At 38.8% G+C, this 56,787-nt stretch carries 47 protein-coding genes and 1 other RNA gene; 17 read left to right on the forward strand and 31 right to left on the reverse strand.

Annotated elements, in window-relative coordinates:
• Positions 1 to 171: 171 nt before the first annotated feature.
• The 10 genes from B554_RS0102125 to B554_RS0102165 all read right to left on the reverse strand — a co-directional run bounded on the left by B554_RS0102125 (position 172) and on the right by B554_RS0102165 (position 17,386).
• Positions 172 to 1,461: an McrC family protein gene (locus B554_RS0102125; protein WP_019456807.1), complete on the reverse strand. Its 1,290-nt coding sequence runs from the start codon at positions 1,459 to 1,461 to the stop codon at positions 172 to 174.
• Positions 1,461 to 4,127: an AAA family ATPase gene (locus tag B554_RS18320; RefSeq protein ID WP_019456808.1), complete on the reverse strand. Its 2,667-nt coding sequence runs from the start codon at positions 4,125 to 4,127 to the stop codon at positions 1,461 to 1,463. The genes B554_RS0102125 and B554_RS18320 overlap by 1 nt, the downstream gene beginning before the upstream one ends.
• A 50-nt stretch (positions 4,128 to 4,177) precedes the next feature.
• Complete coding sequence (locus B554_RS0102135) at positions 4,178 to 7,435, reverse strand: type I restriction endonuclease subunit R (RefSeq protein WP_019456809.1); 3,258 nt, start codon at positions 7,433 to 7,435, stop codon at positions 4,178 to 4,180.
• Positions 7,432 to 8,763 carry a restriction endonuclease subunit S gene (locus tag B554_RS0102140; protein WP_019456810.1) on the reverse strand — a complete coding sequence of 444 codons (1,332 nt, stop codon included), beginning with the start codon at positions 8,761 to 8,763 and terminating at the stop codon, positions 7,432 to 7,434. The genes B554_RS0102135 and B554_RS0102140 overlap by 4 nt, the downstream gene beginning before the upstream one ends.
• Positions 8,763 to 11,039 (reverse strand): type I restriction-modification system subunit M, encoded by a 2,277-nt coding sequence (locus tag B554_RS0102145; protein WP_019456811.1) that lies wholly within the window; start codon positions 11,037 to 11,039, stop codon positions 8,763 to 8,765. The genes B554_RS0102140 and B554_RS0102145 overlap by 1 nt, the downstream gene beginning before the upstream one ends.
• An 87-nt stretch (positions 11,040 to 11,126) precedes the next feature.
• Positions 11,127 to 11,485, reverse strand: a transfer-messenger RNA (tmRNA) gene (ssrA, locus tag B554_RS18410).
• A gap of 167 nt (positions 11,486 to 11,652) precedes the next feature.
• Entirely contained in the window at positions 11,653 to 13,635 is a 1,983-nt protein-coding gene (ggt, locus tag B554_RS0102150) for a gamma-glutamyltransferase (protein WP_019456812.1), read from the reverse strand.
• A gap of 304 nt (positions 13,636 to 13,939) precedes the next feature.
• Positions 13,940 to 15,463: a DHA2 family efflux MFS transporter permease subunit gene (locus tag B554_RS0102155; RefSeq protein ID WP_004703256.1), complete on the reverse strand. Its 1,524-nt coding sequence runs from the start codon at positions 15,461 to 15,463 to the stop codon at positions 13,940 to 13,942.
• Between the two features lie 6 nt (positions 15,464 to 15,469).
• Entirely contained in the window at positions 15,470 to 16,621 is a 1,152-nt protein-coding gene (locus B554_RS0102160) for an EmrA/EmrK family multidrug efflux transporter periplasmic adaptor subunit (protein ID WP_019456813.1), read from the reverse strand.
• A gap of 267 nt (positions 16,622 to 16,888) precedes the next feature.
• Positions 16,889 to 17,386 (reverse strand): thioesterase family protein, encoded by a 498-nt coding sequence (locus B554_RS0102165; RefSeq protein ID WP_004703260.1) that lies wholly within the window; start codon positions 17,384 to 17,386, stop codon positions 16,889 to 16,891.
• A 142-nt stretch (positions 17,387 to 17,528) separates the two neighbouring features.
• Between B554_RS0102165 and hemB the strand changes: the two genes are divergently transcribed.
• Entirely contained in the window at positions 17,529 to 18,542 is a 1,014-nt protein-coding gene (gene hemB / locus B554_RS0102170; RefSeq protein ID WP_004748084.1) for a porphobilinogen synthase, read from the forward strand.
• A gap of 25 nt (positions 18,543 to 18,567) precedes the next feature.
• Positions 18,568 to 19,683 (forward strand): NAD(P)/FAD-dependent oxidoreductase, encoded by a 1,116-nt coding sequence (locus B554_RS0102175; protein WP_019456814.1) that lies wholly within the window; start codon positions 18,568 to 18,570, stop codon positions 19,681 to 19,683.
• Here the strand turns inward: B554_RS0102175 and B554_RS0102180 are convergent.
• Both B554_RS0102180 and B554_RS0102185 read right to left on the reverse strand, forming a co-directional pair.
• Positions 19,675 to 20,580: a TIGR01777 family oxidoreductase gene (locus tag B554_RS0102180; protein WP_019456815.1), complete on the reverse strand. Its 906-nt coding sequence runs from the start codon at positions 20,578 to 20,580 to the stop codon at positions 19,675 to 19,677. The two genes, B554_RS0102175 and B554_RS0102180, sit on opposite strands and share 9 nt — an antisense overlap.
• Before the next feature lie 83 nt (positions 20,581 to 20,663).
• A complete protein-coding gene (locus tag B554_RS0102185) occupies positions 20,664 to 21,116 on the reverse strand; it encodes an ABZJ_00895 family protein (RefSeq protein ID WP_019456816.1) in 453 nt (150 codons plus the stop codon).
• 375 nt (positions 21,117 to 21,491) lie between these two features.
• Here B554_RS0102185 and B554_RS0102190 point away from each other — a divergent pair, with 375 nt between their 5' ends.
• A complete protein-coding gene (locus B554_RS0102190) occupies positions 21,492 to 21,869 on the forward strand; it encodes a VOC family protein (protein ID WP_019456817.1) in 378 nt (125 codons plus the stop codon).
• Between the two features lie 74 nt (positions 21,870 to 21,943).
• On the opposite strand, the gene B554_RS0102195 is transcribed toward B554_RS0102190, so the two are convergent.
• On the reverse strand, positions 21,944 to 22,417 hold the full coding sequence (locus tag B554_RS0102195; protein ID WP_019456818.1) for an OsmC family protein: 474 nt from the start codon (positions 22,415 to 22,417) through the stop codon (positions 21,944 to 21,946).
• A 163-nt stretch (positions 22,418 to 22,580) separates the two neighbouring features.
• Between B554_RS0102195 and B554_RS0102200 the strand changes: the two genes are divergently transcribed.
• Entirely contained in the window at positions 22,581 to 23,849 is a 1,269-nt protein-coding gene (locus B554_RS0102200) for an exonuclease SbcCD subunit D (RefSeq protein ID WP_031944918.1), read from the forward strand.
• A gap of 9 nt (positions 23,850 to 23,858) precedes the next feature.
• Complete coding sequence (locus tag B554_RS0102205) at positions 23,859 to 27,455, forward strand: SbcC/MukB-like Walker B domain-containing protein (protein WP_019456820.1); 3,597 nt, start codon at positions 23,859 to 23,861, stop codon at positions 27,453 to 27,455.
• A 120-nt stretch (positions 27,456 to 27,575) separates the two neighbouring features.
• Here the strand turns inward: B554_RS0102205 and B554_RS0102210 are convergent, their stop codons facing one another.
• Entirely contained in the window at positions 27,576 to 28,418 is an 843-nt protein-coding gene (locus B554_RS0102210; protein ID WP_019456821.1) for an undecaprenyl-diphosphate phosphatase, read from the reverse strand.
• A gap of 106 nt (positions 28,419 to 28,524) precedes the next feature.
• The gene (locus tag B554_RS0102215) at positions 28,525 to 29,217 is read right to left on the reverse strand and encodes a YggS family pyridoxal phosphate-dependent enzyme (RefSeq protein ID WP_019456822.1); all 693 of its coding nucleotides are present in this window, start codon (positions 29,215 to 29,217) and stop codon (positions 28,525 to 28,527) included.
• 126 nt (positions 29,218 to 29,343) lie between these two features.
• On the opposite strand from B554_RS0102215, the gene B554_RS0102220 reads away from it, so the two are divergent.
• Entirely contained in the window at positions 29,344 to 30,381 is a 1,038-nt protein-coding gene (locus tag B554_RS0102220) for a type IV pilus twitching motility protein PilT (RefSeq protein WP_019456823.1), read from the forward strand.
• Between the two features lie 27 nt (positions 30,382 to 30,408).
• The gene (locus B554_RS0102225; protein ID WP_019456824.1) at positions 30,409 to 31,527 is read left to right on the forward strand and encodes a PilT/PilU family type 4a pilus ATPase; all 1,119 of its coding nucleotides are present in this window, start codon (positions 30,409 to 30,411) and stop codon (positions 31,525 to 31,527) included.
• A gap of 69 nt (positions 31,528 to 31,596) precedes the next feature.
• On the opposite strand, the gene fur is transcribed toward B554_RS0102225, so the two are convergent.
• The gene (gene fur / locus B554_RS0102230; RefSeq protein ID WP_004703287.1) at positions 31,597 to 32,034 is read right to left on the reverse strand and encodes a ferric iron uptake transcriptional regulator; all 438 of its coding nucleotides are present in this window, start codon (positions 32,032 to 32,034) and stop codon (positions 31,597 to 31,599) included.
• Between the two features lie 111 nt (positions 32,035 to 32,145).
• On the opposite strand from fur, the gene B554_RS0102235 reads away from it, so the two are divergent.
• A complete protein-coding gene (locus tag B554_RS0102235) occupies positions 32,146 to 32,544 on the forward strand; it encodes an outer membrane protein assembly factor BamE (protein WP_004703289.1) in 399 nt (132 codons plus the stop codon).
• A 55-nt stretch (positions 32,545 to 32,599) separates the two neighbouring features.
• On the opposite strand, the gene B554_RS0102240 is transcribed toward B554_RS0102235, so the two are convergent.
• From B554_RS0102240 to B554_RS0102285, 10 genes are all read right to left on the reverse strand, one after another.
• Positions 32,600 to 32,923, reverse strand: coding sequence for an RnfH family protein (locus B554_RS0102240; protein WP_019456825.1), 324 nt, complete (start codon positions 32,921 to 32,923; stop codon positions 32,600 to 32,602).
• Positions 32,923 to 33,990 (reverse strand): membrane protein, encoded by a 1,068-nt coding sequence (locus B554_RS0102245; RefSeq protein ID WP_019456826.1) that lies wholly within the window; start codon positions 33,988 to 33,990, stop codon positions 32,923 to 32,925. Before B554_RS0102245 ends, B554_RS0102240 begins: the two co-directional genes overlap by 1 nt.
• 152 nt (positions 33,991 to 34,142) lie before the next feature.
• Positions 34,143 to 34,598, reverse strand: coding sequence for a bacteriohemerythrin (locus B554_RS0102250; protein ID WP_004703295.1), 456 nt, complete (start codon positions 34,596 to 34,598; stop codon positions 34,143 to 34,145).
• 250 nt (positions 34,599 to 34,848) lie between these two features.
• Positions 34,849 to 35,697 (reverse strand): class II glutamine amidotransferase, encoded by an 849-nt coding sequence (locus tag B554_RS0102255; protein ID WP_019456827.1) that lies wholly within the window; start codon positions 35,695 to 35,697, stop codon positions 34,849 to 34,851.
• A 108-nt stretch (positions 35,698 to 35,805) separates the two neighbouring features.
• A complete protein-coding gene (locus tag B554_RS0102260) occupies positions 35,806 to 36,588 on the reverse strand; it encodes a GNAT family N-acetyltransferase (RefSeq protein ID WP_004703299.1) in 783 nt (260 codons plus the stop codon).
• A gap of 118 nt (positions 36,589 to 36,706) precedes the next feature.
• Complete coding sequence (gene argB, locus B554_RS0102265) at positions 36,707 to 37,615, reverse strand: acetylglutamate kinase (protein WP_004703301.1); 909 nt, start codon at positions 37,613 to 37,615, stop codon at positions 36,707 to 36,709.
• A 15-nt stretch (positions 37,616 to 37,630) separates the two neighbouring features.
• Positions 37,631 to 39,049, reverse strand: coding sequence for a phosphomannomutase/phosphoglucomutase (locus B554_RS0102270; RefSeq protein WP_019456828.1), 1,419 nt, complete (start codon positions 39,047 to 39,049; stop codon positions 37,631 to 37,633).
• A 194-nt stretch (positions 39,050 to 39,243) separates the two neighbouring features.
• The gene (dut, locus tag B554_RS0102275; RefSeq protein WP_019456829.1) at positions 39,244 to 39,696 is read right to left on the reverse strand and encodes a dUTP diphosphatase; all 453 of its coding nucleotides are present in this window, start codon (positions 39,694 to 39,696) and stop codon (positions 39,244 to 39,246) included.
• Positions 39,697 to 39,720: 24 nt separating this feature from the next.
• Positions 39,721 to 41,760: a UvrD-helicase domain-containing protein gene (locus B554_RS0102280; protein WP_019456830.1), complete on the reverse strand. Its 2,040-nt coding sequence runs from the start codon at positions 41,758 to 41,760 to the stop codon at positions 39,721 to 39,723.
• A 193-nt stretch (positions 41,761 to 41,953) separates the two neighbouring features.
• Positions 41,954 to 42,607, reverse strand: a complete 654-nt coding sequence (locus B554_RS0102285; protein WP_004703310.1) for an OmpA family protein — start codon at positions 42,605 to 42,607, stop codon at positions 41,954 to 41,956.
• Between the two features lie 245 nt (positions 42,608 to 42,852).
• Here B554_RS0102285 and B554_RS0102290 point away from each other — a divergent pair, with 245 nt between their 5' ends.
• From B554_RS0102290 to B554_RS0102315, 6 genes are all read left to right on the forward strand, one after another.
• Entirely contained in the window at positions 42,853 to 43,779 is a 927-nt protein-coding gene (locus B554_RS0102290; protein ID WP_019456831.1) for an acyltransferase, read from the forward strand.
• 14 nt (positions 43,780 to 43,793) lie between these two features.
• Positions 43,794 to 44,840, forward strand: coding sequence for a hypothetical protein (locus B554_RS0102295; RefSeq protein WP_019456832.1), 1,047 nt, complete (start codon positions 43,794 to 43,796; stop codon positions 44,838 to 44,840).
• 121 nt (positions 44,841 to 44,961) lie between these two features.
• Entirely contained in the window at positions 44,962 to 45,684 is a 723-nt protein-coding gene (minC, locus tag B554_RS0102300; protein WP_019456833.1) for a septum site-determining protein MinC, read from the forward strand.
• A gap of 70 nt (positions 45,685 to 45,754) precedes the next feature.
• Positions 45,755 to 46,567, forward strand: coding sequence for a septum site-determining protein MinD (gene minD / locus B554_RS0102305; protein WP_019456834.1), 813 nt, complete (start codon positions 45,755 to 45,757; stop codon positions 46,565 to 46,567).
• Positions 46,568 to 46,569: 2 nt separating this feature from the next.
• Complete coding sequence (minE, locus tag B554_RS0102310) at positions 46,570 to 46,842, forward strand: cell division topological specificity factor MinE (RefSeq protein WP_003653273.1); 273 nt, start codon at positions 46,570 to 46,572, stop codon at positions 46,840 to 46,842.
• 83 nt (positions 46,843 to 46,925) lie between these two features.
• Positions 46,926 to 47,213: a PA4642 family protein gene (locus B554_RS0102315; protein WP_004703320.1), complete on the forward strand. Its 288-nt coding sequence runs from the start codon at positions 46,926 to 46,928 to the stop codon at positions 47,211 to 47,213.
• Between the two features lie 48 nt (positions 47,214 to 47,261).
• Here B554_RS0102315 and rhtC read toward each other — a convergent pair whose 3' ends face one another.
• Positions 47,262 to 47,882 (reverse strand): threonine export protein RhtC, encoded by a 621-nt coding sequence (gene rhtC, locus B554_RS0102320; protein ID WP_004703321.1) that lies wholly within the window; start codon positions 47,880 to 47,882, stop codon positions 47,262 to 47,264.
• Positions 47,883 to 48,032: 150 nt separating this feature from the next.
• Positions 48,033 to 51,065 carry a DNA translocase FtsK gene (locus tag B554_RS0102325; protein ID WP_019456835.1) on the reverse strand — a complete coding sequence of 1,011 codons (3,033 nt, stop codon included), beginning with the start codon at positions 51,063 to 51,065 and terminating at the stop codon, positions 48,033 to 48,035.
• 269 nt (positions 51,066 to 51,334) lie between these two features.
• On the opposite strand from B554_RS0102325, the gene trxB reads away from it, so the two are divergent.
• From trxB to B554_RS0102340, 3 genes are all read left to right on the forward strand, one after another.
• Positions 51,335 to 52,282, forward strand: coding sequence for a thioredoxin-disulfide reductase (gene trxB, locus B554_RS0102330; RefSeq protein ID WP_004703323.1), 948 nt, complete (start codon positions 51,335 to 51,337; stop codon positions 52,280 to 52,282).
• A 119-nt stretch (positions 52,283 to 52,401) separates the two neighbouring features.
• On the forward strand, positions 52,402 to 53,133 hold the full coding sequence (gene aat, locus B554_RS0102335) for a leucyl/phenylalanyl-tRNA--protein transferase (protein WP_019456836.1): 732 nt from the start codon (positions 52,402 to 52,404) through the stop codon (positions 53,131 to 53,133).
• An 18-nt stretch (positions 53,134 to 53,151) separates the two neighbouring features.
• Complete coding sequence (locus tag B554_RS0102340) at positions 53,152 to 53,967, forward strand: arginyltransferase (protein ID WP_004703325.1); 816 nt, start codon at positions 53,152 to 53,154, stop codon at positions 53,965 to 53,967.
• Between the two features lie 38 nt (positions 53,968 to 54,005).
• Here the strand turns inward: B554_RS0102340 and rimI are convergent, their stop codons facing one another.
• From rimI to B554_RS0102355, 3 genes are all read right to left on the reverse strand, one after another.
• Positions 54,006 to 54,461, reverse strand: coding sequence for a ribosomal protein S18-alanine N-acetyltransferase (gene rimI, locus B554_RS0102345; protein WP_004703327.1), 456 nt, complete (start codon positions 54,459 to 54,461; stop codon positions 54,006 to 54,008).
• Positions 54,462 to 54,570: 109 nt separating this feature from the next.
• Positions 54,571 to 55,446: a metal-dependent hydrolase gene (locus tag B554_RS0102350; protein ID WP_019456837.1), complete on the reverse strand. Its 876-nt coding sequence runs from the start codon at positions 55,444 to 55,446 to the stop codon at positions 54,571 to 54,573.
• 238 nt (positions 55,447 to 55,684) lie between these two features.
• Complete coding sequence (locus B554_RS0102355; protein ID WP_004703331.1) at positions 55,685 to 56,566, reverse strand: metal-dependent hydrolase; 882 nt, start codon at positions 56,564 to 56,566, stop codon at positions 55,685 to 55,687.
• Positions 56,567 to 56,787 lie beyond the last annotated feature (221 nt).

Below are 56,787 nucleotides of genomic sequence, written 5' to 3' on the forward strand. Positions count from 1 at the left end.
ATAATTTAAATCTTAAAAAGACCCCCCCCCCGCAACTTACGTTTCAGGGCTTTTTCAAATTTTGGCGATGGAGTCAATTGAAAAAAACTCTAAACATATGTTTTAAATTAACTATTTTTATAAATTAAAATTCTAGTGTACTGATTACTGTCCTCCTTCATGCAATATTTTCTATGAATCAATAAGCTCTTGTCCAACCAGATAACCTTCTCTTAGATCAAACGGCAATACAAATAATGACAATTCATCCGAAAACTTAAAAACAGGTAAAATTTCATTAAATTTTTGATGCATAGGATAAATTAAAACTAATTTCCCACGTCCATCCAAATACTTATGACCATATGCAAACATCTGATATAGATCAGCTTGATTAATTCCATATTTATCACGAGAAGATGTCTGTAATTGATTAATTAATTTCCACTTTGTATCAAGGATAACTTTAAATTCGCACCCATCCTTGATTGCCAAATCTGGCTCTAATCGGAACCAGTGTTGGTCCCTCTCTTTTATAGGTTGATGTTGAATTAATGTTCTTTGACTAGTTTGTATATGTAATCTTAACCCAGGTTTAATTTTCAACAACTTAGCTACATACTTTTCATAGAGATGTGGCATAGAAAATAATAAAGAAATTCCTTTATGACTACCTTCTTGAAAAGATGGGCTAATACTGGACAAGATAATCTCACACCAAGGCTTTATTTTTATATAGTGACTTAACAGCCTATCTTCTCTCCATTTATTAAGATCATCAATTGGATTCATTGATTCACTAATAGATTCTAGTAAAACAGAAAAATCAAAAGCCATAAGTAATGACTGTTCATTTCTTGTAATTTCAAGCACATAATTTAATGCCGTTTTTATTAACTGATTTTCAATACCATTAAATAAAAACTCATCATATTCAAGATCAAAAACAGCTTCTTGACCAGGCCCTCTACGCATCTGTTTACAAGCTAATAATCGCCCTTTAATAAAGCATTGCTCATCCTGAACCAACTCATAATCACGTTTAAGTCCTATGTGAAGCAAGTCTTCTAATTCTTTTAAAAATCTAGAAATAATCCATTCATGAAGAGGCAACTCTTGATGATCTAATTCAGCTTCTGATAGCTCTTTAGCATTCAAATCGTACACGACTGAGAGCATTTTTTTTAAGATCAACCTAGACTCAGTTATCGAACCATCACCTATGTCAATTTTAGGATAAATCTGAATCTGTTCGTCGTTATAAGGACTCTGAATATAACCAACATAAGCCCCCAACCGGAAACTATTCTTTCTAAAATCAGTTAATATAGGTTCAGCATCTGAATCCTCTGATATCCAATTTTGATAATTCTCAATGAGCCAATCTAATGTACCTTGACTAACATATCTTTTTTTAATTCCTGAAATTGCAGTCAAATCATATGACTGCAATTCTGCATATTCAGTAACTGTTATCATCATTACATGTATATCTGCTTAATACGCTCAACAGACTTAAAACAATTTTTATTTAATCTTATTGAATATAGTGGGTTAAATTTAGGTAGCTTTTCAGCGAATGGAAAAAGCTCTCCCTCTAGATTTCCTTGCACTACGATTCGCTTACTCGGCTCATCTAGGCTATTATCATTTAATACCAAACCAATATGATCTAAAGCACTAAAGAAGTATTCTTGCAATAATGGCAAAATTTTGTTCGTCAATATTCTTTGCAATGTTTCAATATAAGTTTTCTCGTCATAGATTTTTTTGCACAAAGGTATAAAGTAGGCATGCCCAATTTGAAAATCTTTACCTTTTAAACATTGAATTCGTTGATTAATTTTATCAAGCATCCGGACTATATCGAAATCATATTGATTTGCTGATTCCAGTACATCAATGTCCGGTACAATTTCCTTAAACTCAAAACGACGGCGTAATGCCAAATCTAGTTGTGTTAAAGACTTATCAGCCGTATTCATCGTACCAATTAAGTAAAGATTTGAAGGCACAGTAAATGGCTCTTTAGAATATGGTAATGTCAATTCACGTGCATCTGATTTACCACTCCGTTTATCATCTTCAATTAACGTAATAAGTTCACCAAAAATTCTAGAAATATTACCTCGGTTAATTTCATCTATAATTAAAACATAATTATGATTTGACTTTATTTTCTCACCTACTGTTGTTACATTTTCAATCACAATACCTTGATTTTTCAATTCTTCTGTAATTTTAGACCAATTCATCCTATATAATTCATAAACAGTCTTTAAGGTCAAATTAGTCTGATCATTTAAGCCAAAAATATTGAAATTTATATTTTTCGCAATCCAATTTATATCTCTTACATGTGAATAATCATCGTCTTCCTGGGGATCAAAATAATAATCAGATTTTACAATCCCAATAGCCTGGATGGTTTTTTGGTCTTTTAAACACAAAACAACATCACCTATTTTTATTCTAGAACTGAAATCATATAAGGTAGAGTGGGTATTAGATTTAAGAGAATCATAATAGGTTTGCTCTTTTTCTGTACGATCTTCCCTTAAATCTCCAACTTTACTCCAGCCAATTCGCGCTTGATCGTTCTCAAAGTACTTCTGTCTACGTTCTGTTTCCCAACGCTCACCTAATGATATCTTCCAGATTGTAGGCTCTTGGTTTAATCCAATATCTAATTCATCACTTATACCTTGTGATTTCGTGGCAGCAATTGCCATACGCTTAAACACACCGTCTTCAACTTGATAAGCAATCTTATCTTGATCTTCCGGAATATAAGCTTTTAAGCCTTCAATAAAGTCTTCATAGGCAAAGCTTTGATGAAATGTAGTAAATGCTATTTGATTCTTTTGAATTAGTTCATCATATTTTTCTTTAATTTTTGAATGACGGTCAGACTCATTGTTATCTTCTACTAATGCATACCATTCTGGAACTGCAATTTTAACGGCCAATTCAGTTGTTGCATAAGTTTTTCCTGTACCTGGTGGACCAGAAAGAATTTGATTTAGAGGTTCATCTAACACAATCATATTTTTAGCTTCTTCACTGTTATTTATTAAATTTCCGTGTGATACAGAGTTGATACTTGAGCCCTCATACCAATCAAGAACTAATAAAAAATCATACCAACTAAATTTTTCATGCGTTCTAATAACGCATACTTCCCTGTTTGCTAACTTTGGAGCATGTCTTTCTAAATTTGCATTACCAACCTTTTTAAACTCGAACTTTAAATTAAAGTCATTCGGAATCTTTTCTTCAATAATAATATTAAAATAATTAGATTTATTAGTTACCTCTAAAGCAATTTGTTTTCCTTCATCCGTTACAAAACCTTTAATATATTCAACACCTTCTGTAATTCTATTTAATCTTACTGAAAGTAATTCCTCTGCTTTTATCTTATTAAAATCTCCCTGATTAATAAACCAACATGTATATGATAAACATGCAAAATTCACACGATAATTATTCTTGAGTGTATTTATTAAATCTGAGTATTCTTTCCATCTAGTTTTTTTCTTATATAGTAAGTTTCGAGAAACAAGCCAATCCTGTGTTTGACCATCTACAGGGAAAAATTTGGTTGGAAAGAATACAAATAACATTTGAGATAAGGACGCCAAAGCTGTGTACTTAATATCTAAAGCATTATCAAATTTTTGGCTGATATTTTCTTCTTTATGAATTGCTTTAAATAAACTCCATAAAATGGCAATATCATGTGGTTTTCTATCAAATTTATATGCAAAAAACCATGAGCCTTGTGGATTTGGTGTTGGAACCCCTTTAAAATCTAATGGTATGTATAATTCAGGAATCAACTCTTTCAAGTTCGATAACAACTTAATTAATTTTTCAAATTTTGAGTTTTTAAGTATCAATGAGATAAAAGTAAAAGGATCTATTTCCTTCAATTTAACTGTATTTTGGACTGAAAGTACTTTTTTCTTTTCTTTATCCTTTTCATTTTTAACTTCTAAGTATTTTTCTTCCAATTCATAATCTAAAAGGCCACCCTCAATTCCAATTTTTTCTAATATTTCAATCAAATAACTCTGTCTATTTTCAAAATTCAACAACCACTCTGATATTTGTTCAAAAGTTTTAATCCAAGTAAATTTTTCCATAATCTCCCCTAATATTTAAATAACTCAACTTATGCCTTACTCTAAAATAACTAAATATGATTTTTTTTTACCAAAACATCATAAATAATATTTGCAAACTGGCGCATCTTAGCTGGATCGCTCATTAACTGCATAGTTTGTTCATTATGTGCAGTATTACTATCTAAAACAGCATCATCTAAAGCACTATCAAACTCACCCAACATTGCTTGTTCACGAGTATTATTTTCAATTTGCTTCATCATTTTAGTGTTTTCAGACATCTTGTCTGCTACCGTATATACATAATTAATCATGTCCTGATCTGTCAGCTTATCGGTAATAAATACTTCATTTACACGCTGCAAGATGACTGATAAAAATTCTTCATTTTTATTTTTTGGCTTTGCCGTACCCAAATCATTCGCTGGTTCTAATTTATGTTCAGTACTATTGGCTTTAAGTTGGATATCCTGTTGCCGAATCTTAGAGAGTCGATAATGGCTCATAGCAACATTACTTAAGTCAATCACATCTTCATCAGCCGCTTGCTCACGCAATAAAGGACGTAAGTTACGAGCAAATAAACTGATTTTTTCGAGTTCTTTATCGTCATATTCTACAATCTGCGACATAAACTCATAAAAGCGCGTAAAACTACCTAAATCCTTTTTAAAAATTTCGAGTGCATCACGCGCTTTTTTCGCTTCGGCAAATTCATTTTCAGCATTGGCAATTAAAACGGGTTCGCCTGTTCGCTTAGTAATTTCCAACCGATTTTTTGTCACATCATAATCATTAATTGCTTTCGTATAGCTTTGCTGCCAACGTTGCATCGCAGGTTTACAGATATTGGCGAGTGCAGCATTAGATTTATTTTTGCTATAGAAAGCATCAACAAATTGTTCAACTTCAGTCATGAGGAAAATACGTGCTGCTTTAAGTTTCTCAGCTAAGTCATAGACAATATCAGGATTAGAAACGTCTGCCAGTTCGGCTGTTTGATAGTAAGGTTGGAATGCATCCAAGATTTCTTGTGGTTCGTTAAAAAAATCCAGAACAAATGTGCCTGATTCAGCCTTACCAGGATAGGTACGATTTAAACGCGATAAGGTCTGTACGCACTCGACTCCACCCAATTTTTTATCCACGTACATCGCACAAAGCTTTGGTTGATCAAAACCAGTTTGGAACTTATTTGCCACAATCATCACCTGAAAGTCATCACTGTCAAATGCCTTACGCATTTCACGTCCTTTCAAGTTCAAATTCATATTGCTTTCAGTAAATTTTTGCCCAAGTAAATGACGACTGTCCGCATCATTTTCAGCAAATTCTACTTCACCTGAAAATGCCACCATAGCTTGAATATTGGCATAATTTTGTTCAGCCACATATTTATCAAAGGCTTGCTTATAGCGTACAGCTTCTTTACGTGAACTCGTTACCACCATCGCTTTTGCTTGGCCACCCAATAGGCCCATTACATTCTTTTTAAAATGCTCAATGATCACACGTACTTTTTGAGAAATATTATGGTCATGCAGACGTACCCATTGATTGAGTTTGATCTTAGCTTTCTTGGCATCAACCTGATCGTCTTTTTCTTCAATCTTTTGCTTGAGCTTATAAATGACTTTATAATTGGTATAATTTTTTAAGACATCCAAAATAAAGCCTTCTTCAATCGCTTGGCGCATTGAATAGACATGATAGGCTTCAGGCTTATTAGTCTTGGATGGAGGTAGTTCAGGATTCGGCAAACGTCCAAACAGTTGCAAAGTCTTATCTTTTGGTGTGGCTGTAAAGGCGTAGAAACTTAAATTTTCACTCCCTTTACGTGAAGCCATGACCGCATCGAGCACATCTTCTGAAGAGAGTTGATCATCCTCATCACGCTCCTCAAGCATCAAAGTTTCTTTTAGCTGGCGTGCAGTTGAACCACTTTGCGAAGAATGTGCTTCATCGGCAATTACGGCATATTTACGTTCTTTTAAACTGGTACTATTTTCAATAGCACGCAGTACAAATGGAAAAGTTTGAATGGTCACAATAATAATTGGCTGCGCCATCTCTAAAGCTTTTGCCAATTTTTCAGATTTGGAACCATCACCTTCTTTATTATTAATTCGTCCGACCACACCGTCAGCATGTTCAAACTGATAAATCGTCTCTTGTAGCTGTGCATCGAGAATTGTTCGGTCAGTCACTACAATCACTGAATCGAACATTTTATTATTGTTGGCATCGTATAAGCTAGACAGTTGATGTGCTGTCCATGCAATTGAGTTGGACTTGCCTGAACCAGCACTGTGCTGGATCAGATATTTTTGTCCTGTGCCTTCTGCCAAAGAATCTTCAACCAGTTTGGTTACGACTTTCCATTGGTGATAACGTGGAAAAATCAGGCTTTCTTTTTTATATTTACGCCCTTCCCAATCTTCTTTTTCCTCAATCTGTAAATGAATAAAGTTACCAATAATATTGAGTAAGCTATCAGGTGTTAGAACTTCATTCCATAGATAACCTGTTGCATACTCATTTTTATCATCAGGGACATCATTGCCTGCACCTTGTTCTTGGGTGCCTTTGTTAAATGGCAAGAAATAGGTATGGTCGCCATTAAGGTGGGTTGCCATATAGACTTCATACTGACTCACCGCAAAATGTACCAATGCGCCCCGTTTAAAGGTCAGTAACGGTTCTGGTTTATTGGTTTCAGGATCTTTTGGCAGGCGTGTTTTTTTATACTGTGCCATAGCATTTTGCACGGCTTGTTTAAACTCTGACTTGAGTTCCAGTGTTGCCACAGGAAAGCCATTAATAAACAGGACTAAATCGATGCGCCATTTTTTTGCTTGTTTACCTGTCGCTTCGAGTTCGGCTTTGTTAGCGTATGGGCTATACACCAACTCAGGTACAACACGACAAATATTCTGTTTATAAATTTCATTTAAGTGGGGGTTTAAACCATGTTCAGGTTTAAACTGGCAAAATGAAAAGCGTGTACCACGGGTTTTCAGTCCATGACGCAATACGCCCAAAGTCCCGTAACTGCGAGATTCGATATCGGTGGCGTTAATATCAGCTTTCTTAAGCTGTGCTACCACAGTATCTAAAAAATGACGTTCTGTATCATTGGGAAAAATACTTTTAAATTTTTGCCACTCTAAGTCTTGGGTCTTTTGTACAAAGTCTAAAACATCTTGGTCGTATAAGGCTTTTTCACGGTTGTAGCCCTGCGCTGAACCCACCAGCCAACCGTGGTTTTGCATTTGTTCAAGAATATCTTTCTGAAAAATCGTTTCTAAAGTTGCATCCGATCTCATGCACTTAACTTCCTATTATTTTTATTAGAATTTTGCCAATGACGAACGTCGATTTTGCCAGTTACAGCTGATGAGATAAGTGCTGTACGGCGTTCTTTTAATAATTCAATTTGTTGATAACATCTATTTTCCAGTTTTGAAAACCGATCAAACTGTTTATTTAGATAGCTAAGTATTTGCTCACGTTCATTCTTTGGTGGCACTAATATCGGTGTTTCCTTAATATTAGTTGCCGATATGGAGGCTAGGTTTGTACTCTGCTTAGATTGTCTAAAAAAATGGAATTTTGCGTAACTTGCTCTAGTTAAAATATCCAACCATTCAGGCTCAATTAGGGTTGTTCGAATAGCAAAAACATGATTTTGATGAATACAGTTTTTTATCTCATTACGCCAAACAGCACCTCGACCTAATTTGTCATTATCTCCACCTTCATTCATGAGAACATCGCCATTTTGCAAAAGATATCTTTCTAACTGCTCTGGTTCGATATCAATCTGATGAACTTCATCTAAATTAAGGTAACCGTCTTGAACATTAGCTACACGCAACATTGGAACGGAGATTGATATTTTATCCTTGAGGTCTTTACCCTTTGCAATACCAGATTGAATGTAGCCAACATGCTTAAGACGACATACACGCCAATGCTCAGGTACTTCCCCTAACCATTCCACACCTGAATCTTTCATTGCTACATTCGGATCTAAACCTTTGGTCACCGCATAACTAATCACCGCTTGGCGTTTTTCTTTAAGCAATTCAATCAGCTTTTCTTGTTTGGCAATTAAGCTATCAATTTTTGCGGTTTCATGGTCGAGGAAATGAGCAATCTGCTTCTGCTCTATATTGGTAGGCAAATAAAAATAACTATTAGCAATATCTGAAAAGTTAACAGTTTGCCTTACACCAGCCCCCAATGTTTTCATATGAGATACATCAAATTCATGAAGTAACCAACGAACATATTTTTTATCTAAAGACTTATTGCAATGTAAAACAATATAGCCAGTACTAACCACGACATTTATTTTTGACAAAGCTGTTCTTAAACTTTTTAAGTCATAATTTAAATTAAGTGGATTAATTAAAAACTCATCTTTTAAAACTTCTTGATAGCTTGCTTTGGTATCAGGTGAAAGATTGTCTTCATTTTTATATACAACCTCACCAAAACTAATTGAACCTGCAGGCAAATCACAGTTTGAAGTTTTTAATTTTTCAGTAAGTAGCCATTTAAAACGTTCGGATGTCCAATGTGATGGTACATTCCCCATCCATACAATTTCTGAATCTTTATATTCAGCATATTTTTGATACTTCGACATTAAGAATGCACCTCTTGAAGAAGTGCCATAATTTCACGGCTTACTGCATCTAAGTCCACATCAATCTCCGCCAAATCACGTGGTGGCTCATACACATAAAAATGACGGTTAAATGGAATCTCATAACCGACTATGCCAATCTCGCCATCCTGTGCATCACGTTTATCAGCATTGATCCATGCATCAGCTACATGTGGTTGTACTTCATGCTTAAAATAAGACTCAATTAAATCGGTGGTGCTTTGGCTTGGATCAAGCGCAATATTTTCTGCATCACGCAAATCGCCATCCTGAACAAACTCAACCACTTTACCCTTGTAATTAAACTGACCGTATAGCGGGTTTTCTTGTGCTTTAATGACTTTATTAATTACAGGTTCAGCTTCAACATTCTTCCAAGTTACCGCATCCAAGAACTGCTTTTTCTCTTTCGCTTCGAGTTTAATATTGCCATCTTTTAAAGCCTGTTTAAGTAGCTCATCAAAGATATTAAAATCATCAAACTGTGCTGTACCGATCTTGGTTTGTAAGCTTTGTGCTTTATGCATTAAAGCCCGTTGTTCAAGCCAGAGTTTTGGTTCAAGTACAGTTTTAATATCTTTTTCTTTGAGTTCACTAAATTCAGCTTTGATCAGAGCACGAATTTCAACTTGAGCATCATCACTCAACTGCCCATAGCTTGTTTCAGTCCACTCTTTGCCATAACTTTCATAGACTTTTTGCATCACGGCATTAAATGGCTTAGGTGCAAAACGTAAAGTTGCAATGCGATCATCCGACAGTTGAGCAGATAAACGTAACGGACGTTCAATGGTCACACGGCGATAGCCAAACTCATAGCTGTTAAAAATTTTGCTTGAGAATGGTTTTTGCTGTTCACTTTCACCATCTAAAGTCAGTGTATCTACAGCTTCAAACGCTCCATAGTTTTGGGTAATTGTCTTAATTTCTGATTCTGTTAGATAGTTACGCTTTGAACCAAGTGACTTACGCATTTTTGAACTGAGGTTGGCGGCATTGATGAGATGCACTTTACCTTTACGCTCAGCCTCTTTCTTATTGCTCAGTACCCAAACATAAGTTGCAATGCCTGTGTTATAGAACATATCGGTTGGTAAAGCGATAATCGCTTCGAGCAAATCTGCTTCTAAAATATAACGACGGATTTCACTTTCACCACTGCCTGCACTACCTGTAAACAAAGGTGAACCATTTAAGATGATACCAATTCGACTGCCTTGACCAGTGCTATCCACATCGCGCATCTTGCTAATCAAATGCATCAAGAATAACAGTGAACCATCAGACACACGCGGCAAGCCTGCACCAAAACGCCCTTCAAAGCCTTTTTGCTCATGTTCTTCTTTAATTTCTTGTTCGATTTTTTTCCAGTCCACTCCAAATGGCGGATTTGACAACATATAGTCAAATTTTTCATAAGTGAGCTGATCGTTAGATAATGTGTTTCCGAGCTTAATATTACGGACATCTTGACCTTTAATCAGCATATCTGCTTTACAAATAGCATAAGATTCTGGGTTAAGTTCCTGACCAAAAACACGCATCACTGCTTCAGGATTATGCTCATACACATATTCCGTACCCGAAGATAAGAACCCCCCTGTTCCAGCAGTTGGGTCATAAATGGTTCGAATCACACCCTCTTTATTTAAGGCATCATCATCTTGACTAAAAATGAGGCCCGTGGTGAGGCGTACAATATCACGTGGAGTAAAGTGCTCCCCTGCGGTTTCATTCGAACTTTCAGCAAAACGTCGAATAAGCTCTTCAAATACTAAGCCCATATCATGGTTAGAAATATTTTCTGGACTTAAATCGGTTAAAGCAAATTTCTGAACAACTTTATAAAGTAAGTTTGCATCATCCAGTAAACCCGTAAATTCATCAAACTTAAAATGTTCAAAAATTTCACGTGCATCTCTTGAAAAGTGTTGGATGTAATTACCAAGATTTGCTCGAATATTCTTTTGCCCTAGGCTACTCAAGTCGAGCTCTGAGGTATTAAAAAAAGATAGGCCCTCTGTTGCCTTTAATAGCATTTTTTCTTTTGCTTCTTCTGGTAAAGGCATCGCCCTCACTTTCTCATTTGCCTCTAAGACACTGGTTTTACTAGACTCAAACACACATTCTAAACGGCGTAGTAATGTAAAAGGTAAAATTACTCTCCCATATTGTGACTGCTTAAAATCCCCTCGTAATAAGTCAGCAACAGACCAAATAAAAGCAGCAACCTGAGAAAAGTTTGTATTTGTCATGTTTACTAAAACCTTGTGTACAATCGTTAATTTTAATTGGTCAATAAAAAGGCCCCAAATAATTAAATTTGGGGCCTTTTCGAATTTTGGTGGAGATGGCGGGAGTTGAACCCGCGTCCGCCAGCATTACGCTCGAGAATACTACATGCTTAGATATCGTCTATTGTTTTAACACCAAGTGACCCGACGAACAGGGTACAAGTTGCGATCCTCTAAGTTTGGTATAAAGCCCCGAGGCTTGACTCTATACGGACTTGTGTGCGTGCGCTACGGTCGGGTTCCTAAACCACAAGTATTCTAGGAAGCGGACAAACTGCCCTTAGGCAGCTAGAGCGTAAGTTTCGTCGTTTGCGACTAAAATATGCAAATTTGATTTACGAGAGAAAATGCGCTCTCGGCATGCATCTATGAGTTTCATCACCAGCGTCGAAGCCAATAACATCCCCATGAATGTCTGAACATCATAGCATAACTAAAATAAAATGCTGTGCATTTTATCAACAGTCTGCTACTGATGAACATATTTACATAATTGAGTCCCTTTTGTTTTTTTCAAGGGCCACATAAAAAAGCTGCCAAAAATGACAGCTTTTTTAAAGTTTGGTCTATAGGCTTATAAAGCACCATTGCCTAAAACAATACCCTCACGGCGCGGATCTACCCCACCTGCGTATTTATTCTGATTATTTATATTTACTTTCATAATCGTTGAAATACCACTGGTTTGCGCAGTGTTGGCAACGCCATGCCCTTTTGCCTTTAAGCCTTCAATCAAATCAAGCAGAGAAAGCTGTACATTGGAGCTATCGATATTGGTCGTTGGGCTATTGGTCGCACCAAAGTTTACAAGTGAAGTGGCCTGCTGTGCATTTAAATTCCAGTCCAGCGCACCCACCAAAGTTTTTACCACATATTGAATGATGGTGCCGCCACCTGGTGAACCTGTTGCCATATAAAACTCATCTGGCGTAGTGCCTTTAAACACTAAAGTTGGCGCCATGGTACTACGTGGGCGTTTGCCACCTTCTACACGGTTGGCAACTGGTGCCCCAGTGCTGTCATAAGGGTTCGCGCTAAAGTCAGTTAACTGGTTTGACAACAAGAAGCCATCCACCATGTGGAATGAGCCCATGCTCGACTCAACAGTCGATGTCATTGAAACCACATTGCCATAGGCATCTACAATGGTGAACTGAGTTGTACCGTGTTCAACAGTCGTGTCGACACCCGAAGCTGGATTGAAATTACCCGCTGGTGCAACGCCCATACTTTGGTTCGGGTTAATTAGTGCTGCACGTTGTTTCAGGTAATTTTTATCAATAAAACTTGCAATACCCTGTGCTGGTAAAGCCATAAAGTCAGTATCTGCCACATATTTGTCACGGTCAGCGTAGGCCAAACGCTCAGCTTCAGACACTAAATGCACACCCATGACATCAGGTATACCACCTTCATTTTCAGAGTTTTTAGGTGGGTAAAGCGACATATCAAAATTTTCTAAAATACCCAGCGTCTGTGCAACTGCAATCCCTCCCGAAGATGGAGGCGGCATGGTACAAACATAGTAACGGTCACGATACGTCGTACAAATCGGGTCGCGTTTTTTCACCTGATAGTTCGATAAATCCTGCAAGGTCATCAAGCTTGGCGTAATTGGAGTTTTTGCTGGGTCATCCCCAAATGGTTGTGCAGCTTTGGTTACAATCGCTTGGGCAATTGGACCAGTGTGCAACGCATTTGCGCCTTGCGCGGCAAGGGCTTCTAGGGTTTTTGCATAGGCTTTATTGGTCATAGTCTCACCGACTTTACGAGGTGAACCATCAGTGTAGAAATAGGTTGCCATTGCATTTGCATCAAGCGCTAAGCTGTTTGCATTACTTGCAATTGCATCTGCCAAACGGCCCGGAATGCGGAAACCGTTATCCGCCAAACCAATCGCCTCACCAAAAAGCTGTTTCCATTCAAGCTTGCCATGTTCTTGTTGTGCTTGTTCAAGCAAACGCATCACACCCGGCACACCAATCGAGCGACCACTACGGCGGGCACTTGGTACAGGTGCTGGTGAATTTGGGTCATATATATCTTGGCGAATTAAATAATATTCGTTGGCTGCGGCTGGTGCAGTTTCACGACCATCGTAAGCAGTGACTTTTTTGGTTTTGGCATCGTAATACATCATAAAACCACTACCAGCAATGGTGCTCGATTGTGGCTCGACTAAACCCAGTACAGCTTGTACCGCTACGGCTGCATCGACTGCACTACCGCCTGCTCTTAAAACATCACAGCCCGCTTTTACCGCAAGTGGTGTGTTTGCCACCACCATATATTTATCTGCGTATTTAACCGTGTTACCGAGTCTATAACCCGATGCACCCTCAGGTGCTGCTGGGTCACCATTTTGGTTTGAACCGACCACCACGCTTGAACCGTCTTGTGCCAGTTTGCTACAACTGGTGGGGTCATTATCTACAATTAAATTGGGCGGGGTTGTATTTGAATCATCCTTGGGCTGATCTGAAGAATCATCTCCACATCCTTGTAATAAACCGACTGCTAATAAACTACTGAACAAAAATGAATATCTTTTATTCACGTGATAACTCCAATATATACGCCTGCCTATCCATGCAATTGCCATGCAAGCTTCTTTGTTTTCAGGTATTAAGTTTTTTTAATCTTTGATAAAAATAAGGTTTTATAATATTGAATGTTTAAGGGCGTTTTTTCCTGTGCCCTGTATTAAGCCTCCTTGCTTGATATTACACTCTTTTATAACTGATTTGCCCAATTCTGGCATGTTTTATTTCTTTTAATGTAGGCAAAATCTGCTATTTATAAATTCACTCATTTTTTAGTAAGCCTAAAAAAAGCACCTCCGAAGAGATGCTTTTTTATGTTTAGTGAGAAGGCATGCCGCTGACCTGTTTGGGTTTTGGACACAGCCAAATCACTAATCCCGCAAAGACAAACACGATCGCAAACAGCAAAAATACATGGTTTGCCGACATGGTAATGGCTTCTTTATCGACAAGGTTAGAAATGATTCCTAAGGTCGAATCAGTCGTAAAACCATTTTGCAGAAGGTTGTTTTGTACTTCAGTTGGGTTCAGGTTTGATACCATTTCACTACGGGCAACTTTAGCGTGGTCATCCCATACTGTGACTGCAATTGAAGCACCGATCGCCCCTGCCATGGTTCTTAAGAAGTTCATAAGACCCGCAGCAGATGCAATTTCTTGCTGGAGTACCGAACCAAGTGCAATGTTGGACAGTGGAATAAAGAAGAACGGTACAGCAAAACCTTGCAAAATTTGCGGCCAAGCCAGTGACATAAAGTCGGCATCTGTGGTCCAGAATGCCCGCATTAAGGTCACTATACCCAGCAAAATTAAACCAAAACTTGCAAGTGCACGTGGGTCATGTTTGGTCGAAAGTTTTGCCACAATCGGTGACATGGTCAAACTACCAAAGCCCATGGTTGCGGTTAAATAACCGGCCCACGTCGCGGTATAGGAAAGGTTCATTTGCAGCCACTGCGGTATCAATACAATACTGCCAAAGAATGCGCCAAAGCCAAGTGACAAGGCTAGTACCGATATGGCAAAGCCCCTATGCCTAAAGACTTTGACATCTACCACGGGGTGCTTGTCGGTGAGTTCCCATATCAGGAACACCACAAAGCCAATGGCTGCAGTTAAGCCTAACACCACAATGCTGGTACTATTAAACCAGTCGCGTTCGTGCCCTAAGTCGAGCATGAGTTGTAGCGCACCAATCCAAAGTACCAACAGTCCTAAACCAACCGTATCAATTTTTAAAGAAATGGTTTCTGTTTCGGCTACTCTTAACAAGCGCATTGCTGCTAATACACAGACAATACCGACAGGTAAGTTAATAAAGAAGATCCAATGCCAAGACAAGTTGTCACTAATCAGACCACCTAAAATTGGTCCTAAAATTGGCCCCACGACGGTAGTCATTGCCCATAGACCCATAGCCTGTGCATGTTTTTCCTGAGGGAAAATACGCATAAGCAAGGTTTGACTGAGTGGCATAAGTGGACCACCACAAAGGCCCTGTCCAATACGGAAAAATACCAACATCTCTAACGATGTTGCTAGACCGCACAGGAAAGAAAAGACCGTAAAGCCAATTAAACCAAAGATAAAGACCCGTACCGTTCCAAAGCGGCCCGCAAGCCAGCCTGTTAAAGGTACACAAATCGCTTCTGCAACTGCATAGGACGTAACAACCCATGTCCCTTGTGTACTTGAAACAGCAAGGTTACCGGTAATATGTGGTACAGAGACGTTGGCAATGGTCGTATCAAGTACGACCATAAAGTTCGACAAGGCAATAACAAACGCTGCCAGTAGTAAACGGCCACCGCTTAACTCGGCAAAAGGTGTTTGCGTTTTCATAAGCGTTTACTTCGCAGATAAGTCGACTTTTGCTTCCATCGACAAGCCAACACGCAATGGGTGTTCAGCAAGTTCTTTCGGGTCAAGTGCAATACGAACCGGTAAGCGTTGAACAACTTTAATCCAGTTACCTGTTGCGTTTTGAGCCGGAATTAAGGCAAAGGCAGAGCCTGTACCACCAGAGAAGCCTACCACTTTGCCGTGGTATTCAACATCATCACCGTATAAATCTGAAGTCAGTGTCACTGGTTGACCCGGACGGACTTTTTTCAACTGACTTTCTTTAAAGTTCGCATCTACATATAACTCATTCAGCGGCACAATCATCATCATGCTCGTACCCGGTGCAACGCGTTGACCAACTTGAATATTGCGGCGCGTAATAACACCATCAACTGGCGCACGAATCACGGTACGTTCCAAATCAAGCTGTGCTTGTTCAACATGAGCCTGCGCAACTTGTACATCCGGAGTCGACGTTTCGCTTACACCCTGAATTAAAGCTTCGTTAGCAGCTAAAGTACTTTCAGCAGCTTTACGGCTTGAAGACGCTTGCGCTAAACCAGCTTTAGCAAGCTCTAGCCCTGCTTTAGCTGTTTCTACTGCACTTTGTGCCTTGGTGAGTTCTTCTTTAGATACCGCACCAGAGGCAGCAAGCTGCGTACGGCGGTTGAGTTCTAAAGCAGCTTTGTCGTAGTCGGCCTGTGCTTGTGCAACTTGTGCTTTGGCACTGTTAATTTCGTCGGCACGAACCACAACTTGGGAGTTTAAAGAGCTACTGTTTGCCGCAGTCTGTTTGTATTGGCGTTTTGCTTTAGCAAGTTCTGCCTCAGCTTGAGCCAATGCAATTTTGGCATCACGTTCATCAATACGAACCAGCACATCACCCCGATGTACTGTTTGAGTATCATTTACCAAAACCTGAGCGACCTGACCGCTCACCATTGAGGTAATTTGCGCGGTTTCTGCACCGACATAGGCATTATCTGTACTTACAGAGTGATTTAAAAATAATGCCCAAATTGCATACAAAATAGCGGCGATCAATAAAATCAGCGCAAAAAAACCAAGAAATTTTTTGCGCTTGTTTTGGTTGTTGTCATCCGAGGCAGATGTTGTTGGCACTGTTTCTTGTACATTGCTTTGTGCATCAGTCATGGTATGTTCCTAAAGATGAGTTGGCTTTGCCATCAATCTCGCACTACACCTTGTTATAGAGTTTTTATTTTTCTATAAACAAGACATATCGCATTGTCAAAGCAGTCAATTTTAACGCTAAAACCTCACAATATGAGAATAAAAAAATATAACTCATGCGTTCGTTCTAATTAAATTAATGTTTATCTCAAAGTTTTTATGAAAATTCCAGCTTTTTAAGCACTAAAAAAAGCGCACATGGCGCTTTAAAAAGGTTCAATTCATCGCCTAATAGGCATATGAAGCAATCCCTGCTGCGATGGCTTTATCTTCATCATTGACCATCGTCATGCGCATAGTGCAGCCCTTACGACCTAAACGTAACACTTCCGCACGTGCAATAAAATACTTACCGCGTCCCGGAGCCAAATAATCTACCCGCATATCGACAGTTGCCAAGCGTGATACTTGCTTAATGGTTTCGGTTAAAGTTTCAGGAGTCGAACGGCGATAGAGGTGTTCCATTGCCACAATTCCACCAATACTATCGAGCAAAGTTGCAGCAACGCCGCCATGCAAAATCTGAAATGCCAGATTACCAATCAGGTTGGGTTGCATCTCGATATAGCCTTCAATGTGGCCATCTACCACACGCATAATCATTCCACTATGCTTAAAAAAAGGAGAGCTATTAAACGCCTTACATAATTGGTTGAGCACCACAGTTAGGTCAGTTTTGGCACCTAAATGGATGTTCCCAGTCCAATTTTTCTTTTCATCACTCATACATTGCCTAAATTTAAAAGCATGATAAACACCCATAATTTTGTACAAATCCAGCATTATGGGGCTACAATACAGCAGTCGGTTGACAGTAATGGAATATCCGCCAACCTATCCTAGTGTAATACCGAACATCGAGATTGTTATGACTTATACGTTCAATCGTCCTGCATTTCCAGCCACTCGCATGCGCCGTATCCGTAAAAATGACCAGTTGCGTGCGATGGTCAGCGAAACACAGCTCACTACCAATCACTTGATTTATCCAGTATTTGTATTACCGGGACAAAATCAGACCCAAGATATTCCAAGTATGCCAAACATTCAGCGTTTGTCGGCAGATTTGTTACTGAAAAAAGCTGAAAGACTTCTGGAATTGGGCGTATCAAAACTGGCTCTTTTTCCAGTTACCCCACAAGAAGATAAAAGCCTTACCGCAGAAGCTGCATGGCGTGAAGATGGTTTAGTTCAAACCACCTGCCGTTTGCTTAAAAAAGAATTACCAGAAATGGTACTAATCACTGATGGTGCCCTCGACCCATATACGACGCATGGTCAAGACGGCATTATTGATGAAACTGGCTATGTGCTAAATGACGAGACTGTAGAATGCTTGATTAAACAAGCCTTAAGTCACGCAGAAGCAGGTGCCGAAGTGATTGCTCCAAGTGACATGATGGATGGCCGTATTGGCGCAATTCGTCAAGCTTTAGAAGCCAATGGTCACATCTATACCAACATCATGGCCTACTCTGCAAAATATGCATCTAGCTTCTATGGCCCGTTCCGTGATGCTGTTGGCTCTGCATCCAACCTAAAAGGTGGTAATAAATATAACTACCAGATGGACTTTGCCAACCGTGCCGAAGCGTTACATGAAATCGCGCTTGATATTCAAGAAGGCGCCGACATGGTGATTGTAAAACCGGGCATGCCATATCTGGATGTGGTACGTGAAGTGAAAGATACCTTTGGTGTTCCAACCTTCATTTATCAAGTAAGTGGTGAATACGCCATGTTAGCGGGCGCAATTCAAAATGGCTGGTTATCAGATTCAGTGATTTTAGAATCACTCATGTGCTGCCGCCGCGCTGGTGCAGACGGGATCTGGACTTACTTTGCAGAAACCGCTGCTGAAAAACTCAAGGAAATGAACTAAGTTCGCAGAGAAAGGATAACACTGCATGCATATTGCAATTATTGGCGCGGGCATAAGTGGATTAATGTCTGCGCTGGAGTTGGTTGAACAAGGCTGTAAAGTCAGCATTTTTGATCAACAACAAGCGGGACAAGCAGCCTCTTGGGCTGGCGGAGGTATTCTTTCTCCGATGTACCCGTGGCGTTATGTGCATGCAGTGAACCAACTTGCTCAATTTGGCAAAGCCTCTTATCAAGCATGGAACCAAAAGCTCTACCCTGTTACAGGAATTGATTTTGAAATACATGACACAGGCATGCTAATTTTTGATGAAGAAGATTTTGACGTTGGGCTTTCCTACGCAGAGCAGCATCAAGAACCGATGCAACGCTGTGAATATTTACAGCGCGATGCCCTAGAAGAAGTTAATCCACATATTTCCGATCAGTTTCAAGAAGCGATTTATTTCCCTGAACTATCTAATATTCGTAACCCTCGCGTATTACAATCTCTCATTAGTTATTTAAAACAACATCCAAATGTTGAGTTTTTTGAACACGCTACTGTTAAAAAACTGATTCAACAAGGTGATGTGATACAGGTGCTCCAAACCGAAGATGGTCGCAAACATACAGCAGATCATTTTGTAATAACTTCGGGTGCTTGGAGTCATTACTGGAACTCACAATTACAACTCGAAATTCCAGTCGAACCTGTTCAAGGTCAAATGCTGTTATTTAAAACCCCTGCTCACTGGCTACCGACCATGTGCATGAATCGAGTCATGTATTTGATTCCACGTATGGACGGGCATATTGTCTGTGGGTCTAGCATGGCACATCGGGGTTTTGACACTTCTACCGACGAAAAGACTCAGCACAATATTTTAGAAGCGTGTTTAGAAATGGTGCCTGAACTGGCCGATTTCCCGATCGTACAGCGCTGGGCAGGCCTCAGACCAAGTTCACCAAATGGCGTTCCGTACATTGGCAAAATGCCTGAAATGGATAACCTCTGGGCAAACTTTGGTCATTTTAGAAACGGTCTCTGTATGGGCGCAAGCTCTGCACAATTGCTCCGTCAACTTATGCTAGGTCAACCGACATTAGTGGATGCCAAAGCATATTCTCCAGAGCGTTTGCAAAATAAAATCTTAGCCTGAGGCGAGTATATTCTCTAAAGCCATTTTTAATTGAGGATAAGCAAACTCAAATCCTTCAGCTTGTAAAGCAGCGGGTTTAACGTATTGCCCATTCAAAATCAATTGCGACTGTTCCCCTAACAAACAGCGAAAAACCGTGCTTGGTGCTGATAATATTGGTTTCTTATTTAAAACCTCTGCTGCTTGTTCAACAAATACCTTTTGAGTCACGTTTTCTGGTGCCACCACATTATGAACTTGAGCAGATTGAGGATGTTTAAATATAAACTCGATGGCGTTTAATACGTCTTCAATGTGTACCCACACCACAGGCTGACGACCATGACCAATTTGACCGACTAAATTGAGTCGAATAGGAAATAACATTTTAGGCAAAATGCTACCACCCTGCCCAAACACTACGCCTAAACGAATAATTTTAGTATTTTGCTGAGTATCTGCTAAAGCTGCTCGTTCCCATTCTTGGCAAAGCTCAGACATAAAAATATGCTGTGGCGAGCTTTGTTCGATGCACACCTCTGCCCACTTTTCTTGATCGTCTATACCGTAATAGCCAATGGCCGAGCCAGAAACAATTACTTCAGGAAAAATTTGAGATTGTTTGAGCCATGCATACAATTTTCGGGTCGTATTTACACGGCTTTCAATGAGTTGTTTTTTACGTGACTCGGTCCAGCGTTTTTCACCAATATTTGCACCTGCCAAATTCACCACATAATCAATTTGACGGGTCGTAATATCTTCAAACTTTTGTACCCACTGTAAGGCAGGATGGTCAGATTCCTTTCCAGCCTGCCGTGTTACAGCAATCACATTATAATTTTTTTGTAATAGGAACTTAATTAAGTGCGTCCCGATAAAACCACTAGCACCCGTGATTAATACATTCTTATTCATATTTCCTCCTAAGCTGAGGACAACTGTTTTATTTGATTATATAAAACTCATTTATATTTAATCGTAGCTGTTTTTGTAGTGATCTATTGCACATTCAACATTTTGTCAGCCATGCGCTGTGCCTGTTTGCCATAAAACCAGTAGGTAATTAAATAAAGCGGAATAGCCAGCATTAAAATCATAATGACCATAATACTTAAGAACTGAGGCTGCTTGAGGTAAAGCATAAAGTTTTGCAAAATCTCTGGGTCTTGTCTTGAAAATAAAAACAAACCAAATAAAACACCGCATAAGTTATAGCCCCAAAATATGAGGGTAAACCCTAAAGTAAATTTCTTTTTTTCTTGTACAGTCGGAGCACGGCGTTCTTTCTTTAAAAATCTGAATAAGACAAAAATCATTGCACCTAAATATGGAACGGCTGTTAAAATACCACCTATACTCGCTGGCAATAGTGCTGCAACAACGCCTACAATTAAGGTAAGTATGATGCATATAGCAAAAAACCAGAGAAAGTAAGAACGTAATTTGGTCATATTTTTGCCTAATTTATGGGTTCAAAAAATAATTATAAATTTTTTTCGATTTTTTTTCATTTTTCTGTCAACCAATCCGAATCTCTTGACGTTATATAGAGTAACAAGGTCGCAGCAACCGAATACTTCCTTTGCACGGCATCCGCAAAATTGTTTCGGTGACCTTTCATTACGACTCTTTCTTCCTTCAGATTAGGTTTTGTTAGCAGCCAGAACCCTTGATGAAGTCTTTGACCGACGATTCTCTCATCACTCGAATCGTCGGTTTTTATTTTCTAGCACTTTCATTTTACGCTCAACATACACAATCGTTATTTCATAGCCATGAAAGCCATGCGTATACTTTTTACACCATAAAAATATGATTTAAATAATATGAACAATATTGCCTATTTTGAAATCCAGTCTTCAAACCCTGCTCGCGATGCACAGTTTTACCAAGCTGTGTTCGGCTGGCAATTTAAATTAGATCCAAACTTACCAATTGAATACTACCGTATCGAAACCCCTTCAATTATGGGCGGCCTTTTAAAACGCCCCGCTCAAACGCCTCCTATGGAATATGGCACCAATGCATTTACCTGTTCAGTTCATGTGGAAAACTTCGATGAAGTGGCTGCAAAAATTTTAGCGCAAGGCGGTATTGTCGCAATGGATAAATTCGCTATTCCGGGCCGCGCTTGGCATGGCTATTTTGTCGATTTAGACCACAACGTTTTTGGTATTTTTCAAGCCGATGAAAATGCAGCTTAAAGATTTTATCTAACAACTCTATTTATTTTTAATGTATAGCCACCACTTTTTTATCGGTGGCTATTTCATATTAATTATTCGTCAAAGCTAAAAGTGGCTTCACATGTAATTAGGAAATTTACCGAATTGGCGATCATGCATTCATGATGTGCTTCTTCATGCAGTTTTGCAGCAAGCTCTTGGTCAGCACCTTTTTCCAAAACAATCTCTGGTCTTAAAATAATTTGGGTAAAGTGACCACGTTTAACTGGATCTGCATCCTCCATAAAGCCAAGTGCATGGTCGACATAACTCAGCACATGAATATGATTAACTGCACATAGGTGTAAATACCAAAGCTTATGACAAGCTGAAGCTGATGCAACCAATAAATCTTCTGGGTTCCATCTGGTCACATCACCTAAGTAAGCAGGGTCTGATGAACCTTGAATCGTGGCCTTTTGCGGATGTTGAATACTAAAGTCTCTTTTATATGAACGATAAGAAGAAGTGCCAGTTCCTGTATTGCCTTCCCACTGTATTTTTACTTCGTATTCATGAATGGTCATTTTGTTCTCAAAGTCCATGGTTTAAGTCGATAGTAACAAAGCAGCGTTTAAAGTGAAAAATTAATTTAAGTTTCAACTTAGGCTTAAATAACGAGCACTTTAAAATGTCTTGATAAAATCTCCTGTCAATTTATGCTAACGTATCTGTGTTTATTTTGGCTTGATGTCTGTTTCTATGTCCGTACATTTTCTACATACTTCTGACTGGCATTTGGGGCAGTTTTTTTATAATCATTCACGACACTACGAACACCAACAATTTTTAAGCTGGTTACTCACTCAAATTCAAGAAAAACAACCGCATGCCCTGCTCATCGCTGGCGATATTTTTGATGTCATTAACCCGGGTTCTCAAGCACAAAAACAACTCTATCAGTTTTTAGCAGATGCCCATCGCATTGCTCCGCACATGCAAACACTCATGATTGCAGGTAACCATGACTCAGGCTACCGTATTGAACAGGTCGAACCGCTTTTAGAAAAATACAATGCAAAAACCGTGGGCGTGGTTCGCTGGAATGAAGATAAAACTCTAGATCTCGATCGACTACTTTTACCTATTTATAATCAAAATCAGGATATTGTGGCGTGGTGCCTTGCCCTACCTTTTTTACGCTCGGCCGAAATTACGGGCTTTAATGAACATACCACCAACAGCAAAAATGCGATTGCCTATTTGCACCAGCAACTCATTGCCGAAGCCAAACGTCGTAAGACACCAGACCAAGCCCTGATTTTGATGTCGCATGCACATATGCAAGGTGGGGAAACATCCGACTCTGAACGTCCAATTATTATTGGTAATGAAGAGGCACTTTCGACGACTTTATTTGAAGATGCTGTCGACTACGTGGCTTTAGGGCACTTACATAAACCACAAAAAGTAGGTCAGCCACACATCCGTTATAGTGGTTCGCCCATTCCACTTTCTTTTAGTGAAATTAACTACAAACATCAAGTGGTAGAGGTCAAAATTGACCCAGCTCAAGAGACAGACAACCGTTTGCAATTTGAAGCTGTAGAAATTCCACGTTGCATACAATTGCACCGTATTCGTGGTGAATTAAATGAGGTACTACAACAACTCAAAGCGTTGCCTCACGGCGTGATTGAAAATATTGACCATCGTGAATATGTTGATATTGAATATTATAGTTTAACGCCACCACAGCCTAATTTACGGCAACAGTTTGAAGCAGCCCTACCGCCTGATCGCTATCGTTTAGTACGTATTTCACGTCAATATGTAAACAAAGACGCGACCGATTCAAATACCACTCAGCACATTGCACTTGAACCACCTACACCCGAAAAACTCTTTCAAAATATTTGGGAAAAACAAGGTTACAACGCCGATGATGCGGTCTTAAAAGATTTTCTGAGTCTGGTACAAGAAGCACAAAAAAATCTTGAAAATGATGCAACCCCTTAAGGATATGTCATGAAAATTTTATCCATTCGAATAAAAAATCTGGCATCTCTTTCTGATGAACACTTTATTAATTTTGAAAGCGCACCTCTAGCCCATGCAGGCCTCATTGCGATTGTGGGGAAAACGGGTGCAGGTAAGTCGACCATTTTAGATGCCATGTGCCTAGCTTTGTTTAATCGGGTTCCTCGTCTTAAAGACAGCGATGGCAAATTAAAAGATGTTGATGGTTCAGAGTTACTCACCAACTCACCTTTGACGGTCTTACGCCGTGGTACAGGACATGGTTTTGCTGAACTTTGCTTTATTGCTCAAGATCAAAAACGCTATTTGGCACGCTGGGAAATTAAACGTGCGCGTGAGAACCCAAATGGCAAATTACAAAGTGTACAGCGCCACTTAAAATGCCTGACCGATGGTGTGGTGCTTGCCGACAAAGCCAAAGCGGTTGATGAAAAAGTTAAACAAATTACCCAGCTTTCATTTGAGCAGTTTACTCGTGCTGTATTACTTGCCCAGTCAGAAGTGACCGCATTTTTAAAAGCACGAGACAGCGAACGCGGTGAATTACTTGAGTACCTAACCAACTCCAGCATTTTCGCCAAAATCGGTGAACTGGCTTTTCGTAAAACAGCAGATATTGCAAAGCAGCGTAAACAGCTTGAAGAGTTCTTAGGCCATATTGAAATTTTGTCTGATGAAGAGATTGCTGCATTTACCGAACAATATCAGCAAGCCGAAAAAAACCAACAACAGTTAGAACAACAAAAAAAAATCTTAGACAAACAACAACAATGGTTTGAACGTAAAGCAAAACTTGAGCAAGAAGTTCAGGCTAAACAGCAACAGTTTCAAACCCAGCAAAATCATCATCAACAATTGGCTAGTGAACGTGAGCAATTAAAACGACTCGAAGTTTTCTCTGAAATACGCCCACAAGTTTTTCAGCAAGCTCAAAACTTACAAACGTTACAACAACTTGAGCCACAAATTCAGCAAGCTCAAACCAAGTTTGATGAGTTGGTGCAAATTTTTGAAACGGGACAAAAACAATATCAACTTGCCGAACAAGAACTCAAACAGACGCTCGATTTTGAGCAAAAGCATCAACATGCTTTAAATCAAGTTCGACAGTCTATTCAAGAACGTGCCTTTATTGCCGATGAATATAAAAAGTGCAAAGAAAAAAGAAACGTACTTGAACAGAAACTCAGTCCAGTGCAACAACAGCAAAATATTTTGCAACAGCAGATTGTACAACTTGAGCAGAACAAAATTCATTTACAACAGCAGCTTACTCAGACTCAGCAATACGCTGTATTAGACAAAGGCCTCTCAGCACATCTACATCAGCTTGGACAATTTATTCAAAATTATGAAGCGATTGAACAACAGCTTGGCAACCCTGCCTCTGCTCGCCAAAAGCTATCGGAAGCTAAAAGTGAACTTGAACAACTGACAGCTTCACTAGGCACCGTTGAACAGATTGAGTTAAAGCTTGATCAACAGCGTAAAGACAAAGATCAGAAACTTGCTCAAATCACTCAGTTAGATCTGATTCAGCAAAAAATAAAAATTTATCATGAACTATATGCTGAGCTTCAGCAATTCACTGAAAAACAAACGCAGACCTCAGCCCAAGAGCAGCAGCTGAAAACCGTTTGCCAGTTAGCTGAGCAAGAGTACCAAACAGCAAAAACTGAACGTGAAAAGTTACAGCACGTTTTACAACAGCAGCGTTTATTACACACAGAAAATATCGAAAAGTTACGGGCCGATCTTAAAGACGGCGAAGCTTGCTTAGTGTGTGGAAGCACAGATCATCCCTATCGTGTTGATGACAGTGCAGTTTCTAAAGCTTTATTCGACTTGCAGCAACAACAAGAGCAACAGGCAGTAGCGTTAGAGCAAACTAAATTTAATACATTGCAAACTCAGCAACATGTCCTCACCCAGTGTAGTGCCGAGCTTGAACAAGTTCAGAAGTACTTAACTCAACTTACAGCCAAACAATCAAGCTTGCAGCAAGAGCTTGAGCAAACGTTTAACCTCAATCAATTACACATTGAGCTTAATCAAACTCCTGAACAAATCTTGCAAACGCTTAACGAACTCAGACAAGCCGCGCAAACTGCTATCAGTTCATTTGACTCAGAAAACGTGCGTTTAACTCAAGCCATTAAACAACACAATCAGCTCGTTCAAACGACTCAACGTAATGAAAGTTTGCTTAATACGGCACAGCAATGGCAACAACAAGTTCAGCATATTGTTGATTGTTTATCGGAAGCTGAACAACACGCATGGCAGCAGTCGAGTAGCCAAACGGCTAAGCAGACTTGGACTATTCTTGATGCACGCGCCAAGCAACTTGAACAACAAGAACAGCTTGCACAGCGTTTTGAACAACAGCAACAAGACCTTAAAATGTTAGTTGCCAATCTTGAGCAATTAACCAAGCAAATTGATGAGATCGATCAAAATCTCAAAGAGATTACGCTTAAAGGTCAACAAAATAATGAAAAAGCGGTGTCACTCATTCAGCAAATGACAGGCCGTGCTGACATTAAACCGCACGAATGGTTAATTGAGCACGACGCTAAACGTCAGCAGCAACAAACGACGTATCATGAGGCTAAACAACGTTTTGAACAAACCAGACAGCATTTTGAGCAGCAAAAACAAGCTCTCGATCAACTTAAACATCAATATCAACACACTGCACAGCATCAGCAGCAAGTTGATGAGCAAATTCAAAACTGGTTAAAGACCCGCGCTGATTTTCAGGCAACTGATCTTACGGCACTGCTAAAGATCAATTCAGCTCAAGAGCAAGATATTCGTAACCGTCTTAATCATGCCGAGCGTTTATTGAGTGAAGCCTCTTCTGCCTTAAAAACCATGCAAGAGCAATTGAACGAGCATTTACAAACTCAGCCAGATATTGAACATGAAAAGCTTGTTAGCCTTATTCAAGACAATATTGCAGAGCTTAAAGCACAACTTGAAGTACGTGATCGGCTTAAACTTAAGCTTGAAGTACATCAGCAAAATCTTGCCAAGCAGCAACAATACGCCGAGCAAATTCAGAATATTCAGCAAGAAGAACATCGCTGGAGCAAAATTTCAGGACTCATTGGCGACGCTAAAGGTAAAGAGTTCCGTGATTATGCACAGCAATATCATTTAGATATTTTAGTTGAACATGCAAACCAGCAACTGGCGATGCTATCTCAGCGCTATACGCTTAAACGCCTAGATCAGTCTTTAAGTCTTGCGATTATTGACCACGACATGGATGGGGAAACTCGCTCAGTTGCCTCTTTGTCTGGTGGTGAGTCATTCTTAACTGCGCTGGCTTTGTCTTTAGCGATCGCCAATATGGCATCAGGTTCAATGAAAATTGAATCTCTATTTATTGATGAAGGTTTTGGTACTTTGGATGCATCATCTTTGCACATGGTCATGAATGCTTTAGACCAATTACAAAATCAGGGACGTCAGGTCATTCTCATTTCACACATTCAAGAAATGCATGAGCGTATTCCTGTACAAATTCAAGTGAAACCACTCGGTGCTGGTGCAAGTACCATTGAGGTCGTGGGTTAATTATTAGGATTTCATATCTTAAATTTGATTGAATCTTATAGAACAAAGGGGCGTATTATTTACGCCCCTTTTTCTTGTATGGTCTTTTGCTAATTTTTTTTATTTTAAAACATCAAAAAATTAATTCACGCAGAGTACAACAATTGCGAAACCAATACAGTACAGGCCAAACAAATGCCAACGGCCATGTTCTAACCATGAAGACAACCATTTTAGCGCCAAAAGACCAGCACCAAAGCTAAAGCACATACCCAACAAGCTTGGAACCATCGAATGAAACACTTGTCCATGAGCTACAGTTTGTAAGCCTTGAGCGTGAACTAAACGATATAATTCTTTTAAAATCACTGCTGGTGTTAAAACGACAGCCAGCGCAAAACTGAACTCTTCAGCCTTTTGGCGAGATACACCTAAAAATAGCCCTGTAGAAATTGTTGCACCTGAACGTGAAAAGCCACGGAAAGGTAAACATAACGCCTGCACTGCCCCAATAATAGAAGCACTACGCAAACTAATTTCACCTTGCTGTCCGCGATCTAAACGCGAAGATAAAATAATCAGTACACCTGCCGAAATCAGCGCAGCTGCCATGAGTTTAGAGTTACTAAACAAATGTTCAATTTCGAAGCTGCTCGCGCCGCCGAAGAACACATGTTTAATCATAGATTGGAGCGCTAAACCGAGTACGCCTGTAATGAGCGTTGCCAAAATAATATAGAAGGCTTGTTTTTTAAAACTTTCCCAAGAAGAAAAATAGGTCTTACGCCAAGATTTCCAAAAGTAAACAATCACTGCAAACATTGTACCTGTATGCAACATCACAAGTAAGAAGGTCATGTCAGGTGCAGATGGATCATACCCCATTAACTTTTCAGCTAAAATAACGTGTGCGGAACTAGAAACCGGCAATAATTCAGCAAAGCCCTGAATAATTGCCAGAATGAAAACATGCAACAAATCCATACATTACACACTCAAATATAAAATATTTGGGTTATAAGCGAGGAAAATTAAATTTAAATTAATTGATTACAGTTCCACCACAAAATATTTAGCTAAACCGTAAAAGTTATTTTTTCTCAATCGGGTCACGCTTACCAAACAACGCCGTTCCTACACGGACCATGGTTGAACCTGCTGCAATTGCAGCATCTAAATCGCCTGACATTCCCATGCTTAATGTATCCCAGTCTTGCACATGTGCATGTTGCCCTTTCACCTCATCAAATAGTTTTTTAGCGTCTGCAAAAGCAGCAGTATTGTCAGGTGCCGGAATCACCATTAAGCCACGCAGCTTGATTTTCGGCAGTTGACTTATTTGAGCAACCAATTCAGAAACTTCTTCTGGTGCACAGCCATCTTTACTGTCTTGTCTATCAATATTCACTTGCAAACAAATATTAAGTGGAGCTTGGTCATCACCACGTTGGTTAGATAATCGCTCTGCAATAATCAAACGGTCTACACCATGTACCCAATCAAACTTTTCAGCCAAATGCTTAGTTTTGTTGCGTTGAACATGTCCAATAAAATGCCATTCAATGTCTAAGTCATGCAGAGCTTCAATTTTGTCCAAAGCTTCTTGTAAATAGTTTTCGCCGAATGCCCTTTGCCCTGCTGCATACATTTCACGCAATCTTTCACTTGGATGTGTTTTTGATACGGCTAAAAGTTGCACAGTTTCAGTCGCACGCTGAGCATGCTCACAAGCAGTTTTAATTTGCTGTAATACGTGCTGTCGCGCATCTTGCAGGTAATTCATTGACAAGGTTCTCATTTTCAAAAAACTTTTTTGCTTTTCACCTAAAGCGAGGTGTTGGTAAGCCTCGGTGAAAGCCGTATATTATTCTACAAAATAATGACATATTTTGATTTACTTGGGGAAATTATGGATATTACAGAGCTACTCGCCTTCTCTGTGAAAAATGGCGCTTCCGATTTACATTTATCTGCTGGCATGCCACCAATGATTCGTGTCGATGGTGAAGTTCGCCGTATTAACTTACCAGCCTTAGAACATAAAGATGTACATCGCCTTGTTTATGACATCATGAACGATAAACAGCGCCGTGACTATGAAGAAAAACTCGAAACAGACTTTTCTTTTGAAGTACCGAATGTTGCACGCTTCCGTGTGAACGCATTTAACCAAAACCGTGGTGCTGGCGCAGTATTTCGTACCATTCCATCTAAAGTACTCACCATGGAAGATTTAGGCTTAGGTCAAATCTTTAAAGACATTTGTGACTATCCTCGCGGGATTGTCCTAGTTACAGGTCCAACAGGTTCGGGTAAATCAACCACGCTTGCAGCGATGATGGACTACATTAATGAAAACCGTTATGACCATATTTTAACGGTTGAAGACCCTATCGAATTTGTACACCAGTCAAAAAAATGCCTCATTAACCAACGTGAAGTCCATCGTGATACACATGGCTTTAATGAAGCACTTCGCTCAGCACTGCGTGAAGACCCTGATATTATTTTGGTCGGTGAGATGCGTGACCTTGAAACGATTCGTTTGGCCCTTACAGCTGCCGAAACAGGTCACTTGGTATTTGGTACGCTTCATACCACATCAGCTGCTAAAACCATTGACCGTGTAATTGACGTATTCCCTGCCGAAGAAAAAGACATGGTACGTGCCATGCTGTCTGAATCTTTGCAAGCTGTTATTTCACAAACTCTGCTTAAAAAGAACGGTGGCGGTCGTGTGGCAGCACATGAAATCATGATTGGTATTCCTGCCATTCGTAACTTAATCCGTGAAAATAAAGTCGCACAAATGTATTCAGCTATTCAAACTGGTGCTAACTATGGCATGACAACGCTTGACCAAAGCTTAAAAGGTTTAGTGTCACGTGGCGTAATTAGCCCACAAACTGCACGTACTGCGGCTAAACAACCTGAATCATTCCTATAAAAATAACAAAATAGCGAGAGTACAATTATGGATTTTAATGACTTGCTCAACCTGATGGTTGAAAAAAAATCATCGGATCTTTTTATTACAGATGGCGTTGCACCATCTATGAAAATTAATGGTCAAATTGTTCCCATTTCAAAGAATAGCCTTTCTGGCGAAGTGATTGGGCAGCTCTTACATTCGATTATGAGTGAGAAGCAGCGTAAAGAATTTACGGACACTCGTGAATGTAACTTTGCCATTATGAATCGTGACAAAACGGCACGTTTTCGTGTGAGTGCTTTTCAGCAACGTGACATGCCAGGCATGGTTCTACGTCGAATTGAAACTAAAATTCCTTCGATTGATGACTTACAGTTACCCTCTGTGCTTAAAGATTTATCAATGACCAAACGCGGTATTATTATTTTTGTAGGCGCAACAGGTACTGGTAAATCGACTTCGTTGGCTTCAATGATCAGCCATCGTAACCATAACTCTAAAGGTCATATCATTACTATTGAAGACCCGATTGAGTTTATTCACGAACATGCGGGCTGTATTATTACTCAGCGTGAGGTCGGTATTGATACTGACTCGTTTGAAATTGCTTTGAAAAATACTTTAAGACAAGCACCCGATGTCATCTTAATTGGTGAGATCCGCTCTCGTGAAGTCATGGACTACGCAATTGGCTTTGCTGAAACAGGTCACCTTGTATTAGCGACCATGCACGCTAACAACGCCAACCAAGCACTCGACCGTATTATTCACTTCTTTGAAAGTGACCGTCATAGCCAGCTCTACATGGACTTATCACTTAATTTAAAAGCTATGATTGCGCAGCAGCTTATTCCAACGCCAGATGGAAATTCACGCCGTGCGGCGATTGAGATTTTAATTAACTCACCATTAATTTCAGACTACATCCGTAAAGGTGAAATTCATGAAATTAAGGATTTAATGAAACGCTCACGTGAACTCGGTATGCAAACCTTTGATCAGGCTTTATTTGACTTATATAAAACAGGTCAAATTACTTATAAAGATGCGCTTAAACATGCCGACTCACCAAACGATTTACGTTTGACGATTAAGCTTGCAAATGAAGGTCCAGATCAAATTGCAGAAGAAAAACAGCATTTGACTTTTGACCGCCAGTAATTTCTTCATAAAAAAAGGAAGGTTAAACGTAACCTTCCTTTTTTATTTGTTTTCTTTATGTGAAAACGATTATTTCTTGCGCAATGCATCCTGACATTCAGGTTCATTACAGTAACCATAGAGATTTAATGAGTGACCTGTTAAGGTAAACCCATGTTGGTCTGCTACAGCATGCTGTTCTTTCTCGATAACATCATTAGTAAATTCAATAACTTTGTTACAGTTTTGGCAAACTAAGTGATCGTGGTGATCTTCTTGCATAATTTCGAAAACAGAATGGTTATTTTCAAAATGATGACGTTGAATAATGCCCGCAGCTTCAAATTGTGTTAACACACGGTAAACTGTCGCAAGGCCGACATCTTCCCCTTGCTCTAACAAAGTCTTGTAAATATCTTCAGCGCTAAGATGATGTTGTTTTGAATTTTCTAATAATTCCAAAATCTTAATTCGTGGAAGGGTAACTTTAAGTCCAGCTTTGCGCAAATCTTGATTGGAAATAGGCATGAAAAAAGGTCTCTCAACAAATCTCAAGTTGGAATAGGCAATAGAATTTAGATGAAGTATGATCTATCCTTTGATCAAATGCATCATAATTTATTGGGATAGTGTAGCAAAATGCAAAAACTCGTGCTGACGTTATTCGTCACTTCACTCCTAGCTGGTTGTTCAATCTTTGGTGTATATAAGGTTGATATTCCTCAGGGGACTCCATTGACTAAAGCTCAAGCCTCTCAAGTACAAGTCGGCATGAATTTCCAGCAAGTGCGCTTTTTGCTTGGTAGCCCAACAGTGACTGATCCTCTCAATCCACAACGTTGGGACTATATCTACAACTATATCCCGGGAACATATGCTAAAAAAGCGAAAATCCCCGCAGCACATGGTCAGCATTTAAAAATTTACTTTGATAGTACTGGAACTGTAACTAAAATTGAAGGTTTAGAGACTATTCCAGAATCGCAACCAGGTTTACCAGCTTCTAAAGAAGCGATTTTAACTGCCCCGCCACTATAATCGTTTTTTCTAATAAAAAGAAACCCCTCAAGTGAAAAAACTTGAGGGGTTTTGCTTATTGAGCTGATTGCTTAAAGCGATTACTTTTAATGTAGCGGCCTACAGGGTTCTTCGCTGCACGATTACGGCGGATGTCTTTTGGATTAATTGTTAAAGGTCTATAAACCTCAACTCGATCACCCGCATGTAATGCTGTATCCGCTTCTACTTTTACTCCAAAAACACCGAGCTGAAGAGGTTCTGGCAATTCAACTTGATTTAACAAACCACTTGCTTGTACTGCCTGCAAAGCACTCATGCCCTCTACAAATGGAATAGAAATGAGAAACTGTTGTTCTGGTGCGGCAAAAGCCACCCAAACTTGCTGAGTGCGTTCCATTAAATACTTTGTCCAATTACGGCAACCATTGCCAGAACAATTGAAAGTGGCAAAACAATTCGTACAGCAATACGCCATAAATTATAGAAAAGCTCGTTGCTGAAATTCATTGATTTACGCAAATGGCTAATTTTCATAATCCAGCCAGCAAAAATGGCATAGATCAAACTAATGAGTAAGCCCCAAAGCATAAGAATTAGCGTAAATAAGTGATGAAGTTCAGGCACTGCCCAAACAGCAATTGCGACAACAATAATTACCCATTGTAAAACAATCATGAGCTGACGCTGAGCTAATTGTTCGCGCGCCAATTGCACAAATAGCGCAGATGTCATCACACCTGTAAATATCCACGTCAAAACAGGTAATTGAGCTTGAAGCGAGAAGAAACCAAAAGCAATTACAGCAATGAGCTGGGCCAACCAAATTGGCAGCACAGTTTTAGTTGCACCGTCTTCTGCTTTAACTGTACCCACTGTATTTTGCCAGTAAAGTCCTAAACCCAAACCGCTCGCTACAAGAGCAAGTACAGTTGCATTACCCCACTCTTTGAACTCAACATTGGTCCAATGCCAAGGTTGTAAAGTCGTTCCCATCATGTTTGCCAACACAATAGAAGCAATTACTCCAACAGTCATTAATAAAATAAGAATTTGACGTGGAATAAAAGATAGTACTAAGGCAGCAACAGCAAGGCCTGCAAAAATAATTTGCCCAGAAATACTTGGAGCAAATTGTGCAACTAATATATTGCTTGCAGTGCTCAAAACATTACCAGCTAAGAAAGGAATAAAAACAACAGCAAGCCAGCCAACCACACGCCATTTAGATGAACTATCTGCTTCACGAGTTAGACTCGATAGCGCATTTAAAGCGGTCGTTTTAGATCGTTTTGCTAAAGCAATTTCCAAATAACAAACTGGTAATGCCAATAACAACATTGTACCAAACCACAATAACCAGAAATCGAGCTGACGATCAATCTGGATGCCCATAGTTGGGGCCAAAGTAGCCATGATGACAAAAGATAAGCAAAACGCCATAAGAGGCGATAACCAACGTGACATAGGTATGTCCTGCATTATGCATTCCTTGAAAAAGTCTATAGATATTTTGCCCGTCTCATGCATGAAAATCAAAGTTTGCGCCATAAAAAAAGCAAACCACCGAAACGATAGTTTGCCGCGCTAACGATAATTTAGAGTTTTTCTAGTTAAAGTTATGAGAAAAAACGAGCGAACCAGTTTTTTCCTTTCTTCTTTTCCTTTTCTCTAATGATTCCCATCATATTTTCTTTTACTGCTCCTACATAATCGGCATCATCATGTTGAATATGATTAATGAGCCATTTAGCCAAAATTTCTTGTAATTCAGCTTCAATGGTATGACCCATTTCAAAACGTTCACGATATAGCTCAATTTTTTTAATAAATAAGTCATGTACACGTTTATGAGGTACTCTATATTTATAATCGGCTTCTTCTTGTAAACTTTCTTCAAAAGTAAAATGAGACTGCGTATAATCGATAATATTATCTAAAACATCTTTAATACGACGTCTATCTTCATCATCTTTTACATCATCAATCTGATTAATATAATCAAGTATTCGTTTATGTTGCTCATCAATAACTTCAATACCGGTATTATATTCTAAAGCCCATTTCATTTTCATACACCACCCCCAATGATGTTCAATGACTGTTGCATAAATCGCATTTTATAGTTAAAGGGGATAAATAAAAACAAACCTATTTTGTCGGCTTTATATAATAAAAATGAATTAAACCCCAAAGTATTGATTTACATAAAATTAATTAATATTAACCAACTAAAACGATAAAGTATTTTTTAAACAAAATACTTTATCGCTAAGTAAATAAAAATATATGTTTTTAAAAGAATTATATTTATTTTAGTTAAAATTAATATTGATCTGCACGAGTAATACGTTTAAGTTCCGGATTTTTCTCTTCACGTATTAATCTTTCAACATGTGTTATTGCTTTTTTTATAGGCATTCCATTTTGGAATAAAATCATTTCACCCGGTTGATAAGCTGTCCAGTTTTCATTATGGGTTAAAGGCTCAGTGGTAATGACTGCCACTCGGTCTTCTGGTGTAGTCACTTGACTAAAATCAACTTCAACATCTAAATCAATTAAATGTGCATTGTTAAATGGATATTCTCGGACTAACCAATGCAATTTAGTAATTGCATAACTAAATAAAGCTTTACCATTAGATAAACAGAAATTAAAGGTGCCATATTCTGCAATTTGCGGAGAAATCTTTTCTAATACTTCAAATATTTGCTCAAGACTTGGCTCTTCATAACCAAATACTTCTACCAGTTGATCTAATAAATAACAAAATGCTCTTTCACTATCTGTATTACCTACAGGTGTAAAACGTCCACTCAAAGGTGGATCAAAATCATGTAAATCACCATTATGAGCAAAAATCCAATGACGTCCCCATAATTCCCGAATAAATGGATGCGAGTTTTCCAGTGTAATTTTACCTTGGGTCGCCTTACGAATATGCGCAATCACATTGCGTGATTTGATGGGATAATTACGAATAAGGTCGGCAATTGGCGATTCAACCGCAGACTGGTTATCTACAAATAAACGGCATGCCTTGTCTTCAAAAAAAGCGATACCAAAGCCATCACTATGGTCAGAGGTAATTCCTGCGCGCTGTGAAAAACCACGGAAAGAAAAAGTGATATCCGTTGGTGTTGCACAATTCATTCCTAATAGCTGGCACATATTGTTCTAAACTTTTCGCTTCATTACCCCATACGCACTATTGTGCATGAGAGTAAAATAGCTTGTAAATCCCAATATGCGCTCGCTATTACAAAATATAAGATATCTTTATCGTTGAGCCATTTTGTTCATTACAAATGAAGTAGCAATTTTATTCACTTCTAAGAATACAAAGTAATCCAGACAATTAAATTTATCATCGAAAAAAGCTTCTTTAGACAGTTTAGATTGCATACTCAAATACATTTGGAACAGTTTTGGCATGCGCTCATCTTGAGGAAAACTAAACTCTGGATATTCAGGTTCATAAATCTTTTTAGAACGAATATCGATAGTTTTAGCATCTGGTAATTGCTGAATCTGGCGGTGCGTATAGTAAGCTCTAGCCAAATTATCCTGAAGGTGAATACTCACACAGCCCATCAAGTATTTAGCACGCATTGACCACAACACTTTAGGTGCAAGGTTCATCCAAAGCGTAGAAAGTGCCTTACCATTACGAAAGCGCGGATGCACACAGGTACGCCCTATTTCCAATACGTTTGGTAAGTGTGATAACTGAGGAACAATATCAAACTCATGGGCACTATAGCTTTGTCCAATTTCATGGCCTTGGAAGAGTTTAAGTCGTGTATAAGCCACAATCTCTCCCGTCCATTTCTCCCGTAATACTGCATGCTCACAACTAAAATCGTAAATATCTTGATCTAAATTATCTTCAAAATGAATGCCAAATTGTTTACTAAACTGTTGTGCACGGAACCGTTGTACATCTTGTAATTCTTTTAAATTATCAACCCATTCAAAGCGAAATTGTGTTTGATTAGTAGTCTTATGACGATTTAGAGGTAAAGTCCAGGTTTGGCGATATTGATTAAATTTTTCCAGCATAATGAACGCTCCTAGTGACACCCCTTACACTAGTCAAAGCTCATGACAAAAAAATGACCAAAATTAAATGACATAAAAAAAGACCACTTAGCGTGATCTTTTCATAAAAATACTCACTTTAGTGAGAAGCATTTGTACGATTAGAAATAAGCGTACCCACACCGTGATCTGTAAAAATCTCAAGTAATGTCGCGTGTGGTACACGGCCATCTACAATATGAGCACTGACAACACCGCCTTTGACTGCATCAAGCGCACAACCGACTTTAGGAATCATTCCACCATAAATCACGCCAGTTTCAATTAAACGGTCAACTTCTTGGGTGCTTAAACCTGTTAACAGATTTTTGTTTTCATCAAGCACGCCAGTAATATTAGTCAGCAGAATTAATTTTTCCGCACCTAATGCCTCCGCAACTTTACCAGCAACTAAGTCAGCATTAATGTTGTAGGTATTGCCTTTTTCATCAACACCTAATGGTGCGATAACAGGAATAAAATCACTTTGAGTAAACATCTCTAATACATCTGTTTTTACTCCAGTCACTTCACCCACCATACCTAAGTCAATATGTCTGATCGAACCGTCTTCTTCTTGTTTTTCCATTAATAATTTACGGGCACGTAATAGATTGCCATCTTGACCCGTTAAGCCAATCGCACGTCCGCCATGCTTATTAATTAAATTAACAATCGACTTGTTTACGCTACCGCCTAATACCATTTCGACCACTTCCATAGTGGCTTCATCGGTCACACGCATACCGTCAATACGATCAGACTCACGACCTAATTGTTTTAGGAAAGAGTCAACTTGTGGGCCACCACCATGCACAACAATCGGGTTTAAACCCACTGTTTTAAGTAAAACGATATCTCGGGCAAATGAACTTTCCAACTCTGGATCAGTCATCGCATTACCACCGTATTTCACCACCAGCGTCTTACCGGAAAAACGTTGAATATATGGCAAAGCTTCAATTAAGATTTTTGCTTTGTCGACGCCAAGGTGCTGATGTTGTGGCATTGCGCCTCTCCTTACTTAGGCTTCAGAAAGTTCTTGTGCAATTTGCGGGTAACGCTCTTGCAACATATCAATAAATTTTTGCTGGATTTCCTTTAAACGTAAAGGACTATCAGCATCAAATCTTACGGTAAAATACTCACCTGTATTTGATGCTCGAATAATGCCAAAACCATCCTCAAAATCAAGACGTACACCATCAATTTTACTAATATGTGCGCCTAGACGATGGCTCAAAATTTCAATATCTTGTAGTACATGTTTAGGGTCTGATTGGTGAGTACTGATATAGGTATCTTCGGTACAGCATCTCTCAGGATAAATAGAAAATAACTCAGAAATAGTTTTTGCTTTAGATTGAGTAAAATATTCCATTACACGCAGTGCAGCATATATTCCATCGTCATATCCAAAACCACGACCATCATTAAACACATAATGACCGGCGTATTCACCACCAAAAATAGCTTGCCCTTTAGACTTGGATAAATATGAACGAAGGAAGCTACTTCCAGTACGAATCATTTTCGGTTTACCACGTAGTTGCTCTACAGTTCTTTGAACCATAAGCGAACATTTCACATCAAATACAATTTCTTTATCTGGTTGCTGTTCTAGGCACATTTGTGCAAAGAGTGATAAAAGACGATCCGCTGTCAGAATATTTGCTTTTTCATCGAGTAATACGACACGATCGCCATCACCATCAAGCGCAATACCAATATCTGCCTGTAGCTCCACTACTGCTTTACGTAAATTCGTTAAATGTGCTGCATAGGATGGATCAGGAGCATGATCTGGGAATTCACCATTTGGGGTAGTACGTAAAGCAATGACTTCACATCCCATTTTCTCAAGTACCAGCTTTGAGCAATGCCCTGCCGAACCATGTAAACCATCAAGCACTACTTTTAATGGGCGTCTGAGTTGAATATCGTTAAAAAGAGCTTGTTGGTATTTTTTGCAAAATTCTGATTTAAATTGAGCGGTTGATAATTCTAATAATGATATTGGATGAACAGGAACATAAGTTTGCGCAAACTCACCGACTTGCTGAATCATTTCTGGGGATGGAGGTTCCCCTTTTAATATCCATTTAATACCATTATCTGATTTAGGATTATGGCTAGCGGTTACCATAATGCCGTTGCCGCCAAACTCACGTGCAAGGTAATACATCATCGGGGTTGAACAGCAACCAATATTTGTAACTGTTAAACCCTGCTCTATTAACATCTCTTCAATTAAATGAGCGTAAGATGGACTTGTGAGACGGGCATCATAGCCAATCACTAATTGAGTTTGTGCTGCTTGTTTATATTGTTGTGCCAATCCGTAGGCAATTGAACGAACAACGTCCGTAGTTAAATAAGAAAGTTTGCCTCTAATATCGTAAGCACGGAAAATATTTTTTGGAAATGAGTGTCTTACATTCATAGCGTATCTTCTATTTAAAGATCAATCTGATCTATCGCAAAAACATAGAGTATTCAAAGTTTGAAAGGATATTTGCTAAAAAGTTAAAAGAGTATGAGTAAAGCGTTTTGTAATATAATTCATTGTAACATTCAAGACATAAAAAGAAACACCTGTAAAACAGGCGTTTCTTTCAATCATTTTTTATAAGCTAATTATTGTTTACCCGTGTGACCAAAGCCGCCAGCACCGCGTAAAGTTTCTTCAAATTCCTCTACTTGTTGAAACTCAGCCTGAACCACCGGAACTAAAACATACTGTGCTAAACGCTCACCCGGTTCTAAACGGAAAGTCGTTTGACCACGGTTCCAAACTGAAACCATCAATTCACCTTGATAATCCGAGTCAATTAATCCAACCAAGTTACCAAGAACAATGCCGTGTTTATGGCCTAAACCTGAACGCGGTAAAATTAAACCAGCAAAATTCACATCATGAATATAAATCGCCATACCTGTTTTAACCAATACAGTTTGGCCTGGTTCAATTTCAATTGCTTCATCTAAACAGGCACGTAAATCTAGACCTGCTGATCCTGCTGTTGCATATGAAGGTAAAGGCCATTCTTTACCTAAACGCGGATCGAGCAATTTAACTTGAACTTTCATGGGATTTCCTAAAAATTAAAAAAATTAACGCTTTAATAAAGCTTTTAAATTTGCCAAATATTGTTGAGCCTGTTCTTTAGGGTCAACATTTGCTGCAATTTTCTTTTTACGCCCTAACCATTCGAGCTCGTCTTGCGGAAGCTCATCAAGGAAACGGCTTGGGGTCATTTGTTTCATTTGACCACCATTTTTACGCTGTTCTGCCAAAGTTAAAGTTAAGCCTTGACGTGCACGGGTAATACCCACGTACATAAGACGGCGTTCTTCTTCAATGGTTTCAGCTGCAATCGAGTTTTTATGCGGTAAAAGCTCTTCTTCAAGTCCCATAATGTACACATATGGGAACTCCAAACCTTTTGCTGCATGCAAAGTAAGTAGGTTTACTTTGTCAGTGTCCTCTTCTTCTTGCTGCTGTTCTAACAAATCGAGCAAGACCAGTTTTCGAATAACGCTTTCAATGTTCTTTTCATCAACATCTTCTGCACGATTAATCAGATTTTGAATACTGGTAAATAAATTCTCGATGTTATCGAGTTTACTTTTCTCTTGAGCAGGCGTTGCAGACTGTTCACGAATATAATCGATATAACCCGCTTCATTCATCATTTGACGAACTTTAGGCACAGGCTCATCATCTTCTAGCAACTCACGCGTAAATGTCGCAATAAAGTCGGCAAACTCATGCAATTGAGTTTCTGCTTTTTTAGGAAGAACCATACTTAAGCGTTGGTCAGAAGATGCAACAAGTAAAGATAAATTATTTTCTTGAGAGAATAAGCCCAACTTCTCAAGAGTAACTGGGCCAATCGCACGTTTAGGCGTATTAATTATACGCAAGAAAGCACTGTCATCTTCAGGGTTAATAATAAGACGTAAGTAGCTCATCACGTCTTTAATTTCTGCACGAGCGAAGAATGATGTACCGCCAGAGAGTTTATAAGGAATTTGCATTTGGCGAAGCTGGGTTTCTAATACACGTGCTTGAAAGTTACCACGGTACAATACAGCGTAATCTTTCCAGTTCTTACCGTTCATCAGCTTATGAGTCAGTAAGTCTTTGACTACGCGTTCAGCTTCATCGTCATCATTACGGCAGGTAATAATTCTGATGACCTCACCATGGCCTTTATCACTCCACAATTTCTTATCAAAAATATGCGGGTTATTCTGAATAACGCAGTTCGCAGCTTTCAAAATACGGCTGGTCGAGCGGTAATTTTGCTCAAGCTTAATAATATGTAAATTTGGGAAATCCTGTTTAAGCAAAGCCATGTTTTCAGGCTTCGCTCCACGCCATGCGTAAATCGATTGGTCGTCATCACCTACCGCGGTGAACTGTCCCATTACACCAACCAACAGTTTCACTAAAATATATTGCGCGGTGTTGGTATCTTGATATTCATCGACCAATAAATAACGAACGCGGTTTTGCCACTTGTCACGTACTTCTGCATTTTCTTGGAGTAAGCGGGTTGGCATAACAATCAGGTCATCAAAATCGACAGCATTGTAGGCACGTAAATTACGTTCATAAAGTTGATAAAGATGCGCAAACTGGACATCTTCAGGAGTTTCACACGTCGAATGTGCTTGTTCAGGCAAAATCAGATCGTTCTTCCAATCTGAAATTTTTTTCATTGCCTTGGCAATTAATTCTTTGCTTTCTGCACCAGACAAATTATCGCGATGCATCAAATCCATCAAAATACGTTTACAGTCATCTGCATCCAAAATCGAAAAATTAGCTTTTAAAGGTAAATTTTTAAGTTCTAAACGTAAAAGATTTAAGCCAAACGTATGGAAAGTCGAAACAGATAAGCCTTTTGCCTCTTCACGTGATAAAAGCTTGGTTACACGCTCTTTCATTTCACGTGCGGCTTTATTGGTAAATGTCATCGCTGTAATACGATGCGCAGGAATACGACAATGCTGCACCAAATAGGCAATTTTACGGGTAATTACCGATGTTTTACCTGAACCAGCGCCAGCAAGCACCAATAAAGGGCCTTGAGTATATTTCATGGCTTCTTCTTGCTTGTCGTTCAATTGACTGGCAGCTGACATCGTGTATTACCTCTTAATTTTTCGAGCATGATTATAGTCATCTCTTTTTTAGAATCCCAATAATAAATCTGCGGATATGTATAAATGATGTCTAATAATGCAATTTATGCGCCGTAGAATGTCGTGATTATTTCTTGTACTGCACCCATAAAAAAACCACCCGAAGGTGGTTTTCGAAACAATAAATTAAATCTTATTGTTTAGCATAAATGCTGATTTCTACGCGACGGTTTTGTTCACGACCAGAAGCAGTTGAGTTGTCTGCGATTGGGTTAGAAGAACCATAACCTTGTGCATCAATACGGGTAGAAGATACACCTTTACCAGCTAAATACATTTTAACTGATTGAGCACGTGCTTGAGATAATGGAATGTTGATAGAGTCATTACCGGTGTTATCTGTATAACCAGTAACTAAAATCGCACTCTTGTTATCTTCAGCTAATGTTTGAGCTACTTTATCCAAAGTTGCATAGAAGTTTGGTTTGATGTTTGATTTGTTCGTATCAAAAGTAATGCTACCTGGCATAATCAATTGAACAGAACCATCTGGGTTACGGCCTACTTCTACGCCAGTACCCGCCATTTGCTCACGTAATTTTTTCTCTTTGTTATCAAGATATAAACCACCAGCTGCACCAAGAACTGCACCGATTGCCGCAGCACGGTTGTTTTGACGGCTAGAGTTTGCACTTGATTTAGAAATACCATAACCTGCTGCTGCGCCAATTAAAGTACCTAATGCGGCTTTATCGTATTCAATTCCACCTAGGTTGTTACCTGTTGTCTGACAACCAGATAATACTACTGCTGCCCCTACGACTGTTGAAATAACTAGTGCACGCATTGCATGCCTCCTCACTTTGTGTGTTTTGTTGTCTGGATGAATAATGAAACAAAAAGGAAGTATAAAACATTGATATTTTGTTAATAATAAACAGTTTAGTTATTTTTTTGTAATATTTTGATGCACTTTAAGATGTGCACTCATCACAATTTCTTCATTGTTATCTAAGATATCGTTGTATTTCATTTCACGATAGTTATAGTTGAACAACTTTCCATGGATTTTAGATATTCGGGGTCATTTATATGTCAACTGCACCCAATAAGCAATCTGCGCTAAAAAAAATTACACGTGGACTCACTGTAGGTACAGTCATCACAGGTAGTACTTTTTTTCATGGACCACCTGTATTGGCTTTAGGTTTGACTAAGCTGTTAAAAAAATCGTCTAAAGTTGATGAAACCAATATTCAAATTACAAATAGCTGGCTTGGTGTAAATAACTGGCTCATTGATCATGTTTTACCTAATTTAAAATGGGATATTACAATCGATGAAGGTCTTGATTTGAGTATGCAAGGCCGTTATGTAATGACGTGTAACCATCAAAGTTGGGTTGATACGACAGTAAATCAATACTTTGGTTTAACACGTATGCCCCTTACCCGTTTTTTTACCAAATGGGAACTCATCTTTATTCCGTTCGTTGGTCAAGCCTTTAAAATTTTAGGCTTCCCAATGATGAAGCGTCATACTAAAGAGCAAATTGCGAAAAACCCTGAGCTCAAAGACCGCGATATGATGGAAGCACGCAAAGCGTGCGAGCAACTCTTGAGCCAACCTTTTACGTTATTAAACTATTTAGAAGGTACACGTTTTACTCAAGAAAAACATGATCAACAAAATTCGCCATATAAACATTTGTTAAAACCTAAAGCAGGTGGTTTGGCGTTGGCTCTAAATATTTTGGGCGACAAAATTGATGCTTTGGTTGATATGACGATTGTCTACCCTGACGGTGTACCGGGCTATGGCGACTTCTGGTTAGGTGATGTTTCAAAAATTGCGGTAAATCTTCGTAAAATTGAAATACCAGCTTGGGTACTCGGTGGTAACTATGAAGATGACCCAGTTTATCGTGAACGTTTTCAACAATGGGTACACGAGCTTTGGACTGAAAAAGATCAACTTATCGAACAAATGAAAGCTCGATATACTACTTCAACTCATTAAAAGCATTTATAGCTATGCAAAACAGTTCCAGAAAACAAGCAAAATATTACCATATGGATCCAAACAGCATTTCATTTAAGCTGTTTTTGGTTTATGACATCTTTATGGTGTTTATTATTATTTTCAATCTGTTCTGTCTTGCAGCAAATTTCTTTTTAATGAGCAGTATTGGGGCATGGTTTTTTGAACATATTCACTTGCCCCAAGTACTCAGCTTTTATAAAACCTATTTACACCCATGGGTAATTACGACAGAAGCTTGGTTTATTGGCTTTTTAATTACTGAATTTCTTGTCCGTTGGGGCATTTCTATTGTTTATAAACACCATAAACGTTGGTTCTTCTTCCCATTTATTCACTGGTATGAAATTTTAGCCATCATTCCTCAATTGCGTTTTTTACGTTTGTTTCGTGCTGGTATTATTGCCTATCGCTTATATGAATTAGGCTATCCTATTATTCCTGAAGGCTGGAGAAAAAACGGACTATTTTATTATCGCGTCGTTATGGAAGAACTGTCTGACCGTGTTGTTATTACGGTTATTGATGGCATTCGAAATGAGCTACAGACTAGCTCAACACATAAACAAATTATTCACGACTTGGTTAATCATCATCGTGAACAATTTACAATTACCCTGACCTCTATATTGCAAGAATCATTAGCGACTGCTTTAAAAGAACAAAAGCCAGCAATCACAAAAGGCGTTGGGCAAATTGTTGATCAGGCAATAGAGGATACGCCAGAGTTAACTCAATTATTACGCTTAATTCCTTTAGTGGGTGGTCGTATCGAACAGCAAATCCAAAGTATTGGTCAAAGGCTTGGTGAAAATATCAGTGCAGGTTTAATTGAACCATTAGTTGAAGGATCAAAAGAACAGCCTAATGCAACTTATCAATTAATTTCAGAAAAAATAAGTAACGTGAATATTAATAACCGTGAGCTTGAGCAACTTGTAGAGTCTGTGGTGTTTGAAAGCCTAGAAGCAATTCGCAAACAAGTTAAGGTCAAACAGTGGCAACAAACCCTTGCGGAGCGTGATCGAATCAAAGAATAAGCATTTACTTAATTTTTTATGAAACACGCTAGAGAATTGGCACGATTTGTTCTAGCATTTGCTCTATTTACAATAAACTTAACGATATTACAGCTCGTTTTAACGCCTTGAAGGAAGACTTATGGCTGATATCCGGATTACCGGCAGAATGGTTAACTTTAGCAGGATAACCTTCGATACGAATGATCATGATGTGATCCGCCAGCAATTATCAAACATATTAAATGAAGGGTCCTATCAGGGAACCCTCGTTATTATAGATAGTACTGTTGAACAAGAGTTGATTGCTTTAATTCAGCTGTTAGTCAGCTTAGGTTTGCAACCAATGGCAGTTATTGATGGTATCTTGGGTGATGAAGCACGCGCTATTCAGTTCCCTGTACTACCAGCAGATCAGCCATTACAACGTATTAAAGCAACTGCCGAGCAAGTCGCAATTGTAGAGAAACCGGCACCTGCACAAGCTTCAGCCGAAACAAAAAAACCACTAAATAATAATGCAGTTGCCCATATTACCTCTTATCATGATGAAATTTTGCGTACAGGCCAATCTCTTGTACAAGACCAAGGCGATATTATTTTAAAAGCTGGCATGAATAGTGGATCTGAAGTGATTGCTTCAGGAAATATACATATTTATGGCACGGTTCGTGGTAGAGTCATTGCTGGTGCGGGTGGGCACGCTGCTGCACGTATTTTTTGCCAATCTTTAGAGGCTGAACTCGTTTCCATTGCCGGAACATATTGTGTCGCAGATGATATCCCTAAACATGTGGTAAAAAAGCCAGTACATATTTATTTAAATGAAAAGCAAGAGCTTGAATTTGAAGCTCTAGAACTTTAGTTTATTAAGCAAATCACCAAAAAACAGCCCTTTTAAGGGTGTATGTATGACCATAATAGGAGTGGATTCGGTGGCCAAAATTGTTGTCGTAACATCAGGCAAAGGTGGTGTAGGTAAAACTACAACGAGTGCATCTTTTGCAACAGGTTTAGCCCTTCGTGGTCATAAAACTGTTGTGATTGACTTTGATGTAGGCTTACGTAACCTTGATTTAATTATGGGGTGTGAGCGTCGTGTTGTTTATGATTTTGTCAATGTAATTAACAATGAAGCACGTCTGCAACAAGCCCTTATTCGCGATAAAGATATCGAAAACCTTTACATTTTACCGGCTTCACAAACCCGTGATAAAGATGCTTTGAGCGACGAAGGTGTTGCTCGTGTGATTGACGAACTTGCTCAAGAATTTGATTACATTATTTGTGACTCACCTGCTGGAATTGAGCGTGGTGCAATTTTAGCAATGTACCATGCAGATGAAGCAATCATTGTGACAAACCCTGAAATTTCATCAGTACGTGACTCTGACCGCATCATCGGAATGTTAGACAGTAAAACTAAAAAAGTTGAACACAACGAAGGACGTATACGTAAGCATTTATGTATTACACGTTTTAACCCTGAACGTGCTGACCGTCAGGAAATGCTGACGATTGATGATATTTCTAAAGATATTTTACGCGTACCGACATTAGGTGTTATTCCTGAATGTCCAAGCGTATTACAAGCATCAAACGAAGGTAAGCCAGTTATTCTGTATTCAGAAACTAAAGCTGGCCAAGCGTATGATGACTTGGTTGCTCGCTTTCTTGGCGAAGAACGCCCTTATCGACACATCACAGCTCAACCTAAAGGCTGGTTAGCACGACTATTTGGAGCGTAGATATGGCAGGATTCTGGAGTAAATTATTTAGCAGTGACGAAAAGCCATCAAGTGCTCAAACTGCTAAAGATCGTTTAAAAGTTATTGTTGCATCAGAACAAGGTTTAGGCCGTCGCTTAAGCCAAGACAAGATTGACCAAATGAAGAAAGAAATCATGCAGGTGGTGAGTCGTTATGTCAGCGGTGTAGGCGAACAGCATATCCAAATGCAAGTTCGTTCTGAAGCAAATATCGAAATGTTAGAAATGAATATCAATTTACCTGAAGAACGATAATTCTATTTCTGACTATTCAACACATCAGAATCAAGGCAAAATAACGCAAGTTATTTTGCCTTTTTTAAAATGAGGAGATTGTCATGGCATTATCACAGCCAGCAACTTTCAATGAAGAATGGTCCGATGAGCGTGTTTTTGCCTACCTCAACCAACTTCCTCCAAATGGTGTGAACGCAGATTTTCATGTGCTCTACCATGCTTTCAAACATATGCGTCCAAATGACTATGAACGTCTTTTGACTAAATTTGTTGCAGATGGACGAGATATCAATGCAACAGATCCTGAAGGTGAACGCATCCATGACGTGATTGCTAAGTTTCCTCGTCAATCGGCACCATTTTTAGAAGTTTTGGCAAAGTTTGCTTAAGCTTAAACATAAAAAAGCCTCTTTAAGAGGCTTTTTTATTATCTGGATTTAGCGATTTCCAATGAGGAAAATACCAAATACAGTGAAAATACCACCTGAAATACCATCAATCCATTTTGAAAAATTACGGTAAGCTACTCTGAAACTCGGTAACGAGAAAATAAATGTCACAAAGCAGAACCATAAAATCGTTTCAACCGACACAATAATAAAAAGCAACCAATGAACTTGATCAAGCTGAGGATTAGCTAAAAATAAAGAGAACACACTACCAAAATAAATCACAGCTTTAGGATTCGATAAATTGGTCAGCAATCCTTTCATAAAAAATAAGTAAGGTGCTTTAGGCAACTCAACCTCCGTAACCTCTTCCTGCTGATTTTTTGAAAATGCCGAACGTAACATTTGATAGCCTAACCAACATAGGTACAAACCACCTGCGATGAGTAACCCTTGCTTTAACCAGGCCATTTTCTCGAAAATAATATTTAAGCCCATCAGTGCTAAAGATGCCCAAAACATAACGCCTGCTGTTATTCCTGCTACAACCAGCATTGCTTCTTTACGAGATCGGCTTACCGCGGTCTGCGATACTAGAAAGAAATCAGGCCCTGGAGTAATAAGCGCACAAAAATGAATAAAAGCTAACGTAATTAACGCGACTAGCATGTTGTCCTCCTGATTTGTTTCATTGTTTTTTATTTAGAAGCACACATTAGCATTTTTTACTATTTGATAAAATCTCAAACTTTCAGTTCAGAGCTATTATTTTGAACTATAAAAAAAGCCTCCGAAGAGGCTTTATTTCAAGTGAAGATATTAAACTAAAATATCTCGCTTACCATTGGCACCCATAGCACTCACAATACCGTTCTCTTCCATTTGGTCGATAATACGGGCAGCACGGTTATAACCTAAGCTAAACTTACGCTGTAATGAAGATGTAGATGCCTTTCGAGTTTCTAGAACAAACGATACGCATTGATCATAAAGCGCATCACGGTCTGAAGCACCATCACCCTCTTCAAAGCCACGAGAAGTAGGCTCTTCATCAAATGGCGTCAAGATCTCATCTACATAGTCAGGTTCACCGCGTTCACGCCATGCGTCACAGATACGGTTCACTTCATCATCACTAATAAATGCACCATGTACACGTTCTGGCTCAATCTTACCTGGCCCCAAGAACAGCATATCACCATGACCTAACAAGTCTTCTGCACCACCTGCATCCAAAATAGTACGTGAGTCGATTTTACTGTTTACACGTAAAGCTACACGCGTTGGAATATTGGCTTTAATAAGACCCGTAATAACATCTACCGATGGACGCTGAGTTGCAAGTAAAAGGTGAATACCAGCAGCACGAGATTTTTGCGCCAAACGCGTAATCATTTCTTCCGCTTTCTTACCTACTTGCATGATCATATCGGCAAACTCATCTGCCACAATTACAATTGATGGTAGCGGCGTTAAACGAGGTGCACGCTCTTGTGTCACTGAGTCACTTGGCTTCCATGTTGGATCAATCAAATCTTCCCCATTTGCAATTGCTTCTTCAACTTTTCGGTTGTAGTCACTTAACTTACGAATTTTGAGGAATGACATGAGCTTATAACGACGCTCCATTTCATTTACACACCAATTTAATGCACTAACTGCATCTTTCATGTCAGTCACTACAGGCGTTAATAAATGCGGAATATCATTATAGTTTGCAAGTTCAAGCTGTTTTGGATCGATTAAAATTAAACGTAGCTGGTCTGGCGTATATTTAAGTAACATCGATAAAATCATCGAGTTAACCGCAACAGATTTACCCGAACCTGTGGTACCCGCAACCAACATATGCGGTGCTTTTGCTAAATCTGTTAATACTGGATTACCCGAAATATCTTTCCCCATTGCCATGCTAATCAGTGCGCTTGGATCTCGATATGTTGGTGTTTCCAATAGCTCGATCAAACGTACCATTTCACGGGCACTATTTGGTACTTCAATACCAATATATGGTTTACCCGGAATAACCTCTACAACACGTACCGAAGCCATAGACATTGAACGCGCCAAGTCACGGGAAATATTAGTCACTTTAGATGCTTTAACACCCGGTGCTAAATCTAATTCAAAACGCGTAACAACTGGACCTGGCTGAGCTTCAACCACCTGAGCCTTAACATTAAACTCTTGTAATTTAATCTCAAGCAATTCAGACAAACGAGAAAGCTGCTCTTCGGTAAAGTTAACTTTCTTATTTGGATCAACCTTATCAAGGAGTTCAAAGCCCGGTAATGTTGGTAAATCTAAACGCTTCTTGGCTACCTGCATTGCACGAGACATTGGTCGACCAGATGCATCAGTTAATGGCGCATCAAAATCGAACTCATCTTCAAGATCGTCCTCAGGCTTTCCAGCAGTTTCTTGCCAAGCTTCAATAAACTCTTCTTTTGAAAGTTTCTCTGCACCAATCGCAGTTTGAATTGGTGCTTGTACAAATGCTGAAGATTGAGCATAACTACTTGCTTTGACCGGTTGAGTTACTGGAGCAATATCTTCATCGATTAACAAGTCATCAAAATCATCAAACACCTGTTCATTTGATAAATTTTTAGGTGGCTGATTTAAATTCGATGGAGCTACAGATGTTTCAACTGATGCATGAGATGTTTGCGGCGTTACAACTGGTTCAACATGATGGTCTTGAATGAACGGTGTATGCACATCAGTCGCAGTTTTACTATTTGGAACTGCGGCAAGTAACTCATCAAAAATCTCATCATCATTCCAATCTAAACCTTGATGAGTATTCGAGACTTGAGGCTGAGTTTGTTTAGCCTGATAAGCTACCTCTTGGAACTGCTCATGACTTGGATGTTCATTTGAATCATCAGCTGCTCTTAATAAGGCGTCAATTTCTTGCTTATGACTTGCATCATCACGTTGCAAAGCGCGCCAAACTTCACCGGTAGCGACCAGACGCTCACTATCTTTTTTAAGCTGATGAGCTTGTTCAAGTGTATGTTCAAAGTTTTCTGGTTGAGGAGTTTGCTTTTCTTCCACAGCTTCAGGCTGACTTTGCTCTTTTGCTAAAACATCGGCAAATAAACGCTCTGCCATTTCATCGTGTCGTGTAGAGCTAACTTTTGTTTGTGTTTTTTCTGGTTGAACATTTGGCTCTGCTTCATCAGCAACATCGGCCTTAGGCATCTCTGCAACTTTTACCTTTGCTGTTTTATTTGCAGGCTGTGTAGTTAAATCATAAGCAGATTCATTTGGCGATACGTTCTTATAGAATAAGTCTTGTAAATAACTTGGCATCGCTTTGAGCGTAACCCAAGTTTTGCTCCACTGCACCCCAAATGCTAAAGTGAACAAAACCACCCCAAAAACCAATAAAAAGAGTGTCGCACCATAAATTGTTAGCACTTGAGATAAGCTCTGCCCCAATTCATAACCAATAATCCCACCTGCGGCATTATCTAAAGTATCTGCAGGTACATTCCAGTGTAAATAGAGTAAACTCGACACAACAAGAATTAAGAAGAATTGAGCAGCATAACGAAATGGGCGGTTTAGAAAACTATGCGGCCACCAGACTTGAATGGCTTCAACAAACAAGAAAATTGGAATAAGCAAACTTGCCCAGCCTAAAAAGCCAAACAGCAAATCTGCAATCCATGCACCAGCAATACCACTTGCATTAGATACTTGCTGAGTATCACTTGAAATATGCATCCAGCCCGGATCAAATGGCGTATACGTTACTGTCGCCAGAAACATATAAATACCAAAAGAGACCAAGAATAATGTCATCAATAAGCGCTGTGCATAAACACTTGACACCGCAGTCATATACTGTCCTGTAACCCATTTAATTATTGGTTTAGAGATGTGAAGACGAACATTTCAGATCTTCAACGAATGAACTTTATATTATGCACCTGTTCTTACAAAAAAGGTGCATGATTCTTTACAGTTGTTGTTAACATAAGGCTCTTCTATATTGTTATATAACTTAATTCGATTGACCTGATCAATATTATCCACATCGATTTCACGCTATTGGTCGGCAATTTCACGTATAATTTTCAAAATTCTCGAAATAAATAAGGATACCCTCAATGAGTGCTCGTCATTCTCGGTTAATTATTCTCGGTTCAGGCCCTGCAGGTTATAGTGCGGCTGTGTATGCAGCTCGTGCAAATCTCAAACCAACACTTATTGCTGGTTTACAGCTTGGTGGCCAACTTACAACAACAACCGAAGTTGATAACTGGCCGGGCGATCCTGAAGGTTTGACTGGTCCTGCTTTAATGGAACGTATGCAAGCGCATGCTGAACGCTTCGGTACCGAACTTGTCTATGACCATATTAACGAAGTGGACTTAAATGTACGTCCTTTCGTTCTTAAAGGTGATATGGAAGAGTACACTTGTGATGCATTAATTATTGCGACAGGTGCAACAGCTCAATACCTTGGTTTAGAGTCTGAACAAAAATTTATGGGCCAAGGCGTGAGTGCTTGTGCAACATGTGACGGTTTCTTCTATAAAAACCAAAAAGTAATGGTTGTTGGTGGTGGTAACACTGCTGTTGAAGAAGCACTTTATCTATCAAATATTGCTTCACATGTAACTCTAGTACACCGTCGTGATTCTTTACGCTCTGAGAAGATTTTACAAGATCACTTATTTGCTAAAGAAAAAGAAGGCAAAATCAGCATCGTTTGGAATCATGAAGTTGAAGAAGTCTTGGGTGATAATACTGGCGTAACAAGTGTTCGCCTTAAATCAACCAAAGATGACACTAAGCAAGATGTAGAAGTTCATGGTCTATTCGTAGCAATTGGCCACAAACCAAATACAGGAATGTTTGATGGTCAATTAAACTTACGTGATGGCTACATCCAAGTACAAAGTGGTACTTCAGGTAATGCAACAGCAACTTCTGTAGCAGGTGTTTTCGCTGCAGGTGATGTAGCTGACAGTATCTACCGTCAAGCGATTACATCAGCTGGTTCAGGCTGTATGGCAGCACTAGATGCAGAGAAATATCTAGACAACCTTTAAGTTTAGATCTTACAAACAGCCGTTTTATAACGGCTGTTTTTTTATCATTTATAATAATTACTGGCTGGCTCATATTAATTTTTATAGCATAACCTTTAAACGCACATTATTTTAGACTTATGAATAAACTACCTCTATCTCAATATATTTTTCCAGATCCAGAGGAAGCTGATCCAGATGGTCATGGTTTAATTTGTATCGGAGCGGACCTCTCCCCTTCTACTTTATATGAAGCTTACACCCATGGTTTGTTTCCATGGTTTAATGAAGATGAGCCTATTTGTTGGTGGAGTCCTGAACCACGCTGTGTGATTTATCCTCAAAACTATAAACCAAGTAAATCGCTCATTCGGAATATGAAAAAGTATGATTACACCATTACGGTAAACCGTGCTTTTGAACAGGTCATACGCTCATGTTCACTACCTCGAAGTTATGCTAATGAAACTTGGATTAGCGAAGATATTATTCAGGGCTATTTAGCAATGTTTAATGCAGGTTATGGCTATAGCATAGAAGTCTGGCAAGATGAACAGTTGGTAGGTGGTTTATATGGGGTAACGATCGGGAAAGGTTGTTTTGGCGAGTCTATGTTTAGTACCCAAACCGATGTTTCTAAAATGGCTTTTTATACTTTAATGTTAATCGGTCAAGAAAATCAGCTTCCTTGGGTCGACTGCCAACTGGTAAATAGTCACTTAATTAGTCTTGGGGCTTGTACACTTTCTCGGCAGGAATATCTTAAATCGTTACAAGATGTAATTATTCACCCCTCTATCAATTGGAAAAAGTATCAAGAACGTGTATTTTCAAGTAAAACAATAGCATTAAATGCAAAATTAATGGAATGATAACAGGAGGGACCAATCATGAAATCATATCACCCGAAGTCCCTTTTAAATGATCTGCAGTATTATATTACTCCACCTCACGATTGCAGCTATTTAGAAAATAAATCAGCACGTATGGTCTTTTTAGACCCGATTCATCGAATTGATGTGGTGACTCTTTCTGAACTTTCTCGTTTAGGTTTTCGTCGTAGTGGCGACTTTGTATACCGTCCTGAATGCCATTTATGTAGACAATGTTTGTCTTGTCGTGTTCCTGTAGCCGATTTCCAAATGAACAGCATGCAAAAAAAAGCGTGGAAACGAAATCAAGATCTTACTATGACTGTTCTACCAACACGGCAAGCTGCACAAATTCATTATGATTTATATGAACGTTATATTAATGAGCGCCATGCCGATGGCGATATGTTTCCGCCGAGTTTAGATCAGTTTGAAAAATTTCTAGTTCATAGCTGCACAGATAGTTTCTTCTTGGAATTATGGAAAGATAACCGTCTGATCAGTGTTTCTACATGTGATCTTATGGATGATGGTTTATCAGCGGTCTATACATTCTTTGATCCAGATGAGCACCGTAGATCTTTAGGTGTTTATTCGATTTTGAATCAAATCGAATATGTAAAATCACTTGGCTTAGAATATCTTTATTTAGGCTATTGGGTACCTCACTCTGCAAAAATGAACTACAAATCGCAATATACACCTTTAGAACTTTTACTAGATGGGCAATGGCGCCGTTTAAATAGATCATTGTCACCAGAAGAGATCCAACAGTTAGGCACATCTCTTATGACAACCTTACCTTCCGAATGGAACAACTTAATTATTAAATAGTTTTAATCTATTCTTATCAAATGCAAACAGATAAGTGATTAAAATAATGATGCGAAATCATCAGTACAGGTTTTTACCATAATCACCGCATTTTCACGCCCACCTTCTTGAGTAGGATAATAATTGCGACGCAGATCAATTTGGTGAAAGCCTGTTTTTTCATATAAACCAATAGCTGCTTTATTACTTTCACGGACTTCTAAAAAGATTTGTACTGGCTCATTTTTTAATTGATCAATTGAAGCACTTAATAATTCATATCCTAAACCCTGCCCTTGCATTTTAGGATCAACTGCCATGAGTAATAAATTTGCTTCATCTAAAACGGGTTGTAAAATACAAAATCCAACTACTTTGCTATTTAACTCAATCACTGTGCATTGATAAGAATTCAAAGATTCAATAAATTGCTGTCTTGACCATGGGTGTGTCTGAACAAGCTTTTCAATTTGAGCAACACTATCCACATCGGAGGCTTGCATAGTACGAATCATGAATTTCAACACATTTACAGATTTCTAGTTAAACGTATTATAGAAATTTAAATAGAAAAAACGAGCAAAAAAAAAGAGCAATTAAATTGCTCTTTTTCTATGTGATTTATTAGAAGCCTAACTTTTCACGCCAAGTTGCTAATAAAGCCGTGGTATCCGAATCATTTGGATGAAATTTTGGTCTTAAAAAGTCTAGCAATTCTGGAATTTGACGTGTCATAAAACCTTTACGACCATACATAAACTTAAGCATGTATTTGGTATCTTTCCAAGTTAACTTTTCATCAGTCTTGAGTAACTTAGCAGTAAAGTATGATTGAGTTGCGAAGATTAAAGCCATGGCAATAATTAAAGCAGTTGAACGCATAAAATAAGCTTTCGGACCTTGCCCATACATGCTTGTATAAACATCAAAAGCTACCGCTTTATGTTCATTTTCTTCAACTGCATGCCACATCCACAAATGATACATAGTCTCGTCTTGCACCATAGCCTGAATTTCAGGATTTTGTAGAAGCTCAGCTGCAATGGTCGAAGTAAAATGTTCTAAAGCACAGGTTGCTGTCAAATCAATCATTTCCTTGGTGTAGCCAAAAGGTTTCATTAATTTGGTTACAACAGCCGTACCCATCTTAATGACTGTTCCAGTTTGCTTTTCCATATGACGAACATCATAACCATAAGCCTGCGCTGAAGCATTAAATGCTAAGTGCTCTTTCGAATGCATTGCTTCCTGACCAATAAAAGCGCTAATTTCCTTTTGAAGAGCTGGGTCAGCAAGTTTTGGATCATTTCGAACAGCACGCGTGCTATTTACAAAGAATTGTTCACCTTCAGGAAAAAGAGCCGATAATGCTGTCATAAAGTGAGTTAATCCTGCATCGTAATTTGCCCAATAGCGTGGAACTTGATCAAATTCAAAGTCCATACGACGTACAGGGAAGCTTGCTCCAGCACGATTAGAAATATTTACTTTAGCATTCATGTTAGACTCCTTTAAGTGAACCAAAAATTCACTTATATCCTTATTTATTTTCTTAATATTTATAATAATACGCTTTTAAAAATGCTATTTAAGTGCAGATGAGGACAGCGAATTATCAGATGAGGTCATTAAAAGTCCCTTTCTGAATCAAAATAAAACTCTATAATTTTAAAAATGAGTCGCACTTTTAAGGCAACAAAAAAGGGCTATTCACAGCCCTTTTCACTTTATTTTTTGGTTAAAGTCCAAGTTTAGCTTTCCATGTTTTTAACAAGCTAACTGTATCTAAATCATTAGGATGAAAACCTGGTTTAAAATAAGCAAGCATTTCTTTCGCCATACCTGTAATGATACCTTTCGATGGGCTATAACCATATTTATAAATTACAGACAGCTCAGCTAAGTTTAATTTATTATCTTGTTTTAAAAGACGAAGTACAAACGATGACTGAATCAAAAAGATTAAAGTCATAGCAAATACTAAAGAGCTCGTACGTAAAGCATAAGCCTTTACACCTTTACCAAATACACCCTCGTATACATCAAAAGCTACAGCTTTATGCTCATTTTCTTCAACTGCATGCCAATACCACATAGTTGACATGGTTTCATCAGTCATCAGCTCTTGAATGTTCTTATTTACTAATAATTGTGAAGCGATAGTAGCTGTAAAATGCTCAAGTGCAGTAGTAGCAGTCAAATCCACCATTTCTTTTGTCATGCCAAAAGGTTTAACAATTTTTACAAAAGTTTTAATGGCTGTTTGAATCGCTGTATCAGTGAATTTCTCTAATGTTTCTACATCATGACCAAACTTTTGAGCAGAAGCATTAAAATTTACATGCTCTTGAGTGTGCATTGCTTCTTGCCCAATGAAAGCACTAATCTCTTTTTGTAGCAGTTCATCATCTTTAATAGCTGGATGATAACGTACGGCACGTACACTATCGATGAAGAATTTCTCACCAGCAGGAAACAATGCTGATAATGCTGTCATAAAATGTGTAAGTCCAGCAGAACCATTCATCCAGTATTCTGGTACATCATTAAAGTCAAAGTTCATACGACGTACTGGAAAGCTCGCTCCTGCACGATTCGTAATATTCACTTTAGCGTTCATATCGAAAGCTCCTTACCAGTAACCTAAGTTACATAAACTTTATTGTTCATTTTCTTGATTCTTATCATACAAATTTAATAAAAAGGCTTAAGTGCAAATAAGGACATTGAAGTATCAGTTAAGGCCAGCTTTAAATTGAATTGTCAAACAACAAGCAAAAAAAAGCGCTCCAAAAGGAGCGCTTTTTTCACTGAAAAGTGATTATGCAGTTACTTTCGCAA

It is taken from the genome of Acinetobacter sp. GG2 (genome assembly GCF_000292385.1).
Taxonomy (GTDB): domain Bacteria; phylum Pseudomonadota; class Gammaproteobacteria; order Pseudomonadales; family Moraxellaceae; genus Acinetobacter; species Acinetobacter seifertii.

Excerpts from the sequence above, each read along its gene's own strand:
- B554_RS0102135 (WP_019456809.1), bottom strand. The coding sequence starts at position 7,435 with ATGAGATCGGATGCAACTTTAGAAACGATTTTTCAGAAAGATATTCTT.
- B554_RS0102225 (WP_019456824.1), top strand. The coding sequence starts at position 30,409 with ATGGATTTTAATGACTTGCTCAACCTGATGGTTGAAAAAAAATCATCG.
- B554_RS0102210 (WP_019456821.1), bottom strand. The coding sequence starts at position 28,418 with ATGGATTTGTTGCATGTTTTCATTCTGGCAATTATTCAGGGCTTTGCT.
- B554_RS0102280 (WP_019456830.1), bottom strand. The coding sequence starts at position 41,760 with ATGTCAGCTGCCAGTCAATTGAACGACAAGCAAGAAGAAGCCATGAAA.
- B554_RS0102175 (WP_019456814.1), top strand. The coding sequence starts at position 18,568 with ATGCATATTGCAATTATTGGCGCGGGCATAAGTGGATTAATGTCTGCG.
- dut (WP_019456829.1), bottom strand. The coding sequence starts at position 39,696 with ATGAAAGTTCAAGTTAAATTGCTCGATCCGCGTTTAGGTAAAGAATGG.
- B554_RS0102285 (WP_004703310.1), bottom strand. The coding sequence starts at position 42,607 with ATGCGTGCACTAGTTATTTCAACAGTCGTAGGGGCAGCAGTAGTATTA.
- B554_RS0102290 (WP_019456831.1), top strand. The coding sequence starts at position 42,853 with ATGTCAACTGCACCCAATAAGCAATCTGCGCTAAAAAAAATTACACGT.
- B554_RS0102155 (WP_004703256.1), bottom strand. The coding sequence starts at position 15,463 with ATGAAAACGCAAACACCTTTTGCCGAGTTAAGCGGTGGCCGTTTACTA.
- B554_RS0102180 (WP_019456815.1), bottom strand. The coding sequence starts at position 20,580 with ATGAATAAGAATGTATTAATCACGGGTGCTAGTGGTTTTATCGGGACG.
- B554_RS0102190 (WP_019456817.1), top strand. The coding sequence starts at position 21,492 with ATGAACAATATTGCCTATTTTGAAATCCAGTCTTCAAACCCTGCTCGC.
- B554_RS0102250 (WP_004703295.1), bottom strand. The coding sequence starts at position 34,598 with ATGAAAATGAAATGGGCTTTAGAATATAATACCGGTATTGAAGTTATT.
- aat (WP_019456836.1), top strand. The coding sequence starts at position 52,402 with ATGAATAAACTACCTCTATCTCAATATATTTTTCCAGATCCAGAGGAA.
- B554_RS0102145 (WP_019456811.1), bottom strand. The coding sequence starts at position 11,039 with ATGACAAATACAAACTTTTCTCAGGTTGCTGCTTTTATTTGGTCTGTT.
- B554_RS0102200 (WP_031944918.1), top strand. The coding sequence starts at position 22,581 with ATGTCTGTTTCTATGTCCGTACATTTTCTACATACTTCTGACTGGCAT.
- B554_RS0102215 (WP_019456822.1), bottom strand. The coding sequence starts at position 29,217 with ATGAATTACCTGCAAGATGCGCGACAGCACGTATTACAGCAAATTAAA.
- B554_RS0102235 (WP_004703289.1), top strand. The coding sequence starts at position 32,146 with ATGCAAAAACTCGTGCTGACGTTATTCGTCACTTCACTCCTAGCTGGT.
- hemB (WP_004748084.1), top strand. The coding sequence starts at position 17,529 with ATGACTTATACGTTCAATCGTCCTGCATTTCCAGCCACTCGCATGCGC.
- B554_RS0102220 (WP_019456823.1), top strand. The coding sequence starts at position 29,344 with ATGGATATTACAGAGCTACTCGCCTTCTCTGTGAAAAATGGCGCTTCC.
- B554_RS0102340 (WP_004703325.1), top strand. The coding sequence starts at position 53,152 with ATGAAATCATATCACCCGAAGTCCCTTTTAAATGATCTGCAGTATTAT.
- B554_RS0102195 (WP_019456818.1), bottom strand. The coding sequence starts at position 22,417 with ATGACCATTCATGAATACGAAGTAAAAATACAGTGGGAAGGCAATACA.
- B554_RS0102295 (WP_019456832.1), top strand. The coding sequence starts at position 43,794 with ATGCAAAACAGTTCCAGAAAACAAGCAAAATATTACCATATGGATCCA.
- B554_RS0102240 (WP_019456825.1), bottom strand. The coding sequence starts at position 32,923 with ATGGAACGCACTCAGCAAGTTTGGGTGGCTTTTGCCGCACCAGAACAA.
- B554_RS0102260 (WP_004703299.1), bottom strand. The coding sequence starts at position 36,588 with ATGCTGGAAAAATTTAATCAATATCGCCAAACCTGGACTTTACCTCTA.
- B554_RS0102325 (WP_019456835.1), bottom strand. The coding sequence starts at position 51,065 with ATGACTGCGGTGTCAAGTGTTTATGCACAGCGCTTATTGATGACATTA.
- B554_RS0102125 (WP_019456807.1), bottom strand. The coding sequence starts at position 1,461 with ATGATGATAACAGTTACTGAATATGCAGAATTGCAGTCATATGATTTG.
- minC (WP_019456833.1), top strand. The coding sequence starts at position 44,962 with ATGGCTGATATCCGGATTACCGGCAGAATGGTTAACTTTAGCAGGATA.
- B554_RS0102245 (WP_019456826.1), bottom strand. The coding sequence starts at position 33,990 with ATGTCACGTTGGTTATCGCCTCTTATGGCGTTTTGCTTATCTTTTGTC.
- minE (WP_003653273.1), top strand. The coding sequence starts at position 46,570 with ATGGCAGGATTCTGGAGTAAATTATTTAGCAGTGACGAAAAGCCATCA.
- B554_RS0102315 (WP_004703320.1), top strand. The coding sequence starts at position 46,926 with ATGGCATTATCACAGCCAGCAACTTTCAATGAAGAATGGTCCGATGAG.
- B554_RS18320 (WP_019456808.1), bottom strand. The coding sequence starts at position 4,127 with ATGGAAAAATTTACTTGGATTAAAACTTTTGAACAAATATCAGAGTGG.
- fur (WP_004703287.1), bottom strand. The coding sequence starts at position 32,034 with ATGCCTATTTCCAATCAAGATTTGCGCAAAGCTGGACTTAAAGTTACC.
- B554_RS0102255 (WP_019456827.1), bottom strand. The coding sequence starts at position 35,697 with ATGTGCCAGCTATTAGGAATGAATTGTGCAACACCAACGGATATCACT.
- trxB (WP_004703323.1), top strand. The coding sequence starts at position 51,335 with ATGAGTGCTCGTCATTCTCGGTTAATTATTCTCGGTTCAGGCCCTGCA.
- rimI (WP_004703327.1), bottom strand. The coding sequence starts at position 54,461 with ATGATTCGTACTATGCAAGCCTCCGATGTGGATAGTGTTGCTCAAATT.
- B554_RS0102205 (WP_019456820.1), top strand. The coding sequence starts at position 23,859 with ATGAAAATTTTATCCATTCGAATAAAAAATCTGGCATCTCTTTCTGAT.
- argB (WP_004703301.1), bottom strand. The coding sequence starts at position 37,615 with ATGCCACAACATCAGCACCTTGGCGTCGACAAAGCAAAAATCTTAATT.
- B554_RS0102350 (WP_019456837.1), bottom strand. The coding sequence starts at position 55,446 with ATGAATGCTAAAGTAAATATTTCTAATCGTGCTGGAGCAAGCTTCCCT.
- B554_RS0102140 (WP_019456810.1), bottom strand. The coding sequence starts at position 8,763 with ATGTCGAAGTATCAAAAATATGCTGAATATAAAGATTCAGAAATTGTA.
- B554_RS0102185 (WP_019456816.1), bottom strand. The coding sequence starts at position 21,116 with ATGACCAAATTACGTTCTTACTTTCTCTGGTTTTTTGCTATATGCATC.
- B554_RS0102355 (WP_004703331.1), bottom strand. The coding sequence starts at position 56,566 with ATGAACGCTAAAGTGAATATTACGAATCGTGCAGGAGCGAGCTTTCCA.
- rhtC (WP_004703321.1), bottom strand. The coding sequence starts at position 47,882 with ATGCTAGTCGCGTTAATTACGTTAGCTTTTATTCATTTTTGTGCGCTT.
- B554_RS0102160 (WP_019456813.1), bottom strand. The coding sequence starts at position 16,621 with ATGACTGATGCACAAAGCAATGTACAAGAAACAGTGCCAACAACATCT.
- B554_RS0102165 (WP_004703260.1), bottom strand. The coding sequence starts at position 17,386 with ATGAGTGATGAAAAGAAAAATTGGACTGGGAACATCCATTTAGGTGCC.
- B554_RS0102270 (WP_019456828.1), bottom strand. The coding sequence starts at position 39,049 with ATGAATGTAAGACACTCATTTCCAAAAAATATTTTCCGTGCTTACGAT.